Below are 54,688 nucleotides of genomic sequence, written 5' to 3'. Positions count from 1 at the left end.
GGCCTGTAGCTCGCCGCCTGGAAAATGCCACCCGTAGGCACTGCCGACACCACTGGCGCCGGCGCATAGCGCACCGCCGACACAGGCACCACGTCGACCTCGGGCGTGTTTTGAAGCGACGCGCAGCCGGTCAGAACCAGGAGCGCGAGCGGAACGATACGAGGAATAGAAAAGTGATTCATGAAGCTTTTCCCGTGGCCATAGCCGAAGCAAGTCGAAGCGCGTGACTCCAGCCCAGAACGCCGCGGAACCGGCTTTGCCGGGCCGCCAGCGTTGCCCCCTTGAGGGGGTCGCGCGAAGCGCGGCGGGGGTGGGCCATCACAACTGCGCCAGGCGTTGCAGCATCTGGTCGCTGGTCTGGATCGCCTTGGAGTTCATCTCGTAGGCGCGCTGGGTCTGGATCATGGTGACCAGTTCCTGCACCACGTTGACGTTGGAGGTCTCGACAAAACCCTGCATGACCGTGCCCATGCCCGCGCTGCCGGGTGCGCCGTTGATCGGGTTGCCCGAGGCCAGGCTCTCGGTGAACAGGTTCTGGCCGCGCGGCTCCAGGCCGGCCGGGTTGATGAAGTTGGCCAGCTCGATGTTGCCGACCACCGAGGGCTGGGCACTGCCCGGCAGCTTGACCGAGACCACGCCGTCGCTGGAGACGGTGATGCTCTGCGCTTCGGCGGGAATGGTGATGCCCGAGGTCAGCGGGTAGCCGCTGGAGGTGACCATGCGGCCCTGGGCGTCGATCTGCAGGCTGCCATCGCGGGTGTAGCCGGTGGTGCCATCGGGCATGCTGACCTGCAAAAAGCCATTGCCGCTGATGGCCAGATCGAGGTTGTTGCCCGACTGTTGCAGGCTGCCCTGCGCAAAGGAGCGCGACGTGGCCACAGTGCGCACACCGAGGCCCAGCTGCAGGCCGGTGGGCAGCTCGCTCTGCTCGGCGCTGTTGGCGCCGACCTGGCGCAGGTTCTGGTACATCAGGTCCTCAAACACGGCGTTGGCGCGCTTGAAGCCGTTGGTGGAGGTGTTGGCCAGGTTGTTGGAAATCACGTCCAGCTGGGTCTGCTGGGCCTGCATGCCGGTCTTGGAAATCCACAGCGAATTGATCATGGGGTGCTCCTGGAAAAACGAGGGTCAGCCATTGAGGCTGAGCAACTGGGCGGCGGTCTTGTCGTTGGTCTCGCCGTTCTGCAACATGCGCATCTGCACTTCAAATTGGCGCGCCACGGCGATCATCCCGACCATGGCCTCGATGGGATTGACGTTGCTGCCTTCGAGCGCGCCGCTTTGCAGGCGCGCGTTGGCATCGGCCGCCAGCGGATCGCCCAGCGGGCCTCGGAACAGGCCGTCTTCGCTGCGCTTGAGGCGGTTATCTGCGTCTGGTGTCACCAGCTTGAGCCGGCCGAGCGCCTGAGGGGGTTGCCCGTTGACGCTGGCGGTCACCGTGCCGTCTTCGCCAATGGCGAGCTGCGCACCCACAGGCGCCACGATGGGACCGCCGTCGCTCAACATGGGCAGGCCCTGGGGGTTGACCAGCGTGCCTTCGGCATCGACTTCGAGCGCGCCGGCGCGGGTGTAGGCCTCGGTGCCGTCCAGTCCCAGCACCGCGAAATAGCTGTTGCTCCGTGCGGCCACATCCAGGTTTCTCCCGGTGCTGGTGACTGGGCCGGGTGCATCCGAATGGCCAGCCGTGGCCTCCAGCGCAAACACGCGGGTGCTGGCCCCATCGCCGCGCACCGGCACCGCGCGAAAGGTCGCAAGCTCGGCGCGAAAGCCCGGCGTCGACGCATTGGCGAGGTTGTTTGCCAGCAGTTGTTGCCGGTGCTGCGCCGCGTTGGCGCCGGTCATGGCGGTGTAAATCATGCGGTCCATGGGGAACTCCAGGTGAACGCGACTGAAAAAGACAAGAGAAGCACGAAGACCAACAAGGGAACCAGAGCGAGGTGTCCGAAACCAGGGGCACCAGCGGACCTGGCTTTGCCAGACCGCCAGTGCCGCCCCCTTCTGGGGATGACGCCACCGGCGGATCGAGGGGTGCGCTGTCAGCGCATATTGAGAAGCGTGCTCATGACCTGGTCCTGGGTCTTGATGGTTTGCGCATTGGCCTGGTAGGCGCGCTGCGCCGTCATCATGCTCACCAGTTCCGAGGTGATATCGATGTTCGAGTCTTCCACCGCGCCTGCACGAAGAAAGCCCAGCTTGCCCTCCCCGGGTGCCCCTCGGACCGGATCGCCTGAGGCGAATGTCATGCTCCAGCTGCCGCCGCCGGTGGGCGCCAGTCCTTGCGCATTGCGAAAGTTCACCAGGGAAATCTGCCCAGCAGCTCTCGACTCACCGTTGGAGTAGCGCGCCAGCACCACGCCGTTGTCTTCCACCTTGAGGCTGGTCAGCTCACCGGGTCGAAAGCCATCCTGGGTGAGGTTGGTCACGGCGAAACTGGTTCCAAACTGCGTCACCTGGCCAAAGTCAAGCTGTGCAGTGAATGTCTGCGCGGGGTCGTTGGGCGAGGCCAGGGTGATCGGGGGGATCACGGTAGCCGGGTTCAGCGTGCCGTCGGCGAGGAAGCTCACCGCAAAGGGCGTGGACAAGGCCGGGTCGGACCCATTGACGCTGGTGTAGACGTTCCACTGGTTGTTCGCGGTCTTCTGGAACGCCAGCCCCACCGGAATTTCAAGGCCTTGCGGATCAAAGGCCACCAGCGAGGTGCCGTAGGTGGAGATCGGCGTGGGGGGTGTGGCCGAGGCAGCCACGACGGCCCGTGCATCGAGGTTGAACTCGGCGGTGATCTGGCTGGTGGGCTGCGCAGGAATGGGTCCGCCCGTGGGCAGCGTGAGCGGAGCGGACTCGAAGCTGAGTCGATTGCCAGCGGCATCCGTGGGGTAGCCCATCACTTGGGAGCCCTGGTTGTTGACGATGCCTCCATCGCGGTCGAGCTTGAATTGACCGGCTCGGGTGTAAGAGAGCGAACCATCGGGATTGGTGAGCTCGAAGAAACCATTGCCGTTGATGGCAATGTCAAGCTCGTTGCCCGTGATGGTGATGTTGCCCTGGGTGAAGCTTTGCGTCACCGCAGCCACGCTCACGCCCAGTCCGGTGTTCGAATTGCCCGACCCGTTGATGGAGTTCGCGTAGAGCTCGGCAAACTCTGCGCGCGATGCTTTCATGCCAACCGTGTTGGCGTTGGCGATGTTGTTGCCAATGACGTCGAGATTTCGGCTGGCGCTGTTCAGACCCGAGAGACCTTGTTGGAATGCCATGATGATTTCCTTGGGAAACGAAAGTTGGGAGAAGAGAAAAACTGGTCGGCGGGACCGCGGATTCACATGAACGCGCGGACCTGCTCATAGCCCACCGTGCGCCCATCCTGCAGCTGCAGGTTCAGTGCACCACCTGAAAATCCGATCGAGCTGATGGTCTGGCGCGACAGCGGCGTGGCCGCCAGCGGTTGCCCTGCAGCTGTCGCCCGCACGGCAAATCCTGCAACCGTGGCTGGGTCCAGCCCTCGGGATTCCCACTCGAAGGCGTGCTGTCCTGCCCCCAGTGAACCGAGCTGGACCGAATCGATCAGCGTCCCGTTGGTACCGAGGATGTCCACCTGAACGCCAGACGCCGCGCTCTCCAGCAACAGCGCACCCTGGGCGGTCGATCCCTGGAAAGTGAGCGCGTTGCCGTCCATCAAGGCCTGCCGGCCAATCAGCGAAGTGGCTTGCAGTTTTTGCATCGAGCCGTATTGCTCGGACATGCCCTTGAGGGTTGCGTTGAGCTGCTGGATGCCGCTGACGGTATTGATCTGCGCCATCTGCGTGGTCATCTGCGCGTTGTCCATCGGGTTGAGCGGATCCTGGCTGTTGATCTGTGCCACCAGCAGCGTGAGGAACCGGTCCTGCGCGGCTTGTGGATCGGTGTTGCTGTCGGCCTTGTCCGCTCGCGTGGAGCTGCCGACCTGGGTGCCCAGGCCATTGAGATTGAGAGCGCTTGAGTACATGGTGGAACCTCAGGTCATTGCCCCATCTGGAGCGTTTTCATCAGCAGGGTCTTGGCCGTGTTCATGACCTCGACGTTGTTCTGGTACGAGCGCGAGGCGGAGATCATGTTGACCATCTCCTCCACCGGATTGACGTTGGAGTGCGTGACATAGCCCTCTGCATCGGCGCTCGGATGGCCCGGGTTGTGCACCCGTCGGCCTGGAGTTTCGTTCTCGGTGATGTTCTGCACCTTCACACCCGCATTGCCGGCGCCGCCCATGGGCACTGTCTGGAACAGCACCTGGCGCGCCTTGTAGGCCTGGCCGTCTGGCCCCGCCACCGCATCGGCGTTGGCCAGGTTGCTGGCCACCACGTTGAGCCGCTGCGACTGCGAGCTGATCGCACTGCCCGACACACCAAAAATGGAAAACATGGACATGAGAATCCTTTCAGGCCTCGCGGCAGGAAGTGTCTGATCCAGCAGACACCGCGGAACTGGCTCTGCCAGGCCGCTGGTGTTGACCCCCACCCAGGGGGGTGGCGGCGAAGCCGATGCGGTGGGTGTTCACCGTCATTGCCCGCTGATCGCGCTGAGCATGGTCTTCACATGCCCGTTGATGAATCGCAGCGTGGTCTCGTAGCGGATGCTGTTGTCCACGAAGTTCGCGCGCTCGCGATCGAGGTCCACCGAGTTCCCGTCCTGGCTGGGCTGGGTCTGTACCGTGTAGGCCATATTGGCGGTGCTGCCGCCGCGGCTGCCCAGCTGCATGTGACCGGCGCTGGTCAGGCTGGGCGCCGAAGCAACAGCGCCACCGGTGGCCTGTTTGAGTGCCTGGGTGAAATCAAAATCACGCGCCACGAAGCCGGGCGTATCGGCGTTGGCGATGTTGCTGGCAATCACCTGCTGGCGCTGCGAGCGCAGCAGCAGCGACTGGGCATGGAAATCCAGGCGGGCGGTCAACTGTTCGAGCATGGTGATCACCTTGTGCGGTGTGCTGAGAGGGCGGTGAGGCAAACACGCAATGCGCTTGTTTCACCGGGCTGGAGCCAAGTATGGAAAAACTTGAGCCCTGGCAATGAAGGGAACAGCCCCCCCAAAGCCATGTTTTTCAAGCCTTAGCCGTCGTCGGCAGACGCCACCATGGAGAACCTGCCGCCATGGTCTGTGCGCCTTGTCCGGCCCACCTGCCACCGACCCCAGGCAAATGCCCCGCCGATTCAGGAGAAGTCCCATGCGCCAACCGTCCACGCTTCGTTTGCAACACCAGCCCGCTGCATGGCGCCTGCTGTGCCTGTTCCTGGTTTTGCTGGGTGGTCTGGTGGGCACTGCATCGGTTCGCGCGGCTCAGCCCAGCGCCGAGAGCGCCGAGCTGGAGCGCGTGGCGCGCGACTTTCTGCAGCCTTCGGTGAATGCCTCGCTGGGTCAGTCGGCCGATGCACCGCTGCGGGCCGAGTTGGTGGTGGGCTCGCTGGATCAGCGGCTGCGCTTGGCCCCTTGCGCCCAGGTCGAGCCTCACCTGCCGGCCAACACGCGGCTCTGGGGCCGCGCTCGAATCGGTCTGCGCTGCATTGACGGCCCTACGCGCTGGAATGTCTACCTGCCGGTCACGGTCAAGGCCTTCGGCCCGGCCTGGGTGCTGCGGCGCCCGGTCAACGCCGGCGACGTGCTGACTCAAGACGACGCCGAAATGGCCGATGTGGACTGGGCAGAGCACCCTGCCTCGATCCTGGCCAACCAGGCGATGTGGGTCGGACAGCAAGCGGCCTACACCCTGCTGCCCGGCCAGGCCCTGCGCCAGAACATGGTGCGCCCGACACTGGCCTTCAGCGCGGGCTCGCAGGTCCGGGTCACCCAGACCGGAGCCGGCTTTCAGGTGGTGGTGACCGGGCAGGCACTGTCGTCGGGCCAGCTCGGGCAAATCACCAGGGTCCGGCTGCCGGGCGGCCGCGTGGTCACCGGCCTGGTCAAAGATGGCCAGACGGTCGAGCTCTCGCTGTGAGCCCACCATGGCGGCCGCTTCTGTGACACATTCGACAAAAAAGAGCTCAAGTCGACCCGCTTTTACGCCGATAGTCTTTCCACAACGCCCCACTTGCGGGGTTTGGAGAGTGAAATGAAAGTCGATTCTTCACCGGATTCCTACATTGGTTCCGTGGCAGGCGGCCCCCAGAAAGCGGCGGCCACGCCAGCTGTGGGTGCCGAAGGCGCGGGCGCTGCGGCCGCCGGGGGCGCTGCTGCGCCAGCCAAGCCACAGGCCGGCGTCACCGTCACGCTGTCGTCCTCGGCCAGCCAAGCGTTGTCAGGCACGAGCCAGGCGGGCGGTGGCAGCGAGGTCTTCAATACCGAAAAGGTCGAGGCGATGAAAGCGGCGATTGCCAGCGGCAGTTTCCAGGTCAATGCCGAAGCCATTGCCGACAAGATGCTGTCGAACGCCAGCGAGATGCTGGGCGGATCGCGCGGCTGAACCTCTCGCCTCACTGAGCACTCTCGACCATGAACCCTGCCCTCGCTCACACGCCGCCCCATCCCTGGCTGCTCGCGCTGCAAGCAGGGCTTGATGATCTGGAATCGGCTTTGCTTCAAGGTGACGCAGAGGCGGTGCGGCTCGCCAGCGCTTGCGTACAAGCCACGCTGCAACAAGCGCCTCGCACCAGCGAATTCACCCAGGCCGGCAGCACGTTGCACGCCGGTATGCAGCGCGCTGCCCAGCGCTTCGGCCAGCTGCGCCATGCCGTTCTGCGAGCCAGCGCCCAGAGCCAGCGCGCGGTGCACAGCCTGCTGCCGCAGCAAGCCCCTGCGACCTATGGCCGCCAGCCTGGTCAGGTGTCCGCCACCGGCGGTGCAGGTCGAGCCTACCTCTCGGCCTGAAACGGCTGAGGTCCGACCCGGTCCGCACTGTCCCTCGACACGCCTCGTGCGCACCCTGCCTGGTTCACAATGGCAGCATGTTCTCGACCACTCTGCGCGCCGCCTGGCTGATCCTGCTGGGTGTGCTCACACTGCCCGTGGCGCTGAGCCAGCATGCCGCCGTGCCCCAGGCGCCCCTGTTTCCCGACGTGCTGTCGGTTCAGGTTCGGTCGGCTGGCCCCGGGGTGTTCAACTTTGACGTCACGGTGTCCTCGCCCTACGACACGCCGCGCCGCTACGCAGACGGATTTCGCATCACCGCACCAGACGGCCAGGTGCTGAGCGAGCGCAAGCTGTGGCACGACCACCAGCACGAGCAGCCCTTTACCCGAGACCTGCATGGCGTGAAGATCGCGCCCACGGTTCAGGTGGTGACGGTTCAGGCACGCGACCAGGTGAGCGGCTACGGCGGCCGCTCGGTCAGCGTGCGCTTGCCGGGCCGGTGACCGGGTTCAGGCCACAGCGCTGACGTCCTGCGACGCCACCGGCTCGACTGCGGTCAGCGGGACTGGCGACCCCAGTGCAGCCAGCGCCTCGCAAACCAGGGGACGGAAGTTCTCGCAGCCGTCGCTGATGACCTGATACAGCTCGCGGGACGCGACCAGGTTGTCTTGCAAGGTCTTGGCTTTCGTCGCCGATTGCACCGCCTGGTCGATGGCGTCCTGGTAGACGGTCGAGAAACCCTGCACCCGCTTGAGCTGGGTGCGCAGAACCTGCTCGTGCTCCGACAGCCTGCGCAACAGTGCAGCCTTGGGGCGAGGCTGCTGGCTCAGGCGCTGAAGTTGCCGGACCTGCCGCTGCAGATCGTCCAGGGTCTCCAAAGTTCGCTGCAGGCGCGTCCTGGCCACGTCGAGGCGTCCGGGGTTGGGCGCCTGAGCACCAGCCACACGGTCAGTCGCGGGCGAAAGCGACAGCCCGACCACGTGGTCATCGAGCACGCGCTGCAGTGGCTCGTGCTCAAAGCCCTTCACGAAAGCGCCACCTTCGGTGCAGTTGTACAAACGTGTCTGCGGGCTGACGTTGGCGATGTGGGCGGCGATCTGCTCAAACTGGTTGTGAAACAGGAAGTAGTCTGAAGGGGATTGCACCGTGCCACCGAAGTAGCCGGGCAGGGTCAAGAGCTGTGGCGCATTCAGGTTGTTGAGCTGGGCGTCTTCGGCGTATCGGCGACTGCCTGCCAGCGCCAGATCGTGACCGACCAGCACGATCGGGTTGCAACCCCATTGCTGAGCAAGCAGCAGACCACTGAGTGCCACGGAAGCAGCCTCCAGGTTGACCAGCGGTTCGGGCACGATTTCTTGCACCCAGCGATCCAGCGGGCCGCCACCCGAGAAAAAATACACGCGCTCAAAGCGGCGGATCACGTTGGGGTGGCAGTTGACCGCCACCACCAGCGTGGTGAGAAAGTCATCGGGCACGTCATTGAAAAAATCAAACGGATCGGTGGTGAGATCGGTGGCGTCCAGCACCGTCACAAAGTCAGGCCGGATGCCCGCCTTGTACAAGCGGCGAAGCGACTGCAAGGGTGCGATCAGCACCGCTTTGTCCTGCGCCTGACGGAGCTGCTCGATGTTTTTGTCCAGCGAAGGACCGGGTGCAATCAGGATCGCGGGGCGGCCGCGAAAGCAGGCATCGAGGGCATGCAGGTTGGCGTGGTGTGCGATGGCCGGTATGTTGGCCACGCCCTGCTGCACCCAGCACTGAGCAAAGTGCCGCCGGGTGTTGTGGTCCATCCAGTTGTTCATCACCGCTTTGTGGATACGCTGTTCCACCTCGGCCTGTGCCGATTCGCTGTCTGAGGCCTCGGGAGCGGCCTGCACCTGCAAGCAGGCGAGGGTTTTGGGATAGGGTCGGTTCAGGGTGGAGACAAAGGCGGCCAGCACGGCGCCATCATGGCTCACGCACTGTTCGGATGTCGGCTGCAGCGCGACCGTCTCCAGCGCGGGTTCAGGTAGCAGCACCAGCAGGCGGCGCTGACCCCGCTGGCGCAAGGCGTCCAGCAACTCGGCGGGCGGGCTGCCACGCAACAGCAACAAGTCGCTCTCAAAATTCCAGAGCTCGGGCAGTGCATGGTCGATGCGGCGTTGCCAGACCAGAACGTCCGGCAGCGGTAGGGCCTGTTCCGCCAAGTTCTGCTGCACCCAGGCACGGATCACTGCATCAGAGTCCCGGATGGCCTCGAAGGCCAGGCGCATGCGCTGCAGCGAGACCGGCGCAACGTTCACCAGCTCCTGCGGACCGGCCTGGTGCGGCTCTCCGGTGTTGATCAGACTTTTCAGGAAACGCAGTTCATCGATTGCGCGGCGCGCGACCGTCTCCTGATTCTGGGTGATGGCCAGCACGGCGCGGTAGGCGGCTTCGCTGGCCTGCTCAAACCAGGCTTCACGCTGTTGCGCAGGATCACCGGGCTTGCGGCGGGCGGCGGTCTGGGCAGCGGCGGTGGGTGGTGTCATGGTGTTCTCAGTGCTCGCGCAATCGGGTTCTCAGGCGGGCGATGGACTGGCTATGGAGCTGGCAGATGCGCGATTCGGTCACGCCGAGCACGGCTGCGATCTCCTTCAGGTTCATGTCGTGTTCGTAGTACATGCTCATGATCTGCTGTTCGCGCTCGGGCAGCAGCTTGATCGCCGCCACCAGGGCGGTGCGCATGCGATGGTCCTGCAACACGGCCGAAGGCTCAGCGTCGGTTTCGCCCATGTTGCGGTCGAGAAAGCTGTCTTCATCGTCGCCATGGCCACTGATGTCCTCCAGGTACACCAGCTGGGTACCACGCACCTTGCCCAGCAGCTGCTGGTAATCGGTCAGTGCCAGGCCAAGCTCGGCGGCAATCTCGGACTCCTTGGGCGCTCGGTGCAGCTTTTGCTGCAGTGTGTGCACCGCCTTTTCGATGTCTTTCTGGCTCTTGCGAGAACCGCGCGACATCCAGTCGCCTTCACGCAGTTCGTCGATCATGGCGCCGCGAATGCGCTGGCTGGCAAACGTTTCGAACTGCACGCCTTGCGAGGGTTCGAAGCGCGATATGGCCTCGGTCAAGCCGATCATGCCGACCTGGATCAGATCGTCGATCTCGACGCTGGGCGGCAACTTGGCGATCATGTGGTGGGCCAGCCGGCGCACCAGCGGGGTGTATTGGCGCAACTGGTCATCCCGGTTCAAGGTGCCTTTGGCGGTGTACATCGTCATCAACTCCAAAGCGGGGCGGCAGCGCGGCGGTGGGGCGCCGTGCTGGACTGTCGGTAGGCCACTGCACCGCTGTGGCCTGTTGCTCCGGCCGACAGGGCGCAGAGCTGGGTGCGCTGAGCCCAGGTGGCCTGAGGCCAGGTGTCCACGGCCACACCAAGGTGGCGCTGGGCGCAATCGGTGACCGTGTCCACCACTTGCTGTAGGGGCACGGCAGGCGGGCTCATGCCATCGGTCCACGGCGCGAGCACCGGAATCACATCCGCGTGCAGGAGCTGCTTGACCGCGCCATAGGCGTCGAGCGTGGTCTGGGTGCGATCGAGCACCGGCACAAGGGCGCGAGCACCCAGGCCACCAAAGAGTTCCGCCTGCAGTGCGGCGGATGCAAACACCAGCACGCAGACGCCAGGCGAAAACGGCGCGGCCAGCCGAGACAAGGCGACAGCCGGACCCGCCAGCCGAGCGGTCTGGGTCAGGGCCTGCAAACCCAGCGCGCCCGGCATCACCAGCCACTCAGCGCCCAGCGGCGCCTGTTCCAGGCCGTCGATGTCGGGGTTTTGCAGTGCCTGCAGCAAACCCAGGTGAGCGCCGGGCTGTGGCCAGCGACCAGGCTGTTCGGCCGCGCTGCCGTCAATGATCACCACCGACTGGCGCAGGGCCGTCAGCTGGGCGGCGAGCGTGCACAGCAGCTCGTAGGCCAGCGCAGGTCGATTCAGACTGACCACCGGCATCACATGGATACCGGTCGCGGGCGGGGACGTGGTCCGCAAGCCCGCTGCCTGATCGAATCCGATTTCAAACATGCGAGGTCCCCAGGTCGATGCCGCGGGTGGAGGCCTGGGAGAAATAGAAGCCCATGTCGGTCGAGAGTGGGTCGTAGGCCGACTTGCCTTCGGTGCCCATGGACAAGCGCACCAGCGCACTTGCGTCGCCGTGCTGCCAGTCCTCGGGCACACGCTGGCCGTTGGCCACGCCCCGCAGCATCACCTGGTGGCGCATCAGCGCGTCCAGCGCCGGACCCAGCTTGACCGCCTCGTCCACCTTGGACAGCACCACGCCATGCAGCGAAGAGGCCTTGAACGCCGCGAACACATCGTCCAGCGTGTCGCCATGTGCGCCGGCGTTGACCACCAGCACCTTCTTCACCTTGGGCACGTCCAGCACGTCCAGCATGTCCTGGATACGCTGGTCGCGCTGGCCCAGGCCAGCGGTGTCGATGATCACCATGCGCTTGTTGGCCAGCAGGCTGAGCAGGTCCTTGAGCGCGGCGCGGTCGTGCGCCTGGTGCGCCACGACGCCCAGCATGCGGCCATACGCGCGCAGCTGCTCGTAGCCCGAAACGCGGTAGGTGTCGAGGGTGATCAGGCCTACGCTGCCAGCGCCAAACTGTTGCACACACTGCGCGGCCAGCTTGGCGGCGCTGGTGGTCTTGCCGACACCGGTGGCGCCGATCAGCGCAATCACGCCGCCCTCGTCGACCAGACCCGAACCCGGCGCGGCCACCTTGAGGTTGCGGGTGATCACATCCATCAGCCAACGCATGGCTTCGGGCGCGCCGCTGTCGGCCGGCACGCGCTCGAGCACGGCGCGCGAAATGCTGGGCGAAAAACCGGCCCGGATCATCTTCAGCATCAGCTGCGACTGGATCGGGTTCTGCTTGGAAGAACCCAGCCAGGCGAGGGTGTTGAAGCGTTCTTCGATCATCTCCTTGAGCGCCGACAGCTCCACCGCCACCTGTTGGTTGGTGTTGCTTCGCTCGGGTTGTGATGGCTTCGAGTCTTCCCAGCTCGGATTGACCACGGCGCGAGTGCGGATGGGCGCTGGCATCGGGGAGATCATGCGAGCGGCCGGCGCGTTGACACGCTTTACTGGCACCTGGATGGGTTCGGCGCCGCGGGCGGCCGCAGCCGCAGGCCCGGGCAGCTCGGCCTGTGCAGTGTCCTCGCTGGCCTCGCCCCGGCGCTTGCGCAGCATGCGCTCACGCACGTACTCCTGGAACGACAGCGTGCTCATCGCCAGCGCTTCGGTGTCGGCTTCCACCGAATCGGCAGCTGCATCCGAGCTGCTGGTGGGCGCCGCCGGCCGGGTGCGAATGGCTTGAGGCGCTCGACCTGTTGGAGGCGCACTGGTGGCCAGGTTGGCCAGGCTCTCTTCGGCCGCGGCCATGACCTCGAAGCCGTCTGGGGTCGATCGGGTCGACAGGATGACGGCGCTGTCGCCAAAGGTGTTGCGGGCCTTGGCCATGGCCTCGCGCGAGGTCGGCGCTGTGAATCGCTGGATGTTCATGCTGCAAGTTCTCCGAGGATGGGGCCAATGCGGATCAGGTGGGTTTCAGGAATCTCGCTGTGCGCGAGGACCTGGAGGCGGGGTGCGGCACGGCGCAAAAGGCGCGCCATGGCGTTGCGGATCGCGTCAGGCACCAGCAGGCAGGCAGGTACACCCTTTTCCTCTTGGCGGTTGGCGATGTCGGTGGCGGACTTGCTGAGCATTTCGGCCACACCTGGGTCGAGCGCGCCGTTGCCGTTGCCGGTCAGCGCCTGCATCAGCAGCCGCTCCAGGCCGGGCTCGATGGCAATCACTTCCAGCTCTTTGACCGGGCCATAAATCTGCTGCACGATGGCAGGGGCCAGCGCCATGCGCACGCGGCGGGCCAGTTCGACCGGTTCGGTGGTGGCCGTGGCGTGTTCGGCGATTGCCTCGATGATGGTGCGGATGTCGCGCACATGCACCGACTCTTCCAGCAGCAACTGCAGCACCTTCTGGAACACGGCGATGGAAATCATCTTGGGCACGACTTCTTCGATCAGCTTGGGGGCCAGGCGGGTCACGTGTTCGACCAGATCCTGGGTCTCCGTCCGGCTCAGCAAGCGCGCTGCCTGGACTTGCATCAAGTGTGAAAGATGGGTCGCCAGCACGGTCTCGGAATCAACCACGGTGAAACCGGCCATTTGCGCGCTTTCCCGTTGCTTGTCTTCGATCCAGTGCGCCGGCAGACCAAATGCAGGGTCGGTGGTGGGCGTACCGATCAGGGGGGTGCCGATGCCGCTTGGGTCGATGGCCAGGAACATGCCGGGGAAGACCTCGCCCTCGCCCACCACCACGCCGCGCAGCGTGATGCGGTAGCCGCTGGGGCGCAGCTCCAGGTTGTCTCGCACATGCACCGCCGGCGGCAGGAAACCCACTTCTTGCGCGAACTTCTTGCGCACGCCTTTGATGCGCGTGAGGAGATCACCCTGACGGTCCTTGTCGACCATGGCGATCAGCCGATAACCCAGTTCCAGACCGAGCAGGTCGACCGGCTGCAGATCGTCCCAGGTGGCCTCGCCGTCGCTGGCCGCCACCGGCGCCTCAGGCTCGATCACGGGTGCGTTCTCCTGGCCCAGGCGCCACCAGCACAGCCCGCCCATGAGCGCGGCAAAGGTGAGGAACACCGTGTGCGGCATGCCTGGCACGATGCCCAGCAGAAACAGCACGGCGGCGGCGATGCCCAGCACCTTGCTGGAGAGGAACATCTGGCTCATCACCTGGGCGCCCAGATCGGCATCCTTGCCCACGCGCGAGACCACCATGGCAGCGGCTACCGAAACCAGCAGGCCCGGGATCTGGGCCACCAGCGCATCGCCGACCGCCAGCAGGATGTAGCTGTCAGCGGCCTGCCCGGCCGACAGACCGTGCTGCATCATGCCGATGGCAAAGCCACCGATGATGTTGATGATGAGGATGAGAATGCCGGCGATGGCGTCGCCGCGCACAAACTTGGAGGCGCCATCCATGGAGCCGAAGAATTCGGCCTCTTCGCCAACCTCGGCGCGGCGGCGCTTGGCTTCCTTTTCGTCGATCAGCCCGGCGTTGAGGTCGGCATCGATCGCCATCTGCTTGCCCGGCATGGCGTCCAGGGTGAAGCGCGCCGAGACCTCGGCGATGCGCTCTGAGCCCTTGGTGATCACCACGAAGTTGATCACCACCAGGATGGCGAACACGATGAAACCGACTGCGAAGTTGCCGCCGATCAGGAAGCTGCCAAAGGCCTCGATCACCGCGCCGGCGGCACCCGGTCCGGTATGACCTTCGAGCAGCACGACGCGGGTGGAGGCCACGTTGAGCGAGAGCCGCAGCAGCGTGGTGAGCAGCAGCACGGTGGGAAAGACCGAGAAGTCCAGCGGCCGTTTCATGTAAGCCGCCACCATCATCACCACCAGAGCCAGTGCAATGTTGAGGGTGAAAAACGTGTCGAGCACCCAGGGCGCCAGCGGCAGCACCATCATCGAGAGCACGGTGATCACCAGCATGGGCGCGGCCAGGCCGCCAGCCCAGGCGGCATTGCGCTGGAACCATTGTTGCAGGGGCATCAGGGCGTTCATGTGGCGGTCTCGGTGGGAGCGGGTTTCCAGTGCGGATCGAGTTCGCGTGGCACCTCGGGCTGCGGCAGGTCACCGGGCATGGCGCCCTGGCCCCTGAGCGCTGCCTTGAGCTGGTACACGTAGGCCAGCACCTGGGCCACTGCGGTATAGAGCGCAGCCGGAATCTCGCTGTCGATTTCGGCGTGGGCGTAGAGCGCGCGCGCCAGCATGGGAGACTGCAGCACAGGCACATCGCTGGCCTTGGCCACGTCGCGGATGCGCATGGCCAGCAGGTCGGCCCCCTTGGCGATCACGCGCGGCGCGTTCATGGTGGCGTCGTCGTAGCGGATCGCGACCGCATAGTGGGTTGGGTTCATCACCACCAGGTCGGCGCGGGGCACGGCGTTGACACTGTTGCGCTGGGCCAGTTCGCGCTGGCGAGCGCGGCGCTGTGCCTTGACGTGGGGGTCGCCCTCCATTTCCTTGTGCTCGCGCTTGACCTCTTCGAGCGACATCTTCAGCTGGCCAGCATGAAGGTATTTCTGCAGCGGCACGTCGATGACCGCGAACAACAGCACCACGACTAACAGCAGTGTGACGCCGGTCGACATCCAGGCACCCAGCTGACCCAGCGCGCCTTCCAGCGGCATCATCAGCAGTGTGCTGAACGGCGCCACATGGGCGCCCACAAACTGCCAGGCCACCACCCCGATGACAGCGGTGATGCCCGCGAGCTTGGCGGTGTCAGACAGCTGCTGCTTGGAAAACAGGCGGCCAATGCCAGCCAGTGGACTGAGGCGGGTGAGATCGGGCGTGATGGGCTTGCTGCTCAGCGCATAACCGCCCGATGCCACGATGGCGACAATGGCCACCGCGAGCACCACCAGACCCAGGGGCAGCACCAGCATCAGGCCCTGAACAGAACCACCAATGAGGCGCTCCAGCATCTGTTGTGGCTGGATCAGGGTGCTGTGATCAAACAGCAGCTGGGCACGCAGCGCCGTGCGCAAGGCTTCGAAACCGATGGGCATCAAGGCCACCAGGACCAGGGCGCCACCGCCCAGCACCGCCAGGTTCGACAGGTCCTTGGACCGCGGCACCTGGCCGTCGTCGCGTGCTTTTTTCAGGCGCTGCGGCGTGGCGGGTAGGTTCTTGTCCTGACTGGAGGATTCCATGGCTCTGACTCATCGAAGGGATGAGTCAGATTGTGGAATTGAGGTCGGAAAACTAAAGGGCGATAAGCCGGGGTTTGAACGCGCTATTTCCCGAGACGGCCAGCCTCAGGCCTGAGGCAACGCCCAACAAGCCCCGGCTGATGCGGGCGCCTGGATGGACAGCAAGGCGCAGAACGCAGCCGAGCCGGGCTGCCCAACAAGGCCTTTCACAGTGCAGAGCGCCCTGAACCGGGTGGCCCATACCCGGAGGGACTTGTTCAGCGCCAACCTCGTTGCTCCCTGTCTTGAACCAGAAGTCGCAGGGACAGGCTGCTCATCACGTGCCCCGACTGCCGCGTTGATAGGCTCAGAATCCGAGACTCGCCAGCAAATCGTCCACCTGAGCCTGGCTCGTCACCACATCGGTGCGCCCCTCTGGATTGACCACAGGCCCCTGAGGCACCAGCAAATGGTCCTGCCCCGGCTTGCCTGCAGGTGCCGACTCCAGCAACAGAGCCAACAACTGCTCCTCGATCGTGGCCGCCACCTGGACCACCCGTGCCACCACTTGGCCCGTGAGGTCGTGGAAGTCCTGCGCCAGCATGATCTCCGTCAGGCGAGCGTCGTTGCGCTCACCCGCCTCGACCATCGCCTGAGCGGCCTGGCGCAGCTCGGGCATGGCAGCAGAAAGCCCCGGAATTCGGCCCAGGGTGGCGTCAAGCTCCCTGGCCTGGCGCGTCATGTCGGACTGTTCGGCCTTGGCCTCATCCACCAGGTTGAGCACCTTTTCTGCAGCTTCACCCGTCAGACGGGCAATGTATTGAAGGCGGCTGCGCGCATCGGGCAGCTCTTCAACAGCGCCTTGGAGCTTCGGGGTGTAGCCCAGTTCGTTGAGTGCGGTGTGCAGCTGGCGAGTGATGCTGCCGAGCTTGTTGAACATATCGGCGCTGGCTGGCGCATCGGACGAGGTTGTGGAGCTGGTCATTTCAAGGTCCGATCAAAGGCCGAGTTTTTTGAAGATGTTGGCCAGTTTTTCTTCCAAGGTTGCCTTGGTGAAGGGCTTGACGATATAGCCGGCTGCGCCACCCTGGGCGGCCATCACGATGTCTTCCTTGCGCGCTTCGGCAGTCACCATGAGCACCGGCAGGTGCTTGAGCTTTTCGTCCTTCTTGATTTCGGTCAACAGCTCGAAGCCGTTCATGTTGGGCATGTTGATGTCGCTGACAACAAAGCTGAAGTTGCCATTGCGCAGTTTGGCCAGTGCGGCCACGCCGTCCTCCGCTTCATCGGCATCGGCATGACCAATTTCCTTGAGCAGGTTGCGCACGATGCGGCGCATGGTGGAGAAATCGTCAACGATCAGAAATTTCATAGGTGCGGCCATAGGTGTCTCCGGTGAACGGAAGGAAAAGGAACAGTGTTGGCGGTGACATCAGCGCCCGGGCTCTGCGGAGCTTTTCGGCATTTCCTGGCCAAGCTGAAGTCTGGGCAGTTCGACGGTGCCGCGGCGAGGTTCGACCGGTGCGTCAGCGACAGGCGCAGCGGCACCCTGCGGCGAACTGGAAGGCTCAGGCGGCGCCTCTTCACGGGCTGGCGTGCCCAGGGGACGCAACCGCTCCTCAGCCTCTCGCGTGAGCACAACCAGGCTGATGCGCCGGTTGGCAGGGTCTCGCGGCTGGTCGGGCAGGCGCAGCTGACTGGACGACAGGCCCTCCACACGAAGCAGCTTGTCGTCCGGCAAACCGCCGGCCACCAGATCGCGGCGCGAAGCATTGGCCCGGTCGGCCGAGAGTTCCCAGTTGCTGTATCCGCGGTAGCCGCTGCCGTAGGGTGTGGCGTCGGTGTGACCCGCCAGCGCGATGCGATTCTCCACATCGCCCAACGCGCTGCCAATGGCGCGCAGGATGTCGCGCATGTAAGGCTTCACCAGTGCGCTGCCGGCATCAAACATCGGTCGGTTCTGATCATCAACGATCTGGATGTGCAGCCCGTCAGGACTGGTTTCCAGCTGAATCTGCGACGCATACTCAGCCAGTTGCGGGTTGCTCGCGATCAGCGCCTGGATCTTTCGCTGCAAGGCTTCGATGCGCAGGCCCTCCTGGCGCGCGCGTTCGGAGCGTGCCATCTGCGCACCGATCAGCTTGGCCGCGCGCACGGCGTCACCGCCGTCCACCTGCCCGGAGGCCTCGCTCAGGTCACGTCCACCACCCGGCAGGATGCTGTTGCTGTTGCCGCTGCCACTGCCGCCCATGAGCGTCACCTTCAACGGCGACTGGAAGTATTCAGAGATGCCTTTTTTGTCACCTTCGCTGGTCGAGCCCAGCAGCCACATCAGCAGGAAAAACGCCATCATGGCCGTCACGAAGTCTGCGTAGGCAATCTTCCAGGCACCACCGTGAGCCGCATGACCGCCCTTCTTGACGCGCTTGATGATGATGGGCTGGAGCTTCTTATCGGCCATCTGGAGTTCCCCCCCGCGCCGTCTGCGGCGTCACCCCCCCAATGGGGCGGCGCGTGGCGGCCCGGCAAAGCCGGTTCCGCGGCGCCCTGGCCTTGGAGACTTCACGCCGGAAACGGACGCGCAACGCGACGAGTCGGCTGCATACCCTCCGGCACGAGATGAATTGGCTCAGGACACCCGTGGAACCGGCTTCGCCGGGCCACAGGGCGTGTTCCCCTTCGCGAAGCGGAGGGGGGAAGCCGCCAAGCGGCGCAGGGGGGAGCACCTCATCCACCGTGGAACTGGCTTTGCCAGGCCAAAGGGCGCGTCCCCCTCGCGAATCAGAGGGGGAAGACGCGAAGCGGCGCAGGGGGTGTCTCACTATTTCTTGCCTTTCACATGCCCTTCGAGCTCGGCAAAGCTCGGGCGCACGCCAGAGAACAGCACCTTGCGGCCAAACTCGATGGCTGTGCTGGGCGCGTAGCCCTGCATGCTGGCCAGCAACGTGGTCTTGATGCACAACAGCTCTTTGGCGCCCTCTTCCACCTTCTGCTCCAGCAATCCCGCCAGGGGTTCGGCAAAGGCATAGGCAAGAAAAATCCCGAGGAAGGTGCCCACGAGTGCCGAGCCGATCATGGCGCCCAGCACGGCAGGCGGTTGTCCGACCGAGCCCATGGTCTTGATCACCCCCAGCACCGCGGCGACGATACCGAACGCAGGCAGTCCACCCGCCACCCGCTGGATGGCGGAGACCGGCGCGTGCGCTTCCTGGTGGTGCGTTTCGATCTCCGCATCCATCAGCGATTCGATTTCGTGCGCGTTGAGGTTGCCCGACACCATCATGCGCAGGTAGTCGGTGATGAACTCGACCACGTGGTGGTCGCTACCCACGGTGGGGTACTTCTTGAAGATGGCGGACTGCTCGGGGTTTTCCACGTCCTGCTCGATCGCCATCAGGCCTTCCTTGCGCGCCTTTTGAAGGATGTCGAACTGCAAGGCCAGAAGCTCCATGTAACGGGCCTTGGTGTAGCGGCTGCCCTTGAAGCAACTGCCCACACCAGCCAGCGTGCCCTTGATCACGGTCATCTGGTTGTTGACCAGAAAGGCGCCCAGCGTGGCGCCGCCGATCATGCCCATTTCCCAGGGCAGCGCCTTCAGAATCGGGGCCATGTTGCCGCCGTGCGCGATGAACACACCGAACACGCAAACAAGGGCAACGACCCAACCGATGATGACAAACATGCTGATGACCTTGAAAGGAGAATGGCCCAAGCCCTCAACGTGAGGCTCGCGAACTTTCTTTGTCTATCGGCCAACTTTAGAACCGGATGAAGCAGCCCATGAACGCGAAAAGGACCCGCGAGAGGGTCCTTTTCCAAGCTTGAGATCGGGCGCCGACCGGCTTTGGTCTGGCAGGTGACCGGCGCCGTGAATGCGCCATCACCACGGCACAACTGGCTCAGTCAATGCAGGCGCAGGCCACCCGATGCGCTGCCCTTGCCGGCGCGCGCCGGTGGCTCACACATGCCACACACGAACTGGCGCGAATTTTCATAAGGCTCGGTGACGAAGTGTCCACCGCAGCATGAACACTGGGTGAGCGTGAGCATGCCGTTGTCTACAAACTTCACCAGGCGCCAGGCGCGCGTCACCGACAGCAACGGCTCCAGCGCGCTGGCCTGAATCTGCTCGGTGTAGAGCCGGAACGCCTTGATCACGGTGTCGATCTCTTCCAGCTCACTGGTCTTGGAGAGGTACTCATGGATGTTCAGGAACAGCGAGGCATGGATGTTGGGCTGCCAGGTCAGGAACCAGTCGGTGGAAAACGGCAGCTGACCTTTGGAAGGGCTCTTGCCCGCCACTTCCTTGTACAGACGCAACAAACGCTCGTACGACAGGCTGGTTTCATATTCCAGCACCTGCAGGCGCGCACCCAGGTTGATCAGGGAGATGGCGCGCTCGATGTCGCGCGACTCGTTGAGAATGCTTTTCTGAGTGGCCATGACGGGCGCTCCTAGGATTGAGATGTCTTGAACCCAGCGCACACCGCCGAACCGGCTTTGCCGGGCGACTGGTGTGGCCCCCTTGAGGGGTGACGCCGCAGGCGGCGCGGGGGTGATCAATGAGTGACGGTCATCGTCTCGGTATAACGCCCAGCCATCAGGATGCTGGCGTGCAGCTGGGTGGTGGTGGCGTTGTCGACCTTCTTCACGTTGTGGCTGGTCAGCAGGTTCCACACCAGGTCGTCGTCGACGCGGAAGCGGCACAGCAGCATGTTGGTCGATGCGATCTTCAACAGCTGCGCGGTGGACAGCATGCCCAGCAGGTCAGCGGCCTCTTCACTCACGCCGAGGCGAAAGATCGCTTCTGCGCGGTCCTTGCGGATCATGTTCTGCGCCAGCATGAGGTAGGTCAGGTTGGCTTCGCGGATTTCGGCCAAGAGTTGTTCGCTGTCCATGGTGTGCTCCTTGATGGTGAGGTCGGGGCGGTGAGCGGTGTGCTTACGTTTGCTGACCTGTTGTGAGCAATTGTGTCGACCTCACCAAAAACTTGAATCGGCGAACGCCTGTTTGAGCTGTCAGCGTTGACATGTGTTTTTGTCAGGCAAGTTCCTACAACCTTGGTTCTCATTTCGACCTCACCTCCTGCGCTCTGTCTGGGCAGTGATCACACGAAAGGAAACCGATGAATTCGAGCCCAGGGCCAGGCTCCATTCGCAGCGATCGCCTGTGCTGCCGCGAGGGTTGGCAACGCAGCAAGGGGGCGAAGACGCTGCTTCAAAGGCAAGCTGTTTGCGGAACAGCGCACAAGGAAGTCACTTCCGCGATGCATCCTGCTCATCGAATCGCTACAGAGACCACTCAACACCACCGATAGACCTGGCAAACCTGAGGCTTCGCGCAGCCGAGCCTGCAACCTCAGGGTGCACACGAAGAGCAGCAACAGGTTGGCACGCGGGTCAGCGTGAGCAGGCACCAGACACACGGCGGCCCTCCGCTACTGAGTGCACCACCTGATGGTCCGGTGCCACTGCAAGCCCAGTGAGGTACGCAGCGAACCCAGTCAACCCAGCGGTTCTGAGCGCACAGGCAGGCAGGCTGCTGGCAGCACTCAAGCAGGACAGACCGCCTGACCGCTCACGTGCAGGAAGAAGAGAAAAGGGCTTGACAAACCCAGCTTTTCTGATCAATCCGTTACAACACGGCGCTAAAGAATAGGACGGGGCCACCGAAATTGAACTCAACGGACTTCTAAAAAGGTTCGTCGTCCGGCAAGTGAAAGCGGCGAGGCGGTGAGCGGTCCCAGGGCCCAAACCGGCAAGCCGCCAGACGCTCCGGTCATGGCGGCCAGCCAGCTGGCTGGCGTTGAGATTGGCAGCAATGCCGGATTATTTTGTTCCACTTTTTTAGGAGTTAGTCATGAATACCATCAACACCAACGTGATGTCGCTGAATGCACAGCGCAACCTCTCGACCTCGCAAGGATCGCTGGCCACTTCGATGCAGCGCCTTTCCTCTGGCCTGCGCGTGAACAGCGCCAAGGACGATGCCGCTGGCCTGGCGATTGCCGAGCGCATGAACGCCCAGGTCAAGGGCATGAACGTGGCGATCCGCAACGCCAACGACGGCATCTCACTGGCGCAGACCGCTGAAGGCGCCCTGGGCAAGATCGGTGACAACCTGCAGCGCATGCGCGAGCTGGCTGTGCAGGCAGCCAACGACACCAACGGCACCAGCGACCGCACAGCACTGGATACCGAGTACCAGGCACTTGCCGCTGAAAACGCACGCGTCATCACCAGCACCGAGTTCAACGGCCAGAAGCTGCTGACGGGTTCGGGTGGCGCCAGTGGCACCTTCAACTTCCAGGTGGGCGCCAACAGCGATGCGGACAACCAGATCAGCATCGCCACAACGGGTATCGCCAGTGCCATGGGCAGCAACACCCAAGGTGCCTCTGCCACGCTGGGCACGACCGCCACCGGCGCGCGCACCGCCATGGACAACATTGACACCGCGATCGATGCCGTCACCACCGCCCGCTCAGGCTTCGGTGCTGCTCAGAACCGATTCGAGTCGGTGATCGCCAACCTGCAGGTGGCATCGGAAAACCAGGCCGCTTCGCGTGGCCGCATCATGGATGCCGATTTCGCTGCGGAAACCTCGAACCTCTCGCGCGGCCAGATCCTGCAGCAGGCCGGTACCGCGATGATCGCCCAGGCCAACCAGCTGCCCCAGGGCGTGCTGTCCCTGCTGCGTTGATCGACCCCACTGCCCAAGCGTCCGCACCATCCGGTGCAGACGCCGGTGGAGCCCTGGCACTCACCTGCCCGGCACCACCGTCGAGGGCAGGGTTCGCAGACCGCATGCCCTCGCGTGTGGTCTGCGAATCCTGGCACTCCGCCAGGGCGCTGCAGCGCCGAGGCCGTCATCGAGCGTCGCGCGGGTCTCATGGTGACCAGGCGCCTGGTGCCTGGAACACCAACCACCGTTAGGAGCGGCCATGGCCACCATTTCATCGCCGGGCATCGGCAGCGGCCTCGACGTGCAAAGCATCGTCACCCAGCTGGTCGCGCTGGAAAAAGCGCCGCTGAGGCAACTGCAGACGCAGGCCACTTCCTTCCAGACCAAGCTGTCCACCTACGGCACCATCAAGTCACAGGTGGAGGCCTTCGGCGCAGCCGCGGCCAAGCTCTCGACCGGCGCTGGCTGGAATGCGGTCACCGCCACATCGTCCAACGCGGGAGCCATCGGTGTCACAGCGGCCGAGGGTGCGCCAGCGACCTCCTTCACCATGCAGGTGTCGCAGCTCGCAAGGGCTCAGTCCACCGCATCCGCCGCGGTGGCCACCGGCGCGGCCGTGGGCAGCGGCAGCATGACCATTGAAATCGGCCAGTGGGCCGGCACCAGCTTCACACCGGGCAGTGCCGCAGCCGTGAACGTGACCATCAACCCTGGCGAAGACACCTTGAGCGAAATCGCCAGCAGAATCAACCAGGCGGGTGCGGGCGTGACCGCCACCGTGCTGCGCGACGCCAGCGGTGAACGGCTGCTCATGCGCTCGCGCGACACGGGCGAGACCAATGGGTTTCGCATCTCGGTGACCGACGACGACGGCAACAACGGCGACGGTAGTGGACTCTCCCGCGTGGCCTTCGACGCCGCCAACCCGGCGGGGCAGACCCTGTCCCAGAGCGGTCAGAACGCCCTGGCCACGGTGAACAACGTGCCGATCAACAGCACCAGCAACCGGCTCACCAACACGTTGCCGGGCATGACCATCCAGCTGCTGCAGGAAACCACGCTGCCGGTGGAAATCGACGTCAGCAGCGACCTGGAGGCCATCAAGGCCAACGTGCAGGCGTTCGTCGACAGCTACAACACCCTGAGTGCCACCCTGGCCAGTGCCACCCGCTACGACGAAGGCAGCAAACGCGCTGGCGCACTGCAGGGTGACGCCACCGCCATCGGTCTGCAGAATGCCTTGCGCGGCATGATGCGCTCAGTCACCACCAGCACGCCCTTCGAGCGCCTGGTCGATGTCGGCATCGAGCTCAAGACCGGTGGACAGCTGTCCATTCAGGCCTCGAAAATGGACGAAGCGCTGTCCAACCTGGACGGACTCAGAGGCCTGTTCAATGCCACCACGGGCGACGCCAGCACCGAAGGCTTTGGGTTCAAGGTCAAGCGCTTCGCTGACGGCTTGCTGGCTGCCGACGGACTGGTCAGCACCAAGAGCGCGAGCATCCAGAAATCCATCGACCGCAATGGCAGAGAACAAGAACGGGTCAACGACCGCGCCGCCCGGGTCGAGACGCGCTTGCTGCAGCAATACAACGCCATGGACGCGCGGGTCGGCCAGCTCAACGGACTGAGTGCCTTTGTTTCGCAGCAGATCACGCTGTGGAACAAGAGCAGTGCCTGAGTCGCCACGCTCCGTCCGCAACCAAACAGGTGTTTCGGTGCTGTCTCCGGCATCCGATCCCATGGTCCGGCCGTTTGCTTTGGCGCAATCCGTCGGCTGGCCAGTCGCTGCCCCGAAAAGCCTAACCACAAGCGAATTAACTTGAGTCCGAACTGAGCTGTCAAGGCCCCTGAAATGACCCTTACGCACACTACAGTCCCGCACCTGCGTGCCGATACAGAAAGGTATCTGACACAAGGACCTGACACCATGTTCACTTCCGTGCAATCCCGTGCCGCAGCCGTTTACCAGCGGGTCGCTGTGGAAACCAGCGTACAAGGCGCTGACCCGCACCAGCTCGTGGGGCTGCTGTTCGACGCGCTGCTGCGTTCGATCGCCGAGGCCCGCGGCGCACTCCTGCGCCACGACACCGCCGCCAAGGGCATGGCCCTGGGCAAAGCGGTTCGCATCCTGGAAGAAGGGCTCAAGGCCGGTCTGAATGTGCGCGAAGGTGGCGACCTCGCGAACAACCTGCAAGCCCTCTACGACTACAGCATCCTGCGCCTGACCCAGGCCAATCTGCGCAACGACGAGCGCGCGCTGGAAGAGGTGGTGCAGCTCATCGAGCCGGTAGCACAGTCATGGAAACTCATCAAAGGCCCTGGCCCGGCCTACCTGCAGCCTGTCACGGCCTCGGGAGTCTGATCATGGAGCACAGCTTGCTGGACTACTACAAAGCGATCGAATGCGCGAGCCAGAAGATGCTGGAAGCCGCACTGACCGAAAACTGGGATCAGGTGGTGCGCATGGAAAGCACCTGCGCCGTGCTGATCGAGCAACTGCGCGACAAAGCGCGCAGCCGAAAGCTGACGGCCGACGAGCGCGTCGAGAAGGTGCGCATCATGCAGCGCATCCTGCGCACCGACGCCGAGATCCGCGTGCTGGCCGAGCCCTGGCTGAACGACATCGATCTGCTGCTGCGCAACAGCTCGCCAGCATCCATGCACTAAGTCCCGTTCACACGGTGTTCCAAGATGCGTTGCGGATCGAGAAGGCCACGCACAAGGTGCGAAATGCCGCCGGGGTATGCCCCCGGCAAGGCTTCGCCGCACCTCGCATGGCCTTTTTGGCCGCAACCCGAGGGGGACGGTGCGAAAACCGGCCTCAGACGCTCATGTTCATGATGTCGGTGTAGGCCTGAACCATGCGGTTGCGAACATGCAGCGTGGCCTGGAAGCCGATCTGGGACTTCTGCATCGCGAGCATGGTCTCCTCCAGGCTGACCTTGGGGTTACCCAGTTGCACCTGGGTCTGCAGCCGAGACGCCTCGTTCTGCGCCTGGCTGACCGATTTCAAGGCACTCTTGAAGTTCTCGGAGAAGCCACCGTCCACGCCGCCAGCAGCGCCAGGGCGTTTGCCGGCGACACCACCCAGGCCGCTGAGCGCCTGGCTGGACAGGGGGTTGATTCGAAGGTCCATGGTCGATTCCTTGCACAAAAGGGACTGGCATTGATGCTAGGCACTGACGCGCCAAGGGGATGGGGGAATAAGCGGTCAAAGCACCGCCTTATCTGCCCTATGGCCAGGGGGGTGGGCTCGAATAATCGTTGGAACTCGGGTGGATTTCACCCGTTCCAGACCGAACCCCATCAAGCCTGCGCCCCATGAGCTCCAACGTCGCCGAAATTTCGCTTCAGCCCGTCAGCCAGAACGCTCTGGGTGCTGGCCTAGCCCGGCTGAGCGCGGGCCAGAAACTCAAGTTCGGCCTGGGTGCACTGGGTCTGCTGGCGGTCGGCCTGGCCTTGTTCTTCATGGGCCAGCAGCCCGACTGGCGCGTGCTGTACGCCAACCTCAGCGACAAGGACGGTGGCGCGGTGGTGGCCCAGCTCTCGCAGATGAACATCCCGTACCAGCATGCCGACGGTGGCCAGGCCATCATGGTGCCGGCCGACAAGGTGCACGACACCCGACTGCGCCTGGCCTCGCAAGGCCTGCCCAAAGGCACCGTCAATGGCTTCGAACTGATGGAGAACAACCGCTTCGGCATGACCCAGTTCCAGGAGCGCCTCACCTTCCAGCGCGGCCTTGAGGGCGAACTCACCCGAACCATCCAGTCGCTCTCCTCGGTGCAGGCCGCGCGTGTGCACCTCGCGCTGCCCAACCAGAACGGTTTCTTTCGCGAACAGCAAAAGCCCTCGGCCTCCATCATGCTGTCGTTGCACCCCGGGCGCACGCTGGACAAGGCCCAGGTGGCCGGCATCGTGCACCTGGTGGCCTCCAGCGTGCCGGAAATGAACCCGAAGGCGGTCAGTGTGGTCGATGACGCGGGCTCGCTGCTCTCGGCCTCGCCCGACGGCCAGGCACAGGGTGCTGACACGCAAAAGCTGCAGTACACGCAGCAGCTCGAACAGAACTACACACGCCGCATCCTTGACATGCTCGAACCTCTGGTCGGTGTGGGCAACGTGAAGGCCCAGGTCAATGCCGATGTGGACTTCTCGCTGGTCGAATCCACCTCCGAGCAGCACCGCCCCAACCAGACGCCAGACAGCAGCGCGGTGCGCAGCCAGCAGATCGTCGAAGACGGCAGCGCCCCGAGTGCCCAGCCTGCTGGCGTGCCCGGTGCCACCACCAACCAGCCGCCCGCCACCGGCACCGCCCCCATCAACGGCGCAGCCGCGCCACTGGGTGTGGCCGCCAACGGCAGCAACGCGGGCGCCACGCGCCGCGAATCGGTCATCAACTATGAGGTGGACAAGACGGTAAAGGTGGTGCGCGAGGCCAGCGGCACCGTGCGCCGCCTGAGCGCCGCGGTCGTCATCAACCACCGCAGCAGCACCGACCGGTCGGGCAAGACCGTCACCGAGCCCATTCCTCCCGAGCAACTCGCACAGATGACGGCCCTGGTGCGCGAGACCATCGGCTTCAGCCAGGATCGCGGCGACTCGGTGAACGTGGTCAACGCGGCGTTCAACGTCAACCAGAGCACCGAGGTGGAGCCTGCCGTCTGGTGGATGCAGGCCGAAAACCAGGAACTGGCGCGCAGTCTGGCCTGGCCGTTGGGCCTGGTCGCCGTGGGTCTGCTGGTCCTTCTCGGGCTTGTGCGGCCAGCATTCAAGCTCATGACCACGCAAAACACAACGGTGGTGGCCGCACCGCCTCAACTCAACGCGGTTCTAAACGAGACGCCCGAACGACCAGGCCTGCCGATGCCCGCGGGTCAGGTCGAGCCCGAGGTGCTCCGTCTGGAAGACGCCAAACGACTGGCCAAGGAAAACCCGATGGCGGTGGCCAACATCGTCAAAGGCTGGGTCAATGGCGAAGTACCCGTCTAGATGCGCACCTTTTGCACCCCGTTCGCGCTCAGAAAAATCAGCGTGAACAGGCCTTAAGTCCGCTCAAACGCACCACCAGGATCTGCAATGGAAGACACCGGGATTCAGGACGCAGCCATCTTTCTCATGTCGTTGGGAGAAGAGGAAGCGGCTGAAGTATTCAAGCATCTCTCACCGAAGGAGGTTCAGCGCCTTGGAGAGGCGATTGCCCGAACAAGATCGGTCTCGAAAGATCGCGCCGATAGCGTGATCAAGCGGTTTACCAGCGAAGCAGCATCACAAAGCCTGCTCGTTTCGGATACCGACAACTATGTGCGCGCGGTTCTCAAGCGCGCCCTGGGCGATGACAAGGCGGGTCTTCTGATCGACCGCATCCTGCAAGGCGGCGATGTCACCGGCATCGAAAGTCTCAAGTGGATGGACGCCCTTTCGGTGGCCGAACTGCTTCGCAACGAGCATCCTCAGATCATGGCCACGATTCTGGTGCACCTCGACTTTGAGCAGGTGGCCGGGATCCTCAAAAACCTGAGTGCCAGAACGCGAAACGAAGTCATGCTTCGCATCGCAACCCTGGAAGGCATTCAACCAACCGCACTCAAGGATCTCAACGAGGAGCTGTTCAAGGTGCTTGCAGGTGGTGACAAGGTGCGCAAGGCTTCTCTGGGCGGTGTCAAGACCGCGGCAGAGATCATCAACCTGCTGGGGACGCAGCTTGAGTCCAGCGTGATCGAATCCATTCGGGAACACGATGGTGATCTGGCCCAGAAGATCACCGACAAGATGTTCACCTTCGAGGACCTCACGAAGCTCGACGGAAAGTCGGTCCAGATGGTGCTGAAGGAAGTGAGTTCGGACATGCTGGCCATTTCGCTGAAGGGCGCCACGAGCGAGCTGCGCGATCTGATCCTCTCGAACATGTCCAGTCGGGCCGCCGAGGGGCTCAAGGACGATCTGGAATCGCGAGGCCCTGTCCGACTGTCCGAAGTAGAGAACCAGCAAAAGGAAATTCTGAAGATTGTGCGCCGTCTGTCAGACGAAGGTCAGATCGTCCTGGGTGGAGGCGGCGATGACAGCTTCGTCTAAGTCAGCGCCCAAAGTCAATCCTTACTCGCGCTTCATTCCGCGCGAGGAAATCGACGCGGTGGCGAGCTGGACCTTCTCGTCCATGGACAGCAACCTCGCACCGCTCGCGCCGCAAGCGGATCGCTCGCCAGCGAGCGCGACCGACGAAGCGCTGCTGCAGACGGCCCGGGAACTCGCCTTCACCGAGGGCTACGCCCAAGGGCGGGACGCCGGCATCCAGGAGGTCAGCGAAGCGATGGAAGCAGCGCTGCACAAGGCCACACAAGAACACGCGGTTCGCATGGGCGAACTGTTCCACGGCATGGCCGACCAACTGCTCGCCAGCGAGCAGAAGATTTCCCGCCAGCTGCTGGAGCTGGCCTGCGACATCGCTCGCCAGGTGGTGCGCCAGGAGTTGCAGGTCAACACACGCCAGTTGCGCACTGTGATCGGTGAAGCGCTGGAGATGATCGTGGACGACGGGCTGCCGACCACCGTGCGCATGCACCCCGAAGACCTTGCCCTCATGAAAGACGCGCTGCTGGAAACACTGGGTGAGAACGCGCCGGAGTTTGTGGCCGACACCTCGCTCACACCCGGCGGCTGCATCGTGCAGTCGGCCAGCATGGCGGTCGATGCCACGGTGGAGAAGCGCTGGGCCCGCGCGGTCGGCAACCTGGGCCTGAGCGTGGATTGGGCAACAGAGGACAACAATGTCTGATGCCAAGGACCACTGGGCACGCTTCATGGCCGACGCCAGGGCCTGCGCCGATGCGCCCAACCCGCTGGAAGTTCGCGGCACCCTGACCCGCCTGGCCGGCCTGGTGCTGGAGGCGGTGGGTCTGCGCGTGCCGGTCGGCTCTCAATGCCTGATCGCCAACGGCGGCAAGCCGCCGGTGCTGGCCGAAGTGGTTGGCTTCTCCAACGACCGCGCCTACCTCATGCCCGCTGGGGACACCCACGGCCTGTCCAGCGGGGCGAGCGTGACGCCGCTGGCACCCTACCGAACCGTGCCACGCATCGGTCAGGTGAACCGCCCCCCCTCGCCCAACGACCGCGGTGTGTTGCGCCTGCCGTTGGGCGGTGGCCTGCTGGGGCGCGTGGTGGATCCGCACGGTCAGCCCATGGACCACCTCGGCCCCATCACCCAGGTCGACGTGGAGGCGCTGGACCGCGCGCCGCTCAACGCCATGGACCGAGATCCGGTCCGTGAGCCGCTGGATACCGGCGTGCGCGCCATCAACGCCCTGCTCACCGTCGGGCGCGGCCAGCGCATCGGCCTGTTCGCCGGCTCCGGCGTGGGCAAAAGCGTGCTGCTCGGCATGATGGCGCGCTACACCCGCGCCGACGTGATCGTGGTCGGCCTGATAGGCGAGCGCGGGCGCGAGGTGAAGGAATTCATTGAAGACATCCTGGGGGAAGACGGGCGCCAGCGTTCGGTGGTGGTGGCCGCGCCGGCCGACGCGCCGCCCCTGGTGCGAATGCAGGGAGCCAGCTACGCCACGGCCATTGCCGAGCGCTTCCGCGACGACGGCCTGCACGTGCTGCTGCTGATGGACTCGCTCACCCGCTACGCCATGGCACAACGCGAAATCGCGCTGGCCATCGGCGAGCCGCCCGCGACCAAGGGTTACCCACCATCGTGCTTTGCCAAGCTGCCGCAGCTGGTCGAGCGAAGCGGCAACGGTCTGAATGGCGTGGGCTCCATCACCGCCTTCTACACCGTGCTGTCCGAGGGCGACGACCAGCAGGACCCGATCGCCGACGCGGCACGCGCCATCCTGGACGGCCACATCGTGCTCTCTCGCTCCCTGGCCGAATCAGGTCACTATCCCGCCATCGACGTCGAGGCCTCGGCCTCGCGCGTCATGCACAACGTGGCCAGCCCGCAGCACCTGGAGCTCGCGCGCAAGTTCCGCAACCTGTATTCGCGCTACATGAAGAGCCGCGACCTGATCCAGCTCGGCGCCTACGCGGCGGGCAGCGACCCTGAAACCGACCGGGCCATCGTGCTGTACCCCGAGCTGCAGCGCTTTCTCATGCAGGACATGCGCGAAGCCGCCAGCCTGCCGGAAAGCTTGCGGGGCCTTGCCTGCGCTCTGCACGAAGACTCCGCCGGTCGCGACGCCAAGCCGCGTGCGGGCATGAACCACACCTATTTTCAACCTGAAGGCGAACACGGATGACCGCGATCCAGACTCTGAACAAAGTGGTGGAACTGGCAGCCAAGCGCCGCGACGAGGCGCTGTCCCACCTGGCTCAGCTGCAGCGCGAGATGCAGATGGCCCAGGACCAGATGAGCCAGCTTCAGGCCTACGCCGGCGAAGCAGAGCAGCGCTGGGCCGCGCGCGGCAGCACCGGCATCGACGCCAGCCTGCTTCATCACCACCGCCAGTTCATGGCCAAGATCGATCATGCGATGGAGTTCCAGCGCGGCGTGATCGGGCAGCGCCAGGCCCAGATCGACCAGGCACGCCAGCAGGTCGTGGTGGCCGAGCGCGATGTCGCTGGCCTGCGCAAATACACCGATCGCAAACTGCAGGCCTTGCTGCAAACGGCGCAGCGCCAGGAACAGAAGCAGACCGACGAGATGGCCCTGGCCATCCACATGCGCCAGAGCCTGGCGCATGCCGCCAGCATGAACAAAGGCAGCCAACCATGAGCACCTCCCCCGCCCCAGCGTCCACCGCCACGCAAACGTCCACCGCGGTGCAGGGTCCTGCGGGGCAGCGCAAGGCCGCAGCCCAGGCCGGCACCGACATTTTTGCCAGCCTGCTGGCCCTGTTGGGCGATACCCGCCAGGGTGGAGCGCTGGCAGCCGATCCACTGGCGCACGACAGCAGCCTGACAGGAGCCACGCAGGGTGATGCCGATGAGGACTTGAGCAACCCGCTCAGCAATCTCTTGAACTGGGCCTATCCCTCGGGTCTTGGCGACCTGAGTGGGCAGGCCGAGGCACTTGGCCGCACCCGCGGAGATCCAGGAGCAACAAGCACCGCTCGCTCGATGCTCTCGCCCAACGCACTGGGCATCGGATACGGTCAGCGCCCCACCGCTGGCATCGACCTCAGCGGGCTGGGCCTGACACCGGTCTCGCCAGATGAGCAGAACGGCACCCAGGCCACCGCCTTGCTGACCCGCGGCATGCCGGTGGCTGCCACGGCCACCCCTACCGGGGGCACAGCAGACGGCGGTCACATTCAGACTGCGGCCAACCTGACGGCCAGCAGTCAGACGCAAGCCGCGAATCACGCTCAGGCGAGCGCCCGCGCCACCTTGCTGGCCGGGCAGACAGCCGCCGACGCCCCGCTCAGCGCGGTCCTCAACAAGGGTCGCAAGTCCGGCTACTCGGTCACCGCTGCGCTGCAGGCCCGAGACGCAGCCAGCCACGACATGGCGCGGCTGCAACCGCACGCGCTGCCTGCCACGCCGCGCAGCACCGTGGCACTCGACAGCCGACTGGCAAGCACGGCCTGGCGCACGACCAACCCGGAAACACCTTCGCTCGCGCCTGCAGGTGCCGGTGCGTCCGAACTGCGCCGCGCCACAGGCGAGCAACCCGCACCGCGAGACCAGCTCGCACCCTTGGCCCTGGAGGCCACCCAGGTGGGCTCCACAACCAGCGAGAGCAGCTTGCGCACCGAGGGCGAAGCCAGGGCAGACCATTTGTCTGGCCATCCCGAAGCCGAGCTCGAAACCCCGGGCCACCTGGGTGCGCACCAGTTGCGCCATGCCACGCTTCGCGTGGGAGAAGGCAGCACGGAGGCAATTGACGTGCAACTGTCCATCAGCGGGCAGGAGGTGCGGGTCGATTTCCGGACCGACAGCGTCGAAGCCCGCCAGGGCATTCAGCAAAGCGCTGAACCTGCCCTGAGCGAGCTGCTGGAGCGCAGTGGCATGCAGCTCGGTGGCGTGTCGGTGGGTGGGCAAGGCCTGACCTCCGGCAGCGGCCAGGGATCAGATGCCGACGCGCAACACCGCAACCCCAAGCGCGAGGCCCGGGTAGCCGAGTCCACGGAGCCCGCGGCGGCATTGACGAGCCGGCCGCGCGCCGACGGCAGTCGGCCGCTCGACGTATTCGCTTGACGGGCGCTTGCGCCTCACCTCATGCGCCGGTCCTTGGTGGCCTGGGGCGAGGCCGTTGCCTGCCCGGTTCGCTGGTGCATGCAGGCTTGGGAATGAGCGGTGTTTCCCCGCCTTATCGACCGAACGACCACAGGCCTGGCCACCAATAATTCTCGTCAAGCGACCCGTTTCGCACCGCCCAACTTCCCCGTCCACCGGGTCGATTACTGGAGAGTTCCATGTCCGCTGCCGCAGCCGCCACCGCCCCCGCCGACACCCCGGCCAAGCCCAAGAGCAAAAAGCTGCTGTTCATCCTGATCGGCGTGGTGGTGCTGGCACTGGCGGGCGCAGGCGGAGCCTACTTCCTGCTCAAGAAAAACACCGCTCAGCTCGACGAAGAAGACGAAGGTCACGCAGTCGAGCAGAGCCGCAGCGCACCCCGCACGCCTCCGATGTTTCTGCCCATGGACAACATGGTGGTCAACCTGGCCGATCCGGGTGGCAACCGCTTTGTGCAGCTGGGCATCACGCTGCAGGTGCAGGACTCCAAGACCAGCGACGAACTCAAGACCTACATGCCCACCATCCGCAGCGACGTGCTCAAGCTGATCTCGCAGCGCACCGCCGATGAAATGCTGCAGATCAGCGGCAAGGAAAAACTCTCCTACGACATCATCGCGCGCGTCTCCGCATTGATGGGCTACGAGCTCGACGAACCCAATGAACAGCCTGAAGGTGGCAAGAAAAAGCGCCGTGGTGCCCCACCCAACCCGGTGCAAGGCGTGCTGTTCTCCAGCTTCATTGTTCAATGATCAACCGTAGACGCGAGCGTCACCATGGCTGAATCGATTCTGTCCCAGGAAGAGGTCGATGCCCTTCTGGAAGGCGTCACGGGCGAGAGCCAGAAGCTTGAGCAGGAGGCCGCCCCTACCGATGGGATCCGTCCGTACAGCCTGTCTCAGCAGGAGCGAATCGTCCGCGGACGCATGCCGACGATGGAGATCGTCAACGAGCGTTTCTCGCGAAATCTTCGACTGGGCCTCTTCAACCTCATCAGACGCAGCCCCGAAATATCGGTGGGCGCAATCAAGGTGCAGAAGTACAGCGCGTTCCTTCGCGAGCTGGTGGTGCCCACCAACTTCAACATCATGGCGGTTCGACCACTGCGCGGCAACGGTCTGGTGGTTTGCGAACCGACCTTGCTGTTTGGCGTGATCGACAGCCTGTATGGCGGAAGCGGCAAGTTTCACACCCGTATCGAAGGACGAGACTTTTCGCCGACCGAGTTGCGAGTGATCGGCCGACTGATCGACGTGGTCTCCGAAGACTACAAGAAGGCTTGGCTAGGCATCTATCCCCTGGAGCTGGCCTACCAGCGCTCCGAGATGCAACCCCAGTTCGCCACCATCGCCACCCCCAGCGAGATCGTGGTGACCACCAGCTTCACACTTGAAATCGGAGACATCACTGGCTCGCTTCACATCTGCATTCCCTACGCCACCCTGGAGCCGATTCGAGACGTCCTGTATTCGACCGCTCAAGGGGACGCCATGGAAGTGGACCGCCGCTGGGTGCGGCTGCTCAGCCACGAAATCCAGGCCGCAGAGCTGTCGTTGGTGGCTGAGCTCGCCAGGACGGACGCCACCGTGGAGCAGCTGTTGGCCATGCAGGTGGGCGACTTTCTGGAGCTTGATCGTGCCTCAAGCGTGCAGGCGAAGGTAGAGGGGGTTCCGTTGTTCGAATGCCAATACGGTACCCACAAAGGCAAATACGCCTTGCGCATCGAGCGCAAGCTTCGCGGACCTGAATTGAACTGGCTGGGAGACTCCTATGGAAGCTGAAACCAACAACCAAGACGCCGTCACGGACGACTGGGCACAAGCCCTGGAGGAGCAAGCAAGCTCTGCCCGTGAGGAGGATGCCAACGACAGCGCACCCGATTTCGAAACCGCCAACGCGCCCGTCAAGAGCTCCTCTGCTGGCAGCGGTTCCGTCCAGGACATCCAGATGGTGCTGGATATTCCGGTGCAGCTCTCGGTGGAGCTGGGTCGAACCAAGGTGCCCATCAAACACATTCTGCAACTGGCTCAAGGCTCGGTGGTCGAGCTCGATGCGCTCGCCGGCGAACCTATGGACGTGCTGATCAACGGTTACCTGATCGCGCAGGGCGAGGTGGTGGTGGTGAACGAGAAGTTCGGCATCCGCCTGACCGACATCGTCACGCCATCGGAACGCATGCGGCGGGTATCGAGAGGCTGACCCCCGCGCCGGCTTCGCCGTCACCCCCCAGGGGGCGGCGCTGGCGGCCTGGCAAAGCCAGTCCCCGCTGCGCCCTGAGTCTGATCTACCTCGCGCCGCATCGGTCTTCTTTTTATCGGTTGTTTTTCCTTCAACTTTATGTTCCAAAACGCTTTGCCTGCTGTGGTGTTGCTGGTCGTGATGATCGGCGTCGCCTGGATGCTGCAGCGCTACCGGCGGCACCTGCCTGGCGCCGCCAGCCAGGGCGGACCGCGGCTGCAGGTGATGAACAGCCTGTCGCTCGGACCGCAGCAGCGCGTGGTCACGGTGCAGGTGGGAGAAGGCGACAACAGCCTGTGTCTGGTGCTGGGCGTCGCACCGGGCGGCATCACCGCCTTGCACAGCCTGCCTCTGCCTGCTTCCGACATGGCGGGGCCGCCACCGGGCGCCACTGCACCTTTGCAAGCCGGCGGCTTTGCCGCGCGCCTTGCACAGATCGCACAACTCAAGCCACAAGGCCCTCATGCACCGCGCTGAACCGTCCGCCCTGCCTCGCGCCGGCACTGTCGTCATCGGCCTGCTGCTGAGCCTGGTCGCAGGCGCGGCGCTGGCCCAGACCGGCCCTGCCCTTCCACCGGCCACTGGCGGCGCCTCGCTGCCGCTGGTGATCGGCCAGGGCGCGGGCAGCAACAGCTACTCGGTGCCGATCCAGACCCTGCTGTTCTTCACCGCGCTGTCGTTCCTGCCGGCTGTGTTGTTGCTCATGACGGGCTTCACCCGCATCGTCATCGTGCTCTCGCTGATGCGCCAGGCGCTGGGCACCCAGTCGGCGCCCCCGAACCAGGTGATCGTCGGCCTGTCGCTGTTCCTCACCCTGTTCGTGATGGGTCCCACGCTGGACAAGGTCTACCAGGATGCCTATGCACCCTACACCGCCAACCAGATCAGCTTCGAGCAGGCACTGGAAAACGGCCAGGCACCGATGCGCGCCTTCATGCTCAAGCAGACCCGCCAGTCGGACTTCGAGCTGTTCGCTCGGCTGGCCAAGCTCCCGAATGAGGTCACGGCTGAGACCGCGCCGTTTCGCGTCATCGTGCCCGCTTTCGTCACCAGCGAGCTCAAGACCGCGTTCCAGATCGGTTTCATGATCTTCATTCCTTTCCTGGTGATCGACATGGTGGTCGCCAGCGTGCTGATGTCGCTGGGCATGATGATGCTCTCGCCGGTGCTGGTGGCCCTGCCGTTCAAGCTCATGCTGTTCGTGCTGGCCGATGGCTGGAACATCCTGCTGGGCTCACTCGCAGCCAGCTTTGCGGTGTGACTGAGGCCCCCACGCTCCACCGCTGCGCGGGTCGCTGCCCCCCAAGGGGGCTGGGCCTGCCTTGGGGCGGCCCGGCGGCTGGCCCTTCTTGCCTCACCCCCACGCTCAGACGTTGCGCGGGTCGCCCCTTGCAGGGCGCGTCACGGCCGCAGGCCGTGCCTCTTCGGGCTGTCCGAGCCTGCGCAGGCAGGCTCGGAGCCGCGGCCCTCAGCCCCCCGAGGGGGCTGGGCCTGCCTTGGGGCGGCCCGGCGGCTGGCCCTTCTCGCCCTACACCCATGCTCCACCGCTGCGTGGCGCATTTCACCTTCAGTCGGGATCGCTGAGATGGAACCACAAGCCGCGCTCACCCTAGGCCAAAACGCGCTCTACATGCTGCTCATGATCGCCGCGCCGGTGCTGGCGACGGTGCTGGGTGTGGGTCTGCTGGTGAGCCTGTTCCAGGCCATCACCCAGATCCACGAAGCCACGCTGTCGTTCGTACCCAAACTCGTGGCGGCGATCGCGGTGTTCGCCATTGCGGGGCCGTGGATGCTGACCACCATGGTCGAGTTCATCCGCAGCACGATCCTGGCCATTCCGAGTTTTGCTGTATGAGCACGCCTCCCCCGCGCCGCCTTCGGCGTCACCCCCCAGGGGGCCACGCTGGCAGCCCGGCCAAGCCGGTTCTGCGGCGTTCTGGGATCGAGTGGCCTTCGTACCGCTCTAACGGGGTCGAAGCCCAAGCAAGCGCTGGCTGAACCCATGCCGACCTTCACCGAAGCCGACGTGATGGCGCTGGTCTCGCCGGTATTCTGGCCATTTCTGCGCATTCTGGCGGTGTTCTCCAGCGCGCCCATCTTCTCGGCACGCTCGGTACCGGTGCGCACGCGCGTGGCGCTGGCGTTTCTGATCGCGGTCTGCGCCCAGGCCGGTCTGGCCGATCAGCCGGTGATCGCGCTGACCGACCCGCGTGCGTTTTCGGTGGTGCTGCAGCAGGTGGTGATCGGCGTGGCGATCGGGTTGGCGGTACGCATCGTGTTTGCGTCGGTCGAGCTCGCCGGTGAGGTGATCGGTCTGCAGATGGGCCTGAACTTCGCCGGTTTTTTTGACCCGTCCACCAACGCCCAGACCAGCACCGTAGGACGGTTCTTCGGCAACATGACCATGCTGCTGTTCGTCATCCTGGGCGGGCACCTGATGCTGCTGCAGGCGGTGATCGCCAGCTTCAATACCTTTCCGCTCGACGGCAGCGCCTTCGATTCGATCAACCGGCTTCGCCTGCACGAACTGGGAGCGGTGGTGTTTCACTACGGACTGTGGATCGCCCTGCCCATGATCGGCATGCTGCTGTTCATCAACATCGTGCTGGGCTTTGTGTCGCGCATCGCGCCGCAGATGAATGCCTTCGCCATCGGCTTTCCGCTCACGCTCACGGCCGGCCTGATCGGCATCGCCGCGACCTTGCCCATGCTGGACCGGCCGGTGGTCTCGCTGCTGCGGCTGGCCACCAGCCTCTTCACCGGCTGACTGCGCCGATCCGGTCCGTCACTGCCAGCGCAGATCTCGAAGCTTCCAGTCGTCGCCCTCACGCCACCAGACCAGCTCCAGCGAGTAAGGTTCGGCGCGCTCTGGGATCAGTCCCTGAGCCCCAGTCACCAGCACCTGCGCGGTGGTGCGACCGACCCGCCCGCCACTGCCTTCATCTATGCGGGACTGGGCGTTGACCGCGATCACGCGCACCTGGTTGAAACGCAGGAACACCAGCGCCATCGTCTTGCGCGCCCACTCGGCATCGAGCTCGTCCTGCGCGCGAAATCGCAAGTCCAGCATGGCCAACACGTCATCCACCTCCTTGCCTTCGAGCGCGGCCTGCAGCCGCTGCACCGCCGCCTCCAGCACGGCTTGCGGATCGTCGGGCTTTCCACAGGCCAGCAGCCAAAGCGGCGCACTCGCCAGCCAGGCGCGGCGCGACCATGTCGCCGCAGTGCTCATCCCTTTCTCCAGGTGCCGTCGCCTGATTGGCAACTGGCCTCGGTGTCCTTGAGCGCTGACGCGTCCCGAAGGTGGCAGAGGCTGCTCATGGGTGCGCCGAAGAGTTTTTCGCACACGCCCCAGGCCCCGGTGGGGCAGGCCGCCAGGTCGGCGATCTTGGCGGGCTGGTCGCCGAACTGGACCGTGAACTCGGACAGACCTCTGCAACCTTCCACGAATTTCACCTGCGGCACCCCGTTGTTTGACATGCAGTTCTTGATCAGGGTTTTCTGCCCCATCATGGTGAAGCTGCCTTCGGGCAGGCAGCCTTTGCCGCTGGCGTGGGCGGGGCCGAGAACCGCCAGCGTGGCGGCAAGAACGAGGCTGTAGCGAAGCAGCATGAGATCGAATCGCGGGTGAAAAACCAGCACCCCAGTGCAAGACGGTGAGCACCTCCATCCGGTGGGCGTGGCCAACGCTCGCCGCCAGGGCTGTGCCTTCAAACCAGGTTGTTGCGGATCGCGTAGACCGTGAGTTCGGCGTTGTTGGCCAGGTGCAGCTTGTCCAGCACGCGGGCACGGTAGACGCTCACCGTCTTGGGGCTGAGCATCAGCTCTTCCGCGATCTCCGAGAGCTTCTTGCCCGAGGCGATCTTCTGCAGCGTCTGCATCTCGCGCTCGGACAGGCTGGCGTGCAGTTCTTCGTTCTCGGGCGCGCTCAGGTTGTCGACCAGCATCTGGGCCACCTCGGGCGTGACGTATTTGCGCCCTTGCTGCACCGTGCGAATCGCTTCGATCATCTCGGCCGGCTCACCCGCCTTGTTGAGGTAGCCGCGCGCGCCGGCGCGCAGACAACGGATGGCGTACTGGTCTTCCGGGTACATCGACACGACCAGCGCCTTGACCGCAGAGCCCTCCTCCCTCAGCGTGGCCAGCACCTCCAGCCCGCCGCGCCCAGGCATGTTGAGGTCCAGCACCAGCACGTCGCACGGCGTCTTTCGAAGCTGCTCGCGCAGCTCGGGGTAGCTGCCCGCCTCGCCTACCACCTGGATGTCGACCGCCTCCGAGATGGTGTCGCGGATGCCGCGGCGCACCACCGCATGGTCGTCACACAAAACCACCTTGATCATGCTGTTGTTCCTCATTCACGTCGTCGTGCGCCGGGTGGCTCACGGTATGCAGCGGCACCGACAGGATCACCGAGGTACCCCGCGGTGAGGTGCTGATGTCGAGCCAGCCGTCGACCTTGGCTGCGCGCTCCCTGAGTCCGAGCAGGCCAAAGGACTTGGCCTTGCGCAAGGCCTGTGCACTCATGCCCTGGCCATTGTCGTTGACCTCCAGCGTGAGCACGCCCTCGCGATCGCTCAGGTCGATGTCGACCGCAGTGGCATGGGCATGCTTGGATACATTGGTGAGCGCTTCCTGGGCCGTGCGGTAAGCCACCAGCTGCAGCTCGCGCGAGACCTCGATCACCTCGGACGAACGGCGCACCACCACGGGCGTACCGGTGCGGCGCTCAAAGCTGGAAGCCAGCCACTGAACCGCCGCCACCAGGCCCTGGTCGAGGATGGGTGGACGCAGATTCAGCATGATGCGCTGGCTCGCGCCCAACGCGTGCTGCAGCATCTCCATCGCCGAGACAACATGGCGCTGCAGCTCTTCATCCTGTGCGTGTCGGCCAACCCAGGCCAGATCGAGCTTGACGGCGGCCAGCGCACCGCCAATATCGTCGTGGATTTCGCGCGCGATGTCGGCCCGCTCCTGCTCGATACCGGTCTGCAGGTGCTCGGCCAGCTCGGCCAGGCGCTGGCGCGAGTCGGCCAGCTCGGCGTCGGCATGTACCTTGGCGCGGCGCGTCTCGCTGACCTCCAGCGCGCGCTCGATCACGTGCGCCAGGCGGTGCATGTTGTCCTTGAGCAGGTAGTCGCTCACACCCCGGTGCATGGCGTCGACCGCCGCGGCTTCGCCGATGGCCCCCGACAGCACCACAAAAGGCAGATCAGGCCGCAGCTTGCGCGCGATTTCCCACGCGTCCAGACCTGTGAAACCCGGCAGGTGGTAATCGGCCAGCACCACGTCGTAGGCGTTGGAGCCGAGCTGGATTTCGAAGTCTTCCATGGTGTCCACCAGCGTCAGCTCGCAAGCCATCTGGCTTCGCTGCAGCGCGAACTTGACCAGCGCATGGTCCACCCGGGAGTCCTCCAGATGCAGGATGCGCACCAAAGGTCTGGGTGGGGAGGGTTCAGGCGTCGCGCTCATGGGGCATCGGTCGGGTCGGTCAGGGGCGACGGGGCTGGGATCGGGGAGATCAAGGGGCGAAATGGTGCTGCATTTGCCCGGTAATCGGCCGATAAGGAAGTCTGCAGCTGCAGAAAATTGTACTGCCCGCCCAAACCGATGCATCGATATCCACCCCATGTCACACCAGATATGAGCAACCCATCCGCCTCCCCTTCCGTTTCTCTGCCGGTGGCCCTGGTGGCCGACGTCCAGGACGCCTTGATGATGGCCATGACCGATCTCAAGCGCCTAGAAGGCCTGCTGGATCACGCCACAGGCAACCTGCTGGAACGCTTCGGATCGGCCAACCACGCCCTGGCCGAACTGATCAGCGAGGATCACCAGGCCGTGGGGCGTATGCGCGAAAGCCTGCACCAGGCCGTCACCGAGTTGCAGTTCCACGACATGGCCACGCAGCTGATCGTGCACACCGGCAAGGTCTTGCAAGGCTGCACCTGGAAGCTGGCCGAGGAGGCCATGGCCCCCGAAGACGGCGAATTGCCCGTGACCGTGGAAATCCTGCCCGAGCGGCCCAGCCCGGTAACCCAGAGCGAGATGGACGCTGGCGCCATCGAGCTCTTTTGAGATCAGACGATCTCAAGCCCCAACACTTTTTGCCGATACCTCTCTGACTGACGGAGTACACCCATGCAATCGATTCTTGCCGTAGACGACTCGGCTTCCATGCGAAAGATGGTGGCGTTCACCCTGACCGGGGCCGGTTTCCACGTGGTGGAAGCGGTTGACGGTCAGGACGCCTTCGAAAAAGCGCAGCACCACAGCATCGATCTGGTGCTGACCGACCAGAACATGCCACGACTGGATGGCCTGGGGCTCACGCGCAAGCTGCGTGACCACCCCAAATTCAAGACCATCCCCATTCTGATCCTGACCACCGAGTCGAGCGACCAGATGAAGCAGGCCGGGCGCAGCGCAGGGGCCACTGGCTGGCTGGTCAAGCCCTTCGACCCGACCCGTCTCATAGAGGTGATCCACAAGGTCATCCGCTGACCTCCGCCCCCAGACGATCCCCTCAGCGACATCGACCAGGAGCCCCCCATGGGTGACATGACCACCGAAGGCCAAAGTGCCAACGGCAATTTCGACCTGACCCAGTTCTACCAGATCTTCTTTGAAGAAGCTGGTGAGAACCTGGACCAGATGGAGCAGATGCTGCTGCAGCTGGATCTGGAAGCAGCCGACGACGAAGAGCTCAACGCGATCTTCCGCTGTGCGCACTCCATCAAGGGCGGCGCCGCCACCTTTGGCTTTGCCGACGTGGCCGAGCTCACCCACCAGATGGAGTCGCTGCTGGACAAGCTGCGCCGCCACGAGCTGCAGCCGACTGCTGCCATGGTCGACGTGTTGCTGGAATCCTCCGACGCCTTGCGCCTGCTGCTGGCCCAACACCAGGGCAAACGGGTCGATGCGCCCGCTACCGCCAATCTGGTGGGTCGCATCAGCCAGCTCGCCCAGGGCGGCCCGAGCCTGCCCGGCGCGGCGACCTCCCAGGCGACCGCACCTGCTGCACCTGCTGCACCTGCTGCGCCCGCCGTGGTCGTCAGCGCCCCCGCCCAAGCAGGCTTGCGACAGCTCGAACTGCACATCGGTCCACTCGATCAGCCGAACCAAGCCGACGGCATCGCCGAGCTGTTTCGCGACATTCCCGGTCTGGGCGTGATCGAGCCCCTGCCCTGCGACCAAAGCGACAAGCGCGTCTACCGCGTCCAGACCTCAGCCAGCGACACCGATCTGCTGGATCTGTTCACCTTCCATGTGAGCAAAGAGCAGATCGCCATCCACGATCTCGCTGCTGCGACGCAGGTCGATTCGCCTTCCCCGCCGGTCAGCCATGCGCCATCCTCCGATGGCGCCAGCGATTTTGGTTTCTTCGACGGCGCCCCGGGTTCGCCCAGCGACGCCAGCCAGCCCGCTGCCGCCGCGAGTGAGCCGGTGATCACGCCCATGGCGAACAAGACCGCGCCGCGGCCTGAGGCTCGCGCACCCAGCACCAGCTCTATGGAATCGAGCACGCTGCGCGTCTCCGTCAGCAAGGTGGACCAGCTGATCAACCTGGTCGGTGAGCTCGTTATCACCCAGGCCATGCTGGCACAAAAGAGCCGTGAGCTCGACAGCGCCGCCAACCAGCCTCTGCTGGCCGGGCTGGCCGACCTGGACCGCAACACGCGCGACCTGCAGGAAGCCGTGATGTCGATCCGCATGATTCCGATGTCAGTGGTGTTCAACCGCTTTCCCCGCATGCTGCGCGACCTCACCGCCAAGCTGGGCAAAAAGGTGGATCTCATCACCCACGGCGAGTCGACCGAACTCGACAAGGGTCTGATCGAAAAGATCACCGACCCGCTCACCCACCTGATCCGCAACAGCGCCGACCACGGCATTGAGATGCCCGAGGAACGCCGTGCCAAAGGCAAGCCCGAGCAAGGCACCATCACACTTTCGGCCAGCCACCAGGGCGGCTCCATCCTGATCGAGGTGCGCGACGACGGCAAAGGCCTTTCGCGCGCGAAGCTGCTGAGCAAGGCGCGCGAAAAGGGCATGGACGCGCCAGATTCGCTCAGCGACACCGAGGTCTGGAACCTGATCATGGCGCCTGGCTTCTCCACCGCCGAAACCGTGACAGATGTCTCCGGCCGCGGCGTCGGCATGGACGTGGTCAAGAAAAACATCCTGTCGCTTGGCGGCACAGTCGAGATCGATTCCGCCGAAGGCTACGGCATGCGCGTGTCGGTGCGCCTGCCGCTGACCCTGGCCATCATGGACGGCATGACGGTGCGCGTCAGCGACGAGGTCTACATCCTGCCGCTGGCTTCGGTGATCGAATCGTTCCAGATCCGCGCCAGTGATGTCAGCACGGTCGCTCAAGGTGCGCGCCTGGTCAAGGTGCGCGAAGAGTACATGCCGGTGATCGAGCTGGAGCAGGTATTCCAGGTACCCCGCTTCGAGTTCAACGCCAGCAGCCCGATCATGGTGGTGGTGGAAGCCGAGGGATCTCGCGCGGCGCTGATGGTGGACGAGCTCATCGGCCAGCAGCAGGTGGTGATCAAGAACCTCGAATCCAACTACCGCAAGGTGCCCAACGTATCAGGCGCCACCATCCTCGGCGACGGCAAGGTTGCCCTGATCCTGGATACCTCGGGCCTGGTGCGGCGCACACGCCACTGACCCCCGCGCCCGACCCTTTCCAGGACACCCCATGCTGCAGCCGTCTCCTTCCCTCGCGCGTCCACCGCGCCCATTGCCCGCGCCGCGGCTGATCGAGCCCGGTCCGCTGTCGGCGGAGCGAGAGTTCGTCTGGAGCGATGCCGATTTCGAGCGCATCAAGCGCCTGATCTACCAGAAGGCCGGCATCAGCCTGCACGACGGCAAACACGCCATGGTCTACAGCCGCGTATCGCGTCGCCTGCGCGAAACCGGTCACACCAGTTTCAGCAGCTACCTGGACTGGCTGGAGAAACATGATGGCAGCGAGTGGCAGAGCTTCATCAACGTGCTCACCACCAACCTCACCGCCTTCTTCCGCGAGCAGCACCACTTCGAGGTGCTGAGCGAGATGCTGAACGCCGAAAGATCGCGTCCCTGGCGCATCTGGTGCTCGGCTGCCTCCACCGGCGAAGAACCGTATTCGATCGCCATGACGGCCACCGAGGCGCTGGGTGCCTCCGGATCGTTTGAACTGCTCAACAGCGACATCGACACCCAGGTGCTGGCCACGGCCGAACGCGGTGTGTACAAGGCCGATGGCGTCAAAGGTCTGAGCCCGGAGCGCGTCCAGCGATTCTTCATGCGCGGCAAGGGTGGCAACGCCGGGCTGATGCGCATCAAGCCCGAGTTGCGCAAATCCATGGGTTTCCAGACGGTCAACCTGATCCAGGAACTGCCGTTTCGTGACCCGTTCGACATCGTGTTCTGCCGCAATGTGATGATCTATTTCGATGCCGCGACGCAGCGCCAGGTGCTGGAGCGCATCCACCGCGTCATGAAACCTGGTGGCAAGCTATTTGTCGGACACGCGGAAAACTTCAGTGATGCACGCCATCTGTTTGTGCTGCGCGGAAAGACGGTGTACGAACGTGTTTGACACCCGATCAGCCGCGCAACCACCCCGCGCCAGCCCCATCACGACCACCCCGCCGCCCCGCCTGGGTGTGCCCGCAGGTTCGCGCGTCGATCTGCTCAAGCAGCAAAAACCCAAGCCGGGCGAGGCATCTTTCTTCTATCACGACCACCATTTCCGGGTCGATACCGTCAAGGTGCTGCCGGGCGAGTACTACGTGACCCGCGACGACATGATGGTCATGACCGTACTCGGCTCTTGCATCGCAGCCTGCATCTGGGACCCTCAGGCGCGGGTCGGTGGCATGAATCATTTCATGCTGCCCGAGGGTGGCGGCGATACGTCTGGGCGCTATGGCTCCTACGCCATGGAGCTGCTGATCAACGAAATGCTCAAGCTCGGCGCCCGACGCGAGGCGATGCAGGCCAAGGTTTTTGGTGGTGGTCAGGTGATGCACAGCTTCACCACCATGAACGTGGGCGAGCGCAACACCGAGTTCGTGCTCGACTACCTGCATACCGAGCGCATCGCGATCGTCTCCAAGGACGTGCTCGACATCCATCCACGCAAGGTCTGCTACTTCCCGGTCACCGGCAAGGCCATGGTCAAGCGCCTGGCGCACTCTCACCCCGAGACTCTGGCCACGCAGGAGCGCAAGGGACTTGCTTCGGTGGTGGTCAAGGCCGCAGTAGGAGGATCGGTGGACCTTTTCTGAGCAGCCCGGCTGCGCTGCACTCGGCCCTACTGGATGCGATCCGGTTCAGGGTGTTACGGGTCAAGGCGGCATCTTGGGAGACCGACAGGACACGATGGTTTAGGGGATCAACATGACAAGAAAAACTTCGGTGGTGGTGGTTGACGACTCGGCGCTGGTGCGAAGCCTGCTGACCGAAATCATCAACCGCCAGCGGGACATGGTGTGTGTGGGTGCAGCCAGCGACCCTCTGGTGGCGCGCGAGATGATCCGCGAGCTCAACCCGGACGTAATCACGCTGGACGTGGAGATGCCACGCATGGACGGTCTTGAGTTCCTATCGCGCCTGATGCGCCTGCGGCCGATGCCGGTGCTCATGGTCTCGACGCTCACTGAGCAGGGCGCCGAGGTCACTCTGCGAGCGCTGGAACTCGGTGCGGTGGACTTTGTCGCAAAGCCGCGCATCGGCGTGACAACTGGCCTGAATGAGCTCGCCAGCGACATCGTCGAAAAGATCCGAATCGCCGCCAGCGCCAAAGTGGGCCGCCACAAGAGCGGGTCGCTGAGCAGTGCCAGCAGCGCACCGCCCGATGCACCGGTGATCAGCGCGCCTCTGCCCCGCCTGTCGACCGAAAAGGTCATCTGCATCGGCGCTTCCACCGGCGGCACCGAAGCGATCCGCGAGGTGCTCACGCCGATGCCGGCCGACTCGCCTGCCATCGTGATCACGCAACACATGCCGCCGGGCTTCACCACAAGCTTCGCGGCCCGCCTCAATTCGCTCTGCCGCATCCGTGTGGCCGAGGCCCGCCACGGCGATCGCCTCTTGCCGGGTCACGCCTACCTGGCACCCGGCGGGCACCACCTGCGCATCGATCGCAGCGGATCCAACTACGTCGCTGTGGTCGAAGACACCGAACCGGTGAACCGGCATCGACCCTCGGTGGAGGTGCTGTTTCGATCGGCCGCGCGCGTGCTCGGTCCCAATGCCCTGGGCGTGATGCTGACCGGCATGGGTGGCGATGGTGCCCAGGCCATGCGCGAAATGAAAGATGCGGGCAGCTACAACCTGGTGCAGGACGAAGCGAGCTGTGTGGTCTTCGGCATGCCGCGCATGGCCATTCAGTGCGGCGCCGCTCACGAAGTGCTTCCGCTGACGCAGATCGCACCTGCCTTGCTCGAACGCTTGTCCAGCACCACCACCGCGGTTCGTCACCGCATCTGAGTTCCCTTCCCACGCATTTTTCTCCCCATTCAAAGGAATCCTCATCATGAAACGTCGCCATTTTTCCGCCCTGCTGCTCGTGACCGGTCTGGGCGTTTCCAGTGCAACCATGGCGCTCAAGCCACCCACCGAGCGGCCGGTGCTCACGGTCAGCGGCAAGATCGGCTTGAAGAACGCGGGGGACAAAGCCCGCTTCGACATGAAGATGATGGAAGCGCTTCCCCAACACAGCTTCACCACCCGCACGCCCTGGTACGACAAGCCCGTGAAATTCACCGGACCGCTGCTGGCGGACGTGCTGGCAGCGGTGAAGGCCAGCGGCAGCACGGTGAGTGCCGTGGCGATCAACGACTACAAGATCAGCATTCCGGTGGCCGACACCACCCGGCACAAAGTCATCGTGGCGCGGCTGCTCGATGACCAGCCGATGCCGGTGCGCGAAAAAGGCCCTCTGTTCGTTGTCTATCCGTTTGACGACAGCAGCGAACTGCGCTCCTCCACCTACTACGAGCGTTCCATCTGGCAGCTCAAGGCACTTGACGTGCAATGAAGCCCCTCATGCCCAACCTGTCAACCTGGCAGCGGCGTCACTGGCTCACCGCGATCGCGGTGATGCTGGCGGTGACGCTTACGCCACTGGGCTGGATCCAGTGGCAGCAGTTGCGCTTGCTGGACGATGTGTCCACCAACCAGGTCGACTCCATCATGTGGCAGGCCTACCAGCTGGAACGCGAGCTGTCCCGACTAGACCAGGTGCTGATCCAGACTGAGCGCGAGCCCGCTTCGGCGGATCCTTATGAGCTGCAGGCGCGCTACGAAGTGTTCCTCAGCCGCATCGACCTGATCACCCGGATCCCGCGGCGCGATCTGCTGGAAGGCTCGGTAGAGTACCAGCAGGCGATTGGCTCTGTTCGCGATTTCACCGCCCTGGCCGATCCGCTGTTTGCCCAGCCCGAAAGCCTGGCCGCCACACCCGCTTCGATCGCGCAGCTGGATCAGGCCATCCAGGGGCTGCTGCCCCAGCTCTCTGAGCTGACCCGCCAGGCCAACCGCGCCGTCGCCCGCTTTCTGGACGAACGCAACTCGCAGCTCCAGCAACAGAGCAGACTCGTGATTGCGCTGGCGGCGGTTCAGTGCGTGGTGATGCTGCTCTTTGTCAGTTTGCTGGTCGGCCATATCCGAAGACAGCAGCAGCAGTACAGCGCACTGCAGTCGCTCAACGCCGCGGTGGCCGAAGCGCGCGACCAGGCGGAGGCGGCCAACCGGGGCAAGAGCGTGTTCCTGGCCAACATGAGTCACGAGATCCGCACACCGTTTCAGGGCTTGCTGGGCATGCTCAACCTGATGGATGAGCCCAACCTCACTGGCCATCAGCGCGACTACCTGCAGACTGCACGCGATTCCGCCCTGCACCTGCTGGGTGTGCTCAACGACATCCTCGATGTCTCGACCATGGAGTCGGGCACGCTCAAACTGTCGGTGGCACCGGTGCATATTCAAACGGTGGTGCAGGAGGTCGATGGCCTCATGCAGGTGGCCGCGCGCGACAAGGGGCTTGAGCTGGACATCTGCGTCGCCCCCGATCTGCCCACCTGGGTCGAGGCCGACGCCACGCGCCTGCGCCAGATCCTCTTCAACCTGATCAACAACGCCATCAAGTTCACGCCAGCCGGTGAGGTCAGGGCCGAGCTTCGCCGCCGCGCCGATGGCGCAGCGGGTGTGGAGATCCGGGTCAGCGACACCGGTGTCGGCATGGACCCGACCACCGTGTCCCAGCTGTTCACCCGCTTCTACCAGGCCGACAATTCGCTGCGCCGGCGCATTGGCGGCACCGGTCTGGGGCTGGAGATCTCGCGCAACCTGGCCCGCATGATGGGCGGCGACATCGAGGTCATCAGCAGCCCCGGCGTGGGGTCTGTATTCACCGTCAGCCTGGCGCTGACCGAGACCGATCCGCCCGAGGCGGGCGTGAGCAGCCACATGGGCTTGGCGCCCAGCCGGAGTCTGCGCGTGCTGGTGGCCGAAGACCACCCGATCAACCTCAAGTACATGAGCATCCTGCTGCAGAAGATGGGTCACGATGCCACGTTCTGCGAGAACGGCGAGGAGGCGCTGCAGTTGCTGGCAAGCCTGCCCTTTGACGTGGTGCTGCTGGACTATCACATGCCGCTGCTCGATGGGCTGGCGACGACCGAGGCCATCCGCCGCCTGGGTGGCTCCACCGGGGACATCCCGGTGATCCTGGTCACTGCCGATGTGGTGAACGACACCCGCAAGCGGGCGCTGGAAGTGGGCGTCTCCGAATTCACCAGCAAGCCCTTGCAGGCTGACGAACTCAAGCGCGCGCTTCGCCGGTGCGGCCTGCTCGACCCCACCGCCGCGGACGACACGCCAGCGCGTGCCAGCAGCGCTGCACCGCTGTCGGCCAGTGAGCTGCCGGTTCGTCTGCAAAGACCGATCGTGCCGCGCGAAGTCGTGATCGATGCCGAGTCTTACCGGGAGATCCTTTCCATGATGCCCGACGAGTCGATGAACGAGATGCTTGAGACCTTGTTTGAACCGCCCGAAGGCACCTTGCACGTGCTGCTGGCTGCGCTCAAGGGCAAGGATCGCGCCGACATCCAGTACAACGCCCACAAGCTCAAGGGCACGGCGATGCTGCTGGGTTTTCGTGCCATCGTGAAGACGGCAGAGCTGATTGAGCAACTGGCCAGCGACAGAGAAGGCCCGCCCCTGCCAACCGGTCTGGATATGCAGCTCATCCACGACATGGAGGCCACGCAGCTCTCGTTGCGGCAGTTCGAGTCGGTGAGCCCGATCTGATCCTTACACACCACACGGGTGGTGCAGACCCAAAAAAAGACCCCGAATGCGTCAGCGCATTCGGGGTCTTTTTTTGGAGCTGGAGTGCCTGCGCGCCGGAACTGGCTTCAGACCCGGCGGCTGATCAGGGCGCCAGGCTCCATCGGCTCCAGGCTGCTGTTGCCCCGCTCATCGTAGGCCACGGGCACACGGCCGTCATTCATTGCGGTGGGCAAGGCGCGCTCCTGCGGCTGCACTGGCCAGGGTAGCGAGAGCTGTTCAGCTGGCTGCGAGCGACCTGGGGCGCGCTCCGCAGCCCCACCCGCGGCGCCGCTGACCGGTGATGCACCGCCTGCGGCGTCATCATCGCGACCCAGCACCCGGTCCACCACCGCCGCACTCGCTTTCCAGACATTGGTCAGCACGGACTGAAGCTGCTCGCGCCGCGCGGCCTCCGCGGCTTGCTGAGCCGCTTCCTGCTCGGCGCGCTGTTCGGCATCGGCTTGCGACAGCCGCTCTGCCTGCGCGGTGCTCGTGCTGCGCAGAGCGCCGGTGGAATCTTCTTCCTGGCCGGACCTGCGCGGCAATATCGGTGCCGATTCGGACTCGGGCCGACGACGACCCTGGCGGGACGCCTGCGTTTCAGGGTCGGCGCCAGCGCCAGACTGCCCATTGCGGCCACTTTCCTGCACGGGACGGATGGGCGCCACGGCGGCCACCGCGGCGGGCGACTGCGCAGCCTGCGGGGTCCAGACCGCGGGCAGCTGGGTGGAAATGTTGATCATGGAAAACCCCCTCTTTCACGGGTCCTGGAGCAAGACTTTCCAGGTGTTCCTGAGGGATTTCGGCCGCTTAAGCGCCGACTTGAGGGGTATTTCGCCGCCAGTTCAGGCCTTCAGGATGGTGTTCAGAGCTACCACGATGGGCGTTCGGGTCCCAAACGGGGTGGCTGGCGGGCCTGCTGGCGCATCGGGAGCCAGCACGCACATGCAGGCCAACGGGTGCGTCAGACGCCCGTTTGAGACCGAATCCTTGCGGACCCTCGCTAGGACCTGTTCAGAGTCGCCTCGGCACCCGGGCCTCGCATCGAGCCCTCGGTGCCCGGCTACCGCTACGCGGTGAATTCGCGCTCGTGCATCCAGGCGGCGTGCTTGGGCGCGCGCTTGGTCTTGGACCATTCTTCGAGCATGTCCCACTTCACGTCGTCGAGCTTCTTCATCATCTCGGGCGTGGCGGTATTGGCAGCCAGCTCCAGGCGGTGGCCGTTGGGATCGAAGAAGTAGATGCTCTTGAAGATGGTGTGGTCGGTGATGCCAATCACCGGGATGCCAGCAGCCTCCAGCCGCGCTTTGGCGGTCTCCAGCACCTGAACCGACTCCACCTCGAGCGCGATGTGCTGTACCCATTCCGGCGTGTTGGGGTCGCGACCCATCTCGGGTGAGTTCGGCAGCTCGAAGAAGGCGAGCACATTGCCGCCGCCCGCATCCATGAACAGGTGCATGTAGGGATCGGGGGCGTGGGTGGACGGCACATGGTCCTCGGCGATGGCCAGCACGAAGTCCATGTCGAGGTGCTTGCGATACCACTCGACGGTTTCCTTGGCGTCGCGGCAGCGGTAGGCCACATGGTGGATCTTGCGGATGTTGAGCATGGGGAAGGTCTCCTGAATGGAAGGAAAGGGCAGCGGATCAGCACACCGCGTGGAACAGTCGTCTGGCGTTCAGGCCAGGTTCTCTCGCGCGATCGCCAAGGCTTCTTTGAGAGCGGCGATGTCACCCACCTGATTGGCCAGCAGCAGGATCAGCTTGGCGTTGAGCAGCTGGCTTTGTTCGTCGCTGAGGCCGCGGTGGGCGTCGATCAGCGCTTCGTAAAAGTCGTCGCCGGGAGTGAAGTCGCGGAAATAGCGCTGGCCGGGCTCGGCGAGATTGGGTTGAAGTTGCAAGGGCATAGGGTGCTCCGGGTTCACTCGGTAACGGTTTCACCGACGCGCCGACTGGCCGCGCTGTGAGCCATTTCGTGACCGGTCGCGCGGCGCAAAGCCGCCTGCAGACGTCCGGGATCGAAGGTACGCCAGCGCGCGGCCACATGCTGGTCGGGGCGGATCAGATAGACGCTGCCGGGGCGGGCGTCGAGCCGCTGCGCCATCAGGCCGTCCCGGTCGTGCAGCGTGACGCTGTCGGCAGGGGTTGCGCCGGCGTGAGCCATGACCCAGATCACCTCCACCGGTATGGCCTGGGCAGCCAGCGCTGCGCTTTGCGCCTGCAACTCGGCAAGCGCACCGCCAATGGCCTCGATCCGGTCCACAAACGCGAGCAACACAATGCGGTTGCCCAGCTGGTCGAGCAGCCAGGTGTCTTGCCCGGCCATGCGCACCGGGGCGTCGTCCAGCGGCGCGCCGGGCACCATGTCGCCCGCGAACACATCGGTATCGGGCGTATTGAGCGCGGAATTGACCAGGAACGAGGGCATGCTCAGGCGCCCTGAGTTGACCAGCTTGCGCGCAAACGGCTGGCTGCGAGCAAGCTCCAGCGCGGCGTTGCGAAACAGCTTGCTGACTGCACTCTTGGGCGTGATGAAGTCGGTGGATCGGGTGGAGTTGCGAATGTTCTCATCGGCGGCGTAGACGCGGTCGGTGTCGTAGCTGTCGAGGAGTACGGCGGGCGCCAGGCCCTTGATGACCAGCGCGAGTTTCCAGATCAGATCGTCGGTGTCCTGAAAGCCAGAGTTGGCGCCGCGCGCACCAAACGGCGACACCTGGTGCGCCGCGTCTCCGGCAAACAGCAGGTGGCCGTGGCGAAACTGCGTCATGCGCCGACACTGGAAGGTGTAGATGCTGGCCCACTCCAGTTCAAACTCGCGCTCATCGCCCAGCATCGCCTTCACACGCGGCAGGATGTTTTCCGGCTTCTTCTCTTCCTCCGGATCGGCATCCCAGCCAAGCTGAAAGTCAATGCGCCAGACGTTGTCACTCTGTTTGTGCAGCAGCACCGACTGGTTGGGGTGGAACGGCGGATCGAACCAGAACCAGCGCTCGGCCGGAAAGTCGGCCTTCATGACCACGTCGGCGATCAGGAAGCGGTCTTTGAACACATGGCCTTCGATGTCCAGCCCGAGCTGGCGGCGCACATTCGAGCGCGCGCCGTCGGCCACGATCAGCCAGTCGGCCTCGATGTCGAAGGCACCATCGGGCGTTTCCAGGCTGACGCGCGCGCCGTCTTCCAGCGGCGTCACGCCGGTCACCTGGTATTTCCAGCGCAGGTCCACGCCGAGAGCTTCGGCGCGCCGCACCAGCGCCTCTTCCAGGTGGTACTGCTGCAGGTTGATCATGCCGGGGCGCTTGTGGCCAGCGTCGGGCACGAGATTGAAGCGGTAGACCTCTTCTTCGCGCAGAAAGGTGCGGCCCACATTCCAGCTCACACCCTTGTTCACCACCTCCTCGCCCACCCCCAGGCGATCCAGGATTTCCAGCGCCCGCTTGGCGTAGCAGACGGCGCGCGAGCCGAAAGACACACTGTCGTCCTCGTCGAACACGATCACGTCCAGGCCGTGTTGCCGCGCGTCGATGGCGGCGGCCAGGCCGACCGGGCCGGCGCCGATGATCACCAGCGGGCGGCGCCGGGGCGCGTCGGCCATGAGGTCGTGGGGCGCTCGGTACGGAAAAGTCGGGTACTGGTAGGTGGCCATGCGGGCGGGGCTCCAATGCGGCGCGTCACGCCGAAGCGATGGCAGCGGCAGCGCGCCCAGACTGTACCTCAAAGTTCCGTATTAGTAAATTCGTTTCTCTAAACGTAATCTGGACACATAACCAGCACGATACGCGCCGCGCGACCGCTCGGCACCAGCCGCACAGGCGAAAAAAAGCCAGGCCGCGCTGGCGGCCTGGCTGGTTCGGGGTCACTCAGTCGCGGGGGGTCGACTCAGGGTGAGCTTTCACCAGGGTGACCGGCACGGGCGAGGCCTGCACCATTTCCTGCGACACCGAGCCCATCACCACCGCGCGCAGGCCAGCACCGCGCGCCGACATGATCACGGCGTCACAGCCCTGGCGCTCGATGACCTCGACCAGCATGTGCGCCGGGTCACCGGTGCTCACGTCCTGCACCACCTGCTGACCCGCCGCCTGCAGAAACTTCACAGCCAGGCGCATCAGGTCGTAACCGGCCTCTTCGCTCACCTTTTGCAGCACGCCCGGGTCGTGGGCGACCACCAGCTCGTACAGATTGGCGGTTTCTTGCACATTGGCCACCACGAAGCGGGCCTTGAGGCCAGCGCCCACCAGTTGCAGGGCGTGGTGCACGGCCTGCAAGGATGGCTCGGAGCCGTCGACGGGAATAAGAATGTTCAGCATGGGTCTCCTGGATCTTCAGTGAGGGCATTGATTGCGCACGCCCCATTGACGTTCGATCTGCTCGGCCACCTCGCTGCACTGGTTGAAGCCCATCGGTTTTTTCGATGTCCGAGTTCACCCCCAGATCGTACGCCGCCTTGAGGTCGCGGTCTTCCCGCAACGAATTCAGCACACCCAACAGGATGCATCGAAAACGTTCATGTACCTTGAGTAGCCTCAACACCTCAGGCCATTGACCTTGGGCAGGTTGATGTCCAGCAGGATCACCGCCGCCAGCGCTTCACGGGCGTCGAGCAAGCCGTTTGCAGGTGGTGTCGGCTGCACAAAGTGCCCCAAGGCCTGTTCACCCGCAGATTCCGCACAGCATCGACCGGAAGCCGACGTCGCCCGCGTGCGCCAGTCTTCAGGTCGGTCGGTCGAGCGACTGGCGCAACCAGCTCAGGAGTGCCGCGTCGTCTTGCTCGGTGAGTCCCGCAGCCATGGCCTGGGCAAACGCCGCAGCGGTCTGCGCCCCCAGCGGCCCGGTAAAACCCGCTCCCTGCGCCGCCTCCACCGCCAGGCGCGTGTCTTTGCCCAGCAGGCTCATGTGGGCGCGCGGCAACATGTCACCGGCCAGGGCCCGGCGCAACCGGTCCGAACCGATCCAGCTCTGGCCGCTGGAGCGTTCGATCACGTCCAGCGTGGTGGAGAGGTCAAGACCCAGACGATCGGCAAGGGCAAGGGCTTCGGCGGCACCCATCAGGTTGATACCCGCCAGCAGGTTGTTCACCAGTTTCGTGCGTGCGCCGTCGCCCACGCGGTCGCTGATGCGAAAGCGCTGACTGGACAGGGCCGCGAGCAAGGCTTCGTGGCGAAGCAGGAGGTCATCGGCTCCAGCCAGCATCAGGCTCATGCTGCCGTCGAGCGCACGCGCCGGGCCGCCGGACATGGGGGCGTCGATGCAGCCGATGCCAAGCGCCTGCAACTCGGCAGCCAGCTGCACGGTGTCATGGGGTGCGATCGTGGGGCACAGCATGACCGCCTGCCCGCGGCGAAGTCCCGGCGCAGCGCCCTCGGGGCCGAACAACACCTCGCGGGTCTGCGCGGCGTCCACCACGCAGACGATCAGCAAGCCCTCGTCCCCTAAAGCCTGCGCCGCGTCCAGCGGCAGTGCGGCCAGACGGGCACCTGCATTCTGCGCCTGACACTGTCGCTCGGGGTCGATGTCACACACCACCACCGACCACCCCAGACCGACCAGCCGCGCGGCCATGGCGCCCCCCATGTTGCCCGCACCAACGATCGCCACCTGAGCCCTCGACACCGCGTCTGTTATCGGCTCGCGATGCGGCGAAGCGTGAGGGTCACCAGGACTGCCGCCGGGCCGCCCCAAGGCAGGCCCAGCCCCCTCGGGGGGCAGCGACCCGCGA

Annotated in this window: 59 protein-coding genes (1 of these 59 cut by a window edge); 29 read left to right on the top strand and 30 right to left on the bottom strand. The window is 64.5% G+C overall.

Annotation, left to right across the window (positions count from 1 at the left end):
• From QUV25_RS05665 to flgB, 7 genes are all read right to left on the bottom strand, one after another.
• A protein-coding gene (locus QUV25_RS05665) for a flagellar basal body L-ring protein FlgH (RefSeq protein ID WP_300862225.1) crosses the window boundary here: on the bottom strand, positions 1–182 show its 5' end (the start). 502 nt of this gene lie to the left of the window's left edge; the window shows 182 of its 684 coding nt (coding positions 1–182); the start codon lies at positions 180–182; its stop codon lies off the left edge, out of view.
• Positions 183–318: 136 nt separating this feature from the next.
• Positions 319–1,101, bottom strand: coding sequence for a flagellar basal-body rod protein FlgG (flgG, locus tag QUV25_RS05660; protein WP_300862223.1), 783 nt, complete (start codon positions 1,099–1,101; stop codon positions 319–321).
• Positions 1,102–1,125: 24 nt separating this feature from the next.
• A complete protein-coding gene (gene flgF / locus QUV25_RS05655; RefSeq protein WP_300862220.1) occupies positions 1,126–1,863 on the bottom strand; it encodes a flagellar basal-body rod protein FlgF in 738 nt (245 codons plus the stop codon).
• A gap of 170 nt (positions 1,864–2,033) precedes the next feature.
• Positions 2,034–3,248 carry a flagellar hook protein FlgE gene (gene flgE / locus QUV25_RS05650; protein ID WP_300862217.1) on the bottom strand — a complete coding sequence of 405 codons (1,215 nt, stop codon included), beginning with the start codon at positions 3,246–3,248 and terminating at the stop codon, positions 2,034–2,036.
• Positions 3,249–3,310: 62 nt separating this feature from the next.
• Positions 3,311–3,976 (bottom strand): flagellar hook capping FlgD N-terminal domain-containing protein, encoded by a 666-nt coding sequence (locus QUV25_RS05645; RefSeq protein ID WP_300862215.1) that lies wholly within the window; start codon positions 3,974–3,976, stop codon positions 3,311–3,313.
• A gap of 14 nt (positions 3,977–3,990) precedes the next feature.
• A complete protein-coding gene (flgC, locus tag QUV25_RS05640; protein WP_300862212.1) occupies positions 3,991–4,395 on the bottom strand; it encodes a flagellar basal body rod protein FlgC in 405 nt (134 codons plus the stop codon).
• A gap of 132 nt (positions 4,396–4,527) precedes the next feature.
• Entirely contained in the window at positions 4,528–4,929 is a 402-nt protein-coding gene (gene flgB, locus QUV25_RS05635) for a flagellar basal body rod protein FlgB (RefSeq protein ID WP_300862209.1), read from the bottom strand.
• 259 nt (positions 4,930–5,188) lie between these two features.
• Here flgB and flgA point away from each other — a divergent pair, with 259 nt between their 5' ends.
• From flgA to QUV25_RS05615, 4 genes are all read left to right on the top strand, one after another.
• Positions 5,189–5,956 (top strand): flagellar basal body P-ring formation chaperone FlgA, encoded by a 768-nt coding sequence (gene flgA / locus QUV25_RS05630; protein WP_300862206.1) that lies wholly within the window; start codon positions 5,189–5,191, stop codon positions 5,954–5,956.
• 114 nt (positions 5,957–6,070) lie between these two features.
• On the top strand, positions 6,071–6,421 hold the full coding sequence (gene flgM / locus QUV25_RS05625) for a flagellar biosynthesis anti-sigma factor FlgM (protein ID WP_300862204.1): 351 nt from the start codon (positions 6,071–6,073) through the stop codon (positions 6,419–6,421).
• A gap of 29 nt (positions 6,422–6,450) precedes the next feature.
• Entirely contained in the window at positions 6,451–6,825 is a 375-nt protein-coding gene (locus tag QUV25_RS05620; protein WP_300862201.1) for a hypothetical protein, read from the top strand.
• A gap of 77 nt (positions 6,826–6,902) precedes the next feature.
• Positions 6,903–7,310, top strand: a complete 408-nt coding sequence (locus tag QUV25_RS05615; protein WP_300862199.1) for a hypothetical protein — start codon at positions 6,903–6,905, stop codon at positions 7,308–7,310.
• Positions 7,311–7,316: 6 nt separating this feature from the next.
• Here QUV25_RS05615 and QUV25_RS05610 read toward each other — a convergent pair whose 3' ends face one another.
• The 12 genes from QUV25_RS05610 to flhD all read right to left on the bottom strand — a co-directional run bounded on the left by QUV25_RS05610 (position 7,317) and on the right by flhD (position 20,436).
• Positions 7,317–9,317: a 6-hydroxymethylpterin diphosphokinase MptE-like protein gene (locus tag QUV25_RS05610; RefSeq protein ID WP_300862196.1), complete on the bottom strand. Its 2,001-nt coding sequence runs from the start codon at positions 9,315–9,317 to the stop codon at positions 7,317–7,319.
• Between the two features lie 7 nt (positions 9,318–9,324).
• A complete protein-coding gene (locus QUV25_RS05605; RefSeq protein WP_300862193.1) occupies positions 9,325–10,041 on the bottom strand; it encodes an RNA polymerase sigma factor FliA in 717 nt (238 codons plus the stop codon).
• A gap of 5 nt (positions 10,042–10,046) precedes the next feature.
• Positions 10,047–10,847, bottom strand: coding sequence for a hypothetical protein (locus tag QUV25_RS05600; RefSeq protein WP_300862190.1), 801 nt, complete (start codon positions 10,845–10,847; stop codon positions 10,047–10,049).
• On the bottom strand, positions 10,840–12,330 hold the full coding sequence (flhF, locus tag QUV25_RS05595; RefSeq protein WP_300862188.1) for a flagellar biosynthesis protein FlhF: 1,491 nt from the start codon (positions 12,328–12,330) through the stop codon (positions 10,840–10,842). Before flhF ends, QUV25_RS05600 begins: the two co-directional genes overlap by 8 nt.
• A complete protein-coding gene (flhA, locus tag QUV25_RS05590; protein ID WP_300862186.1) occupies positions 12,327–14,405 on the bottom strand; it encodes a flagellar biosynthesis protein FlhA in 2,079 nt (692 codons plus the stop codon). The genes flhF and flhA overlap by 4 nt, the downstream gene beginning before the upstream one ends.
• Positions 14,402–15,559, bottom strand: coding sequence for a flagellar biosynthesis protein FlhB (locus tag QUV25_RS05585; RefSeq protein WP_300862184.1), 1,158 nt, complete (start codon positions 15,557–15,559; stop codon positions 14,402–14,404). The genes flhA and QUV25_RS05585 overlap by 4 nt, the downstream gene beginning before the upstream one ends.
• Positions 15,560–15,905: 346 nt before the next feature.
• Entirely contained in the window at positions 15,906–16,523 is a 618-nt protein-coding gene (locus QUV25_RS05580; protein WP_300862183.1) for a protein phosphatase CheZ, read from the bottom strand.
• A gap of 12 nt (positions 16,524–16,535) precedes the next feature.
• Positions 16,536–16,922: a chemotaxis response regulator CheY gene (gene cheY / locus QUV25_RS05575; protein ID WP_300862180.1), complete on the bottom strand. Its 387-nt coding sequence runs from the start codon at positions 16,920–16,922 to the stop codon at positions 16,536–16,538.
• 48 nt (positions 16,923–16,970) lie between these two features.
• The gene (gene motB, locus QUV25_RS05570; RefSeq protein WP_300862178.1) at positions 16,971–17,999 is read right to left on the bottom strand and encodes a flagellar motor protein MotB; all 1,029 of its coding nucleotides are present in this window, start codon (positions 17,997–17,999) and stop codon (positions 16,971–16,973) included.
• Positions 18,000–18,359: 360 nt separating this feature from the next.
• A complete protein-coding gene (gene motA, locus QUV25_RS05565) occupies positions 18,360–19,220 on the bottom strand; it encodes a flagellar motor stator protein MotA (protein WP_300862175.1) in 861 nt (286 codons plus the stop codon).
• A gap of 221 nt (positions 19,221–19,441) precedes the next feature.
• The gene (gene flhC / locus QUV25_RS05560) at positions 19,442–19,981 is read right to left on the bottom strand and encodes a flagellar transcriptional regulator FlhC (protein ID WP_300862172.1); all 540 of its coding nucleotides are present in this window, start codon (positions 19,979–19,981) and stop codon (positions 19,442–19,444) included.
• A gap of 116 nt (positions 19,982–20,097) precedes the next feature.
• Positions 20,098–20,436: a flagellar transcriptional regulator FlhD gene (gene flhD / locus QUV25_RS05555; RefSeq protein WP_300862169.1), complete on the bottom strand. Its 339-nt coding sequence runs from the start codon at positions 20,434–20,436 to the stop codon at positions 20,098–20,100.
• A 961-nt stretch (positions 20,437–21,397) separates the two neighbouring features.
• On the opposite strand from flhD, the gene QUV25_RS05550 reads away from it, so the two are divergent.
• From QUV25_RS05550 to QUV25_RS05535, 4 genes are all read left to right on the top strand, one after another.
• Positions 21,398–22,240, top strand: a complete 843-nt coding sequence (locus QUV25_RS05550; RefSeq protein ID WP_300862168.1) for a flagellin — start codon at positions 21,398–21,400, stop codon at positions 22,238–22,240.
• A 241-nt stretch (positions 22,241–22,481) separates the two neighbouring features.
• Positions 22,482–23,903, top strand: a complete 1,422-nt coding sequence (gene fliD, locus QUV25_RS05545; RefSeq protein WP_300862166.1) for a flagellar filament capping protein FliD — start codon at positions 22,482–22,484, stop codon at positions 23,901–23,903.
• A gap of 249 nt (positions 23,904–24,152) precedes the next feature.
• Positions 24,153–24,587 carry a flagellar export chaperone FliS gene (gene fliS / locus QUV25_RS05540; RefSeq protein WP_300862163.1) on the top strand — a complete coding sequence of 145 codons (435 nt, stop codon included), beginning with the start codon at positions 24,153–24,155 and terminating at the stop codon, positions 24,585–24,587.
• 2 nt (positions 24,588–24,589) lie between these two features.
• On the top strand, positions 24,590–24,892 hold the full coding sequence (locus QUV25_RS05535; protein ID WP_300862161.1) for a flagellar protein FliT: 303 nt from the start codon (positions 24,590–24,592) through the stop codon (positions 24,890–24,892).
• A 154-nt stretch (positions 24,893–25,046) separates the two neighbouring features.
• Here the strand turns inward: QUV25_RS05535 and fliE are convergent, their stop codons facing one another.
• A complete protein-coding gene (gene fliE, locus QUV25_RS05530) occupies positions 25,047–25,361 on the bottom strand; it encodes a flagellar hook-basal body complex protein FliE (protein ID WP_300862158.1) in 315 nt (104 codons plus the stop codon).
• A gap of 185 nt (positions 25,362–25,546) precedes the next feature.
• Between fliE and fliF the strand changes: the two genes are divergently transcribed.
• From fliF to fliR, 13 genes are all read left to right on the top strand, one after another.
• On the top strand, positions 25,547–27,217 hold the full coding sequence (gene fliF / locus QUV25_RS05525; RefSeq protein WP_300862156.1) for a flagellar basal-body MS-ring/collar protein FliF: 1,671 nt from the start codon (positions 25,547–25,549) through the stop codon (positions 27,215–27,217).
• 87 nt (positions 27,218–27,304) lie between these two features.
• Positions 27,305–28,300, top strand: coding sequence for a flagellar motor switch protein FliG (gene fliG, locus QUV25_RS05520; protein WP_300862154.1), 996 nt, complete (start codon positions 27,305–27,307; stop codon positions 28,298–28,300).
• Positions 28,284–29,000 (top strand): FliH/SctL family protein, encoded by a 717-nt coding sequence (locus tag QUV25_RS05515; protein WP_300862152.1) that lies wholly within the window; start codon positions 28,284–28,286, stop codon positions 28,998–29,000. Before fliG ends, QUV25_RS05515 begins: the two co-directional genes overlap by 17 nt.
• A 25-nt stretch (positions 29,001–29,025) precedes the next feature.
• Positions 29,026–30,465: a flagellar protein export ATPase FliI gene (gene fliI / locus QUV25_RS05510; RefSeq protein WP_300863053.1), complete on the top strand. Its 1,440-nt coding sequence runs from the start codon at positions 29,026–29,028 to the stop codon at positions 30,463–30,465.
• Positions 30,462–30,941 (top strand): flagellar export protein FliJ, encoded by a 480-nt coding sequence (fliJ, locus tag QUV25_RS05505; RefSeq protein WP_300862150.1) that lies wholly within the window; start codon positions 30,462–30,464, stop codon positions 30,939–30,941. Before fliI ends, fliJ begins: the two co-directional genes overlap by 4 nt.
• Positions 30,938–32,365, top strand: a complete 1,428-nt coding sequence (locus tag QUV25_RS05500) for a hypothetical protein (RefSeq protein WP_300862147.1) — start codon at positions 30,938–30,940, stop codon at positions 32,363–32,365. The genes fliJ and QUV25_RS05500 overlap by 4 nt, the downstream gene beginning before the upstream one ends.
• A 218-nt stretch (positions 32,366–32,583) precedes the next feature.
• Entirely contained in the window at positions 32,584–33,156 is a 573-nt protein-coding gene (locus tag QUV25_RS05495) for a flagellar basal body-associated FliL family protein (protein ID WP_300862144.1), read from the top strand.
• A 24-nt stretch (positions 33,157–33,180) separates the two neighbouring features.
• The gene (fliM, locus tag QUV25_RS05490; RefSeq protein WP_300862141.1) at positions 33,181–34,185 is read left to right on the top strand and encodes a flagellar motor switch protein FliM; all 1,005 of its coding nucleotides are present in this window, start codon (positions 33,181–33,183) and stop codon (positions 34,183–34,185) included.
• Positions 34,175–34,603: a flagellar motor switch protein FliN gene (gene fliN / locus QUV25_RS05485; RefSeq protein WP_300862139.1), complete on the top strand. Its 429-nt coding sequence runs from the start codon at positions 34,175–34,177 to the stop codon at positions 34,601–34,603. Before fliM ends, fliN begins: the two co-directional genes overlap by 11 nt.
• A gap of 138 nt (positions 34,604–34,741) precedes the next feature.
• Complete coding sequence (locus QUV25_RS05480; RefSeq protein WP_300862137.1) at positions 34,742–35,119, top strand: flagellar biosynthetic protein FliO; 378 nt, start codon at positions 34,742–34,744, stop codon at positions 35,117–35,119.
• Entirely contained in the window at positions 35,106–35,903 is a 798-nt protein-coding gene (fliP, locus tag QUV25_RS05475; protein ID WP_300862134.1) for a flagellar type III secretion system pore protein FliP, read from the top strand. The genes QUV25_RS05480 and fliP overlap by 14 nt, the downstream gene beginning before the upstream one ends.
• A 324-nt stretch (positions 35,904–36,227) precedes the next feature.
• The gene (gene fliQ, locus QUV25_RS05470) at positions 36,228–36,497 is read left to right on the top strand and encodes a flagellar biosynthesis protein FliQ (protein WP_300862131.1); all 270 of its coding nucleotides are present in this window, start codon (positions 36,228–36,230) and stop codon (positions 36,495–36,497) included.
• A 147-nt stretch (positions 36,498–36,644) separates the two neighbouring features.
• Complete coding sequence (fliR, locus tag QUV25_RS05465) at positions 36,645–37,409, top strand: flagellar biosynthetic protein FliR (protein WP_300862129.1); 765 nt, start codon at positions 36,645–36,647, stop codon at positions 37,407–37,409.
• A gap of 18 nt (positions 37,410–37,427) precedes the next feature.
• Here fliR and QUV25_RS05460 read toward each other — a convergent pair whose 3' ends face one another.
• The 4 genes from QUV25_RS05460 to QUV25_RS05445 form a co-directional block, all read right to left on the bottom strand.
• Positions 37,428–37,874, bottom strand: a complete 447-nt coding sequence (locus tag QUV25_RS05460) for a hypothetical protein (RefSeq protein ID WP_300862126.1) — start codon at positions 37,872–37,874, stop codon at positions 37,428–37,430.
• The gene (locus tag QUV25_RS05455) at positions 37,871–38,254 is read right to left on the bottom strand and encodes a hypothetical protein (RefSeq protein ID WP_300862123.1); all 384 of its coding nucleotides are present in this window, start codon (positions 38,252–38,254) and stop codon (positions 37,871–37,873) included. Before QUV25_RS05455 ends, QUV25_RS05460 begins: the two co-directional genes overlap by 4 nt.
• 98 nt (positions 38,255–38,352) lie before the next feature.
• Positions 38,353–38,982 carry a response regulator transcription factor gene (locus QUV25_RS05450; RefSeq protein ID WP_300862120.1) on the bottom strand — a complete coding sequence of 210 codons (630 nt, stop codon included), beginning with the start codon at positions 38,980–38,982 and terminating at the stop codon, positions 38,353–38,355.
• Positions 38,960–40,111 (bottom strand): response regulator, encoded by a 1,152-nt coding sequence (locus QUV25_RS05445; protein WP_300862117.1) that lies wholly within the window; start codon positions 40,109–40,111, stop codon positions 38,960–38,962. The genes QUV25_RS05450 and QUV25_RS05445 overlap by 23 nt, the downstream gene beginning before the upstream one ends.
• Before the next feature lie 171 nt (positions 40,112–40,282).
• On the opposite strand from QUV25_RS05445, the gene QUV25_RS05440 reads away from it, so the two are divergent.
• The 8 genes from QUV25_RS05440 (at position 40,283) to QUV25_RS05405 (ending at position 48,952) form a co-directional block, all read left to right on the top strand.
• The gene (locus QUV25_RS05440; RefSeq protein ID WP_300862114.1) at positions 40,283–40,717 is read left to right on the top strand and encodes a hypothetical protein; all 435 of its coding nucleotides are present in this window, start codon (positions 40,283–40,285) and stop codon (positions 40,715–40,717) included.
• A 63-nt stretch (positions 40,718–40,780) separates the two neighbouring features.
• Complete coding sequence (locus QUV25_RS05435) at positions 40,781–41,143, top strand: response regulator (protein WP_300862112.1); 363 nt, start codon at positions 40,781–40,783, stop codon at positions 41,141–41,143.
• A 48-nt stretch (positions 41,144–41,191) separates the two neighbouring features.
• Complete coding sequence (locus tag QUV25_RS05430; RefSeq protein WP_300862109.1) at positions 41,192–43,318, top strand: chemotaxis protein CheW; 2,127 nt, start codon at positions 41,192–41,194, stop codon at positions 43,316–43,318.
• Positions 43,319–43,349: 31 nt separating this feature from the next.
• Complete coding sequence (locus QUV25_RS05425; RefSeq protein WP_300862108.1) at positions 43,350–44,234, top strand: CheR family methyltransferase; 885 nt, start codon at positions 43,350–43,352, stop codon at positions 44,232–44,234.
• Positions 44,227–44,925: a chemoreceptor glutamine deamidase CheD gene (gene cheD, locus QUV25_RS05420; protein ID WP_300862107.1), complete on the top strand. Its 699-nt coding sequence runs from the start codon at positions 44,227–44,229 to the stop codon at positions 44,923–44,925. Before QUV25_RS05425 ends, cheD begins: the two co-directional genes overlap by 8 nt.
• A 112-nt stretch (positions 44,926–45,037) precedes the next feature.
• Positions 45,038–46,129: a chemotaxis response regulator protein-glutamate methylesterase gene (locus QUV25_RS05415; protein ID WP_300862104.1), complete on the top strand. Its 1,092-nt coding sequence runs from the start codon at positions 45,038–45,040 to the stop codon at positions 46,127–46,129.
• 46 nt (positions 46,130–46,175) lie between these two features.
• The gene (locus QUV25_RS05410) at positions 46,176–46,679 is read left to right on the top strand and encodes a hypothetical protein (RefSeq protein ID WP_300862102.1); all 504 of its coding nucleotides are present in this window, start codon (positions 46,176–46,178) and stop codon (positions 46,677–46,679) included.
• Positions 46,680–46,687: 8 nt separating this feature from the next.
• A complete protein-coding gene (locus QUV25_RS05405) occupies positions 46,688–48,952 on the top strand; it encodes an ATP-binding protein (RefSeq protein ID WP_300862101.1) in 2,265 nt (754 codons plus the stop codon).
• Positions 48,953–49,059: 107 nt separating this feature from the next.
• On the opposite strand, the gene QUV25_RS05400 is transcribed toward QUV25_RS05405, so the two are convergent.
• From QUV25_RS05400 to QUV25_RS05375, 6 genes are all read right to left on the bottom strand, one after another.
• Positions 49,060–49,716 (bottom strand): hypothetical protein, encoded by a 657-nt coding sequence (locus tag QUV25_RS05400; protein ID WP_300862099.1) that lies wholly within the window; start codon positions 49,714–49,716, stop codon positions 49,060–49,062.
• A 326-nt stretch (positions 49,717–50,042) separates the two neighbouring features.
• Entirely contained in the window at positions 50,043–50,582 is a 540-nt protein-coding gene (locus QUV25_RS05395) for a VOC family protein (protein ID WP_300862097.1), read from the bottom strand.
• A 69-nt stretch (positions 50,583–50,651) separates the two neighbouring features.
• Complete coding sequence (locus QUV25_RS05390) at positions 50,652–50,879, bottom strand: DUF2783 domain-containing protein (RefSeq protein ID WP_300862095.1); 228 nt, start codon at positions 50,877–50,879, stop codon at positions 50,652–50,654.
• Positions 50,880–50,893: 14 nt separating this feature from the next.
• Positions 50,894–52,615, bottom strand: a complete 1,722-nt coding sequence (locus tag QUV25_RS05385) for an FAD-dependent oxidoreductase (protein ID WP_300862092.1) — start codon at positions 52,613–52,615, stop codon at positions 50,894–50,896.
• Between the two features lie 214 nt (positions 52,616–52,829).
• Positions 52,830–53,279, bottom strand: coding sequence for a universal stress protein (locus QUV25_RS05380; protein ID WP_300862090.1), 450 nt, complete (start codon positions 53,277–53,279; stop codon positions 52,830–52,832).
• Between the two features lie 403 nt (positions 53,280–53,682).
• On the bottom strand, positions 53,683–54,688 hold a 1,006-nt coding region (locus QUV25_RS05375), incomplete at its 5' end, for an NAD(P)-dependent oxidoreductase (protein ID WP_366945638.1).

Origin of the sequence: Hydrogenophaga sp. (genome assembly GCF_030373245.1) — a bacterium.
Lineage (GTDB): Bacteria > Pseudomonadota > Gammaproteobacteria > Burkholderiales > Burkholderiaceae_C > Hydrogenophaga.
This window is presented reverse-complemented; position numbering and strand designations above follow the sequence as displayed.

What these genes read in the sequence shown, in the direction of transcription:
- flgG (WP_300862223.1), bottom strand. Translation starts at nt 1,101, where the DNA reads ATGATCAATTCGCTGTGGATTTCCAAGACCGGCATGCAGGCCCAGCAG.
- flgF (WP_300862220.1), bottom strand. Translation starts at nt 1,863, where the DNA reads ATGGACCGCATGATTTACACCGCCATGACCGGCGCCAACGCGGCGCAG.
- flgE (WP_300862217.1), bottom strand. Translation starts at nt 3,248, where the DNA reads ATGGCATTCCAACAAGGTCTCTCGGGTCTGAACAGCGCCAGCCGAAAT.
- QUV25_RS05645 (WP_300862215.1), bottom strand. Translation starts at nt 3,976, where the DNA reads ATGTACTCAAGCGCTCTCAATCTCAATGGCCTGGGCACCCAGGTCGGC.
- flgC (WP_300862212.1), bottom strand. Translation starts at nt 4,395, where the DNA reads ATGTCCATGTTTTCCATTTTTGGTGTGTCGGGCAGTGCGATCAGCTCG.
- flgB (WP_300862209.1), bottom strand. Translation starts at nt 4,929, where the DNA reads ATGCTCGAACAGTTGACCGCCCGCCTGGATTTCCATGCCCAGTCGCTG.
- flgA (WP_300862206.1), top strand. Translation starts at nt 5,189, where the DNA reads ATGCGCCAACCGTCCACGCTTCGTTTGCAACACCAGCCCGCTGCATGG.
- flgM (WP_300862204.1), top strand. Translation starts at nt 6,071, where the DNA reads ATGAAAGTCGATTCTTCACCGGATTCCTACATTGGTTCCGTGGCAGGC.
- QUV25_RS05620 (WP_300862201.1), top strand. Translation starts at nt 6,451, where the DNA reads ATGAACCCTGCCCTCGCTCACACGCCGCCCCATCCCTGGCTGCTCGCG.
- QUV25_RS05615 (WP_300862199.1), top strand. Translation starts at nt 6,903, where the DNA reads ATGTTCTCGACCACTCTGCGCGCCGCCTGGCTGATCCTGCTGGGTGTG.
- QUV25_RS05610 (WP_300862196.1), bottom strand. Translation starts at nt 9,317, where the DNA reads ATGACACCACCCACCGCCGCTGCCCAGACCGCCGCCCGCCGCAAGCCC.
- QUV25_RS05605 (WP_300862193.1), bottom strand. Translation starts at nt 10,041, where the DNA reads ATGTACACCGCCAAAGGCACCTTGAACCGGGATGACCAGTTGCGCCAA.
- QUV25_RS05600 (WP_300862190.1), bottom strand. Translation starts at nt 10,847, where the DNA reads ATGTTTGAAATCGGATTCGATCAGGCAGCGGGCTTGCGGACCACGTCC.
- flhF (WP_300862188.1), bottom strand. Translation starts at nt 12,330, where the DNA reads ATGAACATCCAGCGATTCACAGCGCCGACCTCGCGCGAGGCCATGGCC.
- flhA (WP_300862186.1), bottom strand. Translation starts at nt 14,405, where the DNA reads ATGAACGCCCTGATGCCCCTGCAACAATGGTTCCAGCGCAATGCCGCC.
- QUV25_RS05585 (WP_300862184.1), bottom strand. Translation starts at nt 15,559, where the DNA reads ATGGAATCCTCCAGTCAGGACAAGAACCTACCCGCCACGCCGCAGCGC.
- QUV25_RS05580 (WP_300862183.1), bottom strand. Translation starts at nt 16,523, where the DNA reads ATGACCAGCTCCACAACCTCGTCCGATGCGCCAGCCAGCGCCGATATG.
- cheY (WP_300862180.1), bottom strand. Translation starts at nt 16,922, where the DNA reads ATGGCCGCACCTATGAAATTTCTGATCGTTGACGATTTCTCCACCATG.
- motB (WP_300862178.1), bottom strand. Translation starts at nt 17,999, where the DNA reads ATGGCCGATAAGAAGCTCCAGCCCATCATCATCAAGCGCGTCAAGAAG.
- motA (WP_300862175.1), bottom strand. Translation starts at nt 19,220, where the DNA reads ATGTTTGTCATCATCGGTTGGGTCGTTGCCCTTGTTTGCGTGTTCGGT.
- flhC (WP_300862172.1), bottom strand. Translation starts at nt 19,981, where the DNA reads ATGGCCACTCAGAAAAGCATTCTCAACGAGTCGCGCGACATCGAGCGC.
- flhD (WP_300862169.1), bottom strand. Translation starts at nt 20,436, where the DNA reads ATGGACAGCGAACAACTCTTGGCCGAAATCCGCGAAGCCAACCTGACC.
- QUV25_RS05550 (WP_300862168.1), top strand. Translation starts at nt 21,398, where the DNA reads ATGAATACCATCAACACCAACGTGATGTCGCTGAATGCACAGCGCAAC.
- fliD (WP_300862166.1), top strand. Translation starts at nt 22,482, where the DNA reads ATGGCCACCATTTCATCGCCGGGCATCGGCAGCGGCCTCGACGTGCAA.
- fliS (WP_300862163.1), top strand. Translation starts at nt 24,153, where the DNA reads ATGTTCACTTCCGTGCAATCCCGTGCCGCAGCCGTTTACCAGCGGGTC.
- QUV25_RS05535 (WP_300862161.1), top strand. Translation starts at nt 24,590, where the DNA reads ATGGAGCACAGCTTGCTGGACTACTACAAAGCGATCGAATGCGCGAGC.
- fliE (WP_300862158.1), bottom strand. Translation starts at nt 25,361, where the DNA reads ATGGACCTTCGAATCAACCCCCTGTCCAGCCAGGCGCTCAGCGGCCTG.
- fliF (WP_300862156.1), top strand. Translation starts at nt 25,547, where the DNA reads ATGAGCTCCAACGTCGCCGAAATTTCGCTTCAGCCCGTCAGCCAGAAC.
- fliG (WP_300862154.1), top strand. Translation starts at nt 27,305, where the DNA reads ATGGAAGACACCGGGATTCAGGACGCAGCCATCTTTCTCATGTCGTTG.
- QUV25_RS05515 (WP_300862152.1), top strand. Translation starts at nt 28,284, where the DNA reads ATGACAGCTTCGTCTAAGTCAGCGCCCAAAGTCAATCCTTACTCGCGC.
- fliI (WP_300863053.1), top strand. Translation starts at nt 29,026, where the DNA reads ATGGCCGACGCCAGGGCCTGCGCCGATGCGCCCAACCCGCTGGAAGTT.
- fliJ (WP_300862150.1), top strand. Translation starts at nt 30,462, where the DNA reads ATGACCGCGATCCAGACTCTGAACAAAGTGGTGGAACTGGCAGCCAAG.
- QUV25_RS05500 (WP_300862147.1), top strand. Translation starts at nt 30,938, where the DNA reads ATGAGCACCTCCCCCGCCCCAGCGTCCACCGCCACGCAAACGTCCACC.
- QUV25_RS05495 (WP_300862144.1), top strand. Translation starts at nt 32,584, where the DNA reads ATGTCCGCTGCCGCAGCCGCCACCGCCCCCGCCGACACCCCGGCCAAG.
- fliM (WP_300862141.1), top strand. Translation starts at nt 33,181, where the DNA reads ATGGCTGAATCGATTCTGTCCCAGGAAGAGGTCGATGCCCTTCTGGAA.
- fliN (WP_300862139.1), top strand. Translation starts at nt 34,175, where the DNA reads ATGGAAGCTGAAACCAACAACCAAGACGCCGTCACGGACGACTGGGCA.
- QUV25_RS05480 (WP_300862137.1), top strand. Translation starts at nt 34,742, where the DNA reads ATGTTCCAAAACGCTTTGCCTGCTGTGGTGTTGCTGGTCGTGATGATC.
- fliP (WP_300862134.1), top strand. Translation starts at nt 35,106, where the DNA reads ATGCACCGCGCTGAACCGTCCGCCCTGCCTCGCGCCGGCACTGTCGTC.
- fliQ (WP_300862131.1), top strand. Translation starts at nt 36,228, where the DNA reads ATGGAACCACAAGCCGCGCTCACCCTAGGCCAAAACGCGCTCTACATG.
- fliR (WP_300862129.1), top strand. Translation starts at nt 36,645, where the DNA reads ATGCCGACCTTCACCGAAGCCGACGTGATGGCGCTGGTCTCGCCGGTA.
- QUV25_RS05460 (WP_300862126.1), bottom strand. Translation starts at nt 37,874, where the DNA reads ATGAGCACTGCGGCGACATGGTCGCGCCGCGCCTGGCTGGCGAGTGCG.
- QUV25_RS05455 (WP_300862123.1), bottom strand. Translation starts at nt 38,254, where the DNA reads ATGCTGCTTCGCTACAGCCTCGTTCTTGCCGCCACGCTGGCGGTTCTC.
- QUV25_RS05450 (WP_300862120.1), bottom strand. Translation starts at nt 38,982, where the DNA reads ATGATCAAGGTGGTTTTGTGTGACGACCATGCGGTGGTGCGCCGCGGC.
- QUV25_RS05445 (WP_300862117.1), bottom strand. Translation starts at nt 40,111, where the DNA reads ATGAGCGCGACGCCTGAACCCTCCCCACCCAGACCTTTGGTGCGCATC.
- QUV25_RS05440 (WP_300862114.1), top strand. Translation starts at nt 40,283, where the DNA reads ATGAGCAACCCATCCGCCTCCCCTTCCGTTTCTCTGCCGGTGGCCCTG.
- QUV25_RS05435 (WP_300862112.1), top strand. Translation starts at nt 40,781, where the DNA reads ATGCAATCGATTCTTGCCGTAGACGACTCGGCTTCCATGCGAAAGATG.
- QUV25_RS05430 (WP_300862109.1), top strand. Translation starts at nt 41,192, where the DNA reads ATGGGTGACATGACCACCGAAGGCCAAAGTGCCAACGGCAATTTCGAC.
- QUV25_RS05425 (WP_300862108.1), top strand. Translation starts at nt 43,350, where the DNA reads ATGCTGCAGCCGTCTCCTTCCCTCGCGCGTCCACCGCGCCCATTGCCC.
- QUV25_RS05415 (WP_300862104.1), top strand. Translation starts at nt 45,038, where the DNA reads ATGACAAGAAAAACTTCGGTGGTGGTGGTTGACGACTCGGCGCTGGTG.
- QUV25_RS05410 (WP_300862102.1), top strand. Translation starts at nt 46,176, where the DNA reads ATGAAACGTCGCCATTTTTCCGCCCTGCTGCTCGTGACCGGTCTGGGC.
- QUV25_RS05405 (WP_300862101.1), top strand. Translation starts at nt 46,688, where the DNA reads ATGCCCAACCTGTCAACCTGGCAGCGGCGTCACTGGCTCACCGCGATC.
- QUV25_RS05400 (WP_300862099.1), bottom strand. Translation starts at nt 49,716, where the DNA reads ATGATCAACATTTCCACCCAGCTGCCCGCGGTCTGGACCCCGCAGGCT.
- QUV25_RS05395 (WP_300862097.1), bottom strand. Translation starts at nt 50,582, where the DNA reads ATGCTCAACATCCGCAAGATCCACCATGTGGCCTACCGCTGCCGCGAC.
- QUV25_RS05390 (WP_300862095.1), bottom strand. Translation starts at nt 50,879, where the DNA reads ATGCCCTTGCAACTTCAACCCAATCTCGCCGAGCCCGGCCAGCGCTAT.
- QUV25_RS05385 (WP_300862092.1), bottom strand. Translation starts at nt 52,615, where the DNA reads ATGGCCACCTACCAGTACCCGACTTTTCCGTACCGAGCGCCCCACGAC.
- QUV25_RS05380 (WP_300862090.1), bottom strand. Translation starts at nt 53,279, where the DNA reads ATGCTGAACATTCTTATTCCCGTCGACGGCTCCGAGCCATCCTTGCAG.